At 62.3% G+C, this 57,671-nt stretch carries 56 protein-coding genes (2 of these 56 only partly in view); 29 read left to right on the plus strand and 27 right to left on the minus strand.

Features of this window, described 5'->3' with window-relative positions; translation table 11 throughout:
- Nucleotides 1–851: the 5' portion of a lipase family protein gene (locus QRN54_RS02045; protein ID WP_003945755.1), read on the minus strand. 310 nt of this gene lie to the left of the window's left edge; the window shows 851 of its 1,161 coding nt (coding positions 1–851); its start codon is at nt 849–851; its stop codon lies off the left edge, out of view.
- Between the two features lie 209 nt (nt 852–1,060).
- Here QRN54_RS02045 and QRN54_RS02050 point away from each other — a divergent pair, with 209 nt between their 5' ends.
- Entirely contained in the window at nt 1,061–1,855 is a 795-nt protein-coding gene (locus QRN54_RS02050; RefSeq protein WP_042920512.1) for a putative protein N(5)-glutamine methyltransferase, read from the plus strand.
- Here the strand turns inward: QRN54_RS02050 and QRN54_RS02055 are convergent.
- Genes QRN54_RS02055 through QRN54_RS02065 form a run of 3 tightly spaced genes read right to left on the minus strand, consistent with a single transcriptional unit; the run spans nt 1,846 to nt 4,259 of the window.
- Nucleotides 1,846–2,475: a TetR/AcrR family transcriptional regulator gene (locus tag QRN54_RS02055; protein WP_007734052.1), complete on the minus strand. Its 630-nt coding sequence runs from the start codon at nt 2,473–2,475 to the stop codon at nt 1,846–1,848. The genes QRN54_RS02050 and QRN54_RS02055 overlap by 10 nt on opposite strands.
- 30 nt (nt 2,476–2,505) lie before the next feature.
- Nucleotides 2,506–3,306 (minus strand): ABC transporter permease, encoded by an 801-nt coding sequence (locus QRN54_RS02060; RefSeq protein WP_003945537.1) that lies wholly within the window; start codon nt 3,304–3,306, stop codon nt 2,506–2,508.
- Nucleotides 3,303–4,259: a daunorubicin resistance protein DrrA family ABC transporter ATP-binding protein gene (locus QRN54_RS02065; RefSeq protein ID WP_003945489.1), complete on the minus strand. Its 957-nt coding sequence runs from the start codon at nt 4,257–4,259 to the stop codon at nt 3,303–3,305. The genes QRN54_RS02060 and QRN54_RS02065 overlap by 4 nt, the downstream gene beginning before the upstream one ends.
- A 44-nt stretch (nt 4,260–4,303) precedes the next feature.
- Here QRN54_RS02065 and QRN54_RS02070 point away from each other — a divergent pair, with 44 nt between their 5' ends.
- Nucleotides 4,304–6,262 carry a glycoside hydrolase family 71 protein gene (locus QRN54_RS02070; RefSeq protein WP_285181507.1) on the plus strand — a complete coding sequence of 653 codons (1,959 nt, stop codon included), beginning with the start codon at nt 4,304–4,306 and terminating at the stop codon, nt 6,260–6,262.
- 30 nt (nt 6,263–6,292) lie between these two features.
- Here QRN54_RS02070 and QRN54_RS02075 read toward each other — a convergent pair whose 3' ends face one another.
- The 6 genes from QRN54_RS02075 to QRN54_RS02100 all read right to left on the minus strand — a co-directional run bounded on the left by QRN54_RS02075 (nt 6,293) and on the right by QRN54_RS02100 (nt 12,166).
- A complete protein-coding gene (locus QRN54_RS02075; RefSeq protein ID WP_047269629.1) occupies nt 6,293–7,753 on the minus strand; it encodes an MFS transporter in 1,461 nt (486 codons plus the stop codon).
- On the minus strand, nt 7,750–8,598 hold the full coding sequence (locus tag QRN54_RS02080; RefSeq protein ID WP_003945658.1) for a mycofactocin-coupled SDR family oxidoreductase: 849 nt from the start codon (nt 8,596–8,598) through the stop codon (nt 7,750–7,752). Before QRN54_RS02080 ends, QRN54_RS02075 begins: the two co-directional genes overlap by 4 nt.
- 103 nt (nt 8,599–8,701) lie before the next feature.
- The gene (gene acmB, locus QRN54_RS02085) at nt 8,702–9,895 is read right to left on the minus strand and encodes a methyl acetate hydrolase AcmB (RefSeq protein WP_064688621.1); all 1,194 of its coding nucleotides are present in this window, start codon (nt 9,893–9,895) and stop codon (nt 8,702–8,704) included.
- A 126-nt stretch (nt 9,896–10,021) separates the two neighbouring features.
- Nucleotides 10,022–10,432 (minus strand): VOC family protein, encoded by a 411-nt coding sequence (locus QRN54_RS02090; protein WP_047269632.1) that lies wholly within the window; start codon nt 10,430–10,432, stop codon nt 10,022–10,024.
- 134 nt (nt 10,433–10,566) lie between these two features.
- Entirely contained in the window at nt 10,567–11,568 is a 1,002-nt protein-coding gene (locus QRN54_RS02095) for an AraC family transcriptional regulator (RefSeq protein ID WP_285181508.1), read from the minus strand.
- A gap of 31 nt (nt 11,569–11,599) precedes the next feature.
- Complete coding sequence (locus tag QRN54_RS02100; protein WP_285181509.1) at nt 11,600–12,166, minus strand: GNAT family N-acetyltransferase; 567 nt, start codon at nt 12,164–12,166, stop codon at nt 11,600–11,602.
- A gap of 85 nt (nt 12,167–12,251) precedes the next feature.
- Between QRN54_RS02100 and QRN54_RS02105 the strand changes: the two genes are divergently transcribed.
- Entirely contained in the window at nt 12,252–13,568 is a 1,317-nt protein-coding gene (locus QRN54_RS02105) for an HNH endonuclease signature motif containing protein (protein WP_285181510.1), read from the plus strand.
- Between the two features lie 111 nt (nt 13,569–13,679).
- Here QRN54_RS02105 and QRN54_RS02110 read toward each other — a convergent pair whose 3' ends face one another.
- The 6 genes from QRN54_RS02110 to QRN54_RS02135 all read right to left on the minus strand — a co-directional run bounded on the left by QRN54_RS02110 (nt 13,680) and on the right by QRN54_RS02135 (nt 20,711).
- Nucleotides 13,680–14,849 carry a lipid-transfer protein gene (locus tag QRN54_RS02110; RefSeq protein ID WP_019746856.1) on the minus strand — a complete coding sequence of 390 codons (1,170 nt, stop codon included), beginning with the start codon at nt 14,847–14,849 and terminating at the stop codon, nt 13,680–13,682.
- On the minus strand, nt 14,846–15,286 hold the full coding sequence (locus QRN54_RS02115) for a MaoC family dehydratase (RefSeq protein ID WP_020968404.1): 441 nt from the start codon (nt 15,284–15,286) through the stop codon (nt 14,846–14,848). Before QRN54_RS02115 ends, QRN54_RS02110 begins: the two co-directional genes overlap by 4 nt.
- Nucleotides 15,287–15,288: 2 nt before the next feature.
- Entirely contained in the window at nt 15,289–16,281 is a 993-nt protein-coding gene (locus QRN54_RS02120; RefSeq protein WP_064075134.1) for a bifunctional MaoC family dehydratase N-terminal/OB-fold nucleic acid binding domain-containing protein, read from the minus strand.
- Nucleotides 16,282–16,288: 7 nt separating this feature from the next.
- Nucleotides 16,289–17,440 (minus strand): acyl-CoA dehydrogenase family protein, encoded by a 1,152-nt coding sequence (locus QRN54_RS02125; RefSeq protein ID WP_058227266.1) that lies wholly within the window; start codon nt 17,438–17,440, stop codon nt 16,289–16,291.
- Entirely contained in the window at nt 17,425–18,465 is a 1,041-nt protein-coding gene (locus tag QRN54_RS02130; RefSeq protein ID WP_003945711.1) for an acyl-CoA dehydrogenase family protein, read from the minus strand. Before QRN54_RS02130 ends, QRN54_RS02125 begins: the two co-directional genes overlap by 16 nt.
- Nucleotides 18,466–18,548: 83 nt before the next feature.
- The gene (locus QRN54_RS02135; protein WP_042920534.1) at nt 18,549–20,711 is read right to left on the minus strand and encodes an acyl-CoA dehydrogenase family protein; all 2,163 of its coding nucleotides are present in this window, start codon (nt 20,709–20,711) and stop codon (nt 18,549–18,551) included.
- A 94-nt stretch (nt 20,712–20,805) separates the two neighbouring features.
- Between QRN54_RS02135 and kstR the strand changes: the two genes are divergently transcribed.
- Together kstR and otsB are read left to right on the plus strand one after the other, a co-directional pair.
- On the plus strand, nt 20,806–21,444 hold the full coding sequence (kstR, locus tag QRN54_RS02140; RefSeq protein WP_003945752.1) for a cholesterol catabolism transcriptional regulator KstR: 639 nt from the start codon (nt 20,806–20,808) through the stop codon (nt 21,442–21,444).
- Between the two features lie 87 nt (nt 21,445–21,531).
- Nucleotides 21,532–24,072: a trehalose-phosphatase gene (otsB, locus tag QRN54_RS02145; protein WP_003945932.1), complete on the plus strand. Its 2,541-nt coding sequence runs from the start codon at nt 21,532–21,534 to the stop codon at nt 24,070–24,072.
- Nucleotides 24,073–24,075: 3 nt separating this feature from the next.
- Here the strand turns inward: otsB and QRN54_RS02150 are convergent, their stop codons facing one another.
- Entirely contained in the window at nt 24,076–25,164 is a 1,089-nt protein-coding gene (locus QRN54_RS02150) for a LacI family DNA-binding transcriptional regulator (RefSeq protein ID WP_003945452.1), read from the minus strand.
- Nucleotides 25,165–25,303: 139 nt separating this feature from the next.
- On the opposite strand from QRN54_RS02150, the gene QRN54_RS02155 reads away from it, so the two are divergent.
- The 7 genes from QRN54_RS02155 to QRN54_RS02185 all read left to right on the plus strand — a co-directional run bounded on the left by QRN54_RS02155 (nt 25,304) and on the right by QRN54_RS02185 (nt 31,202).
- Nucleotides 25,304–26,254, plus strand: a complete 951-nt coding sequence (locus tag QRN54_RS02155; RefSeq protein ID WP_047269639.1) for a metal ABC transporter solute-binding protein, Zn/Mn family — start codon at nt 25,304–25,306, stop codon at nt 26,252–26,254.
- A 102-nt stretch (nt 26,255–26,356) separates the two neighbouring features.
- Complete coding sequence (locus QRN54_RS02160; RefSeq protein WP_285181511.1) at nt 26,357–27,217, plus strand: metal ABC transporter ATP-binding protein; 861 nt, start codon at nt 26,357–26,359, stop codon at nt 27,215–27,217.
- Complete coding sequence (locus QRN54_RS02165) at nt 27,214–28,095, plus strand: metal ABC transporter permease (RefSeq protein WP_003945811.1); 882 nt, start codon at nt 27,214–27,216, stop codon at nt 28,093–28,095. Before QRN54_RS02160 ends, QRN54_RS02165 begins: the two co-directional genes overlap by 4 nt.
- A gap of 34 nt (nt 28,096–28,129) precedes the next feature.
- Nucleotides 28,130–28,891, plus strand: a complete 762-nt coding sequence (locus QRN54_RS02170) for a LamB/YcsF family protein (RefSeq protein WP_209911288.1) — start codon at nt 28,130–28,132, stop codon at nt 28,889–28,891.
- Nucleotides 28,888–29,502, plus strand: coding sequence for a 5-oxoprolinase subunit PxpB (gene pxpB, locus QRN54_RS02175; protein ID WP_285181512.1), 615 nt, complete (start codon nt 28,888–28,890; stop codon nt 29,500–29,502). Before QRN54_RS02170 ends, pxpB begins: the two co-directional genes overlap by 4 nt.
- Before the next feature lie 57 nt (nt 29,503–29,559).
- The gene (locus tag QRN54_RS02180; protein ID WP_050657005.1) at nt 29,560–30,432 is read left to right on the plus strand and encodes a 5-oxoprolinase subunit C family protein; all 873 of its coding nucleotides are present in this window, start codon (nt 29,560–29,562) and stop codon (nt 30,430–30,432) included.
- Between the two features lie 77 nt (nt 30,433–30,509).
- Nucleotides 30,510–31,202, plus strand: a complete 693-nt coding sequence (locus QRN54_RS02185) for an LpqN/LpqT family lipoprotein (protein ID WP_058039314.1) — start codon at nt 30,510–30,512, stop codon at nt 31,200–31,202.
- Nucleotides 31,203–31,290: 88 nt separating this feature from the next.
- On the opposite strand, the gene QRN54_RS02190 is transcribed toward QRN54_RS02185, so the two are convergent.
- Nucleotides 31,291–31,932: a hypothetical protein gene (locus QRN54_RS02190; RefSeq protein WP_047269642.1), complete on the minus strand. Its 642-nt coding sequence runs from the start codon at nt 31,930–31,932 to the stop codon at nt 31,291–31,293.
- 365 nt (nt 31,933–32,297) lie between these two features.
- Here QRN54_RS02190 and QRN54_RS02195 point away from each other — a divergent pair, with 365 nt between their 5' ends.
- Together QRN54_RS02195 and QRN54_RS02200 are read left to right on the plus strand one after the other, a co-directional pair.
- Entirely contained in the window at nt 32,298–33,017 is a 720-nt protein-coding gene (locus QRN54_RS02195; RefSeq protein ID WP_003945935.1) for a hypothetical protein, read from the plus strand.
- Between the two features lie 180 nt (nt 33,018–33,197).
- On the plus strand, nt 33,198–33,995 hold the full coding sequence (locus tag QRN54_RS02200; protein WP_285181513.1) for a helix-turn-helix domain-containing protein: 798 nt from the start codon (nt 33,198–33,200) through the stop codon (nt 33,993–33,995).
- Between the two features lie 4 nt (nt 33,996–33,999).
- Here the strand turns inward: QRN54_RS02200 and QRN54_RS02205 are convergent, their stop codons facing one another.
- On the minus strand, nt 34,000–34,989 hold the full coding sequence (locus QRN54_RS02205; protein WP_003945426.1) for an iron-siderophore ABC transporter substrate-binding protein: 990 nt from the start codon (nt 34,987–34,989) through the stop codon (nt 34,000–34,002).
- A gap of 200 nt (nt 34,990–35,189) precedes the next feature.
- Between QRN54_RS02205 and QRN54_RS02210 the strand changes: the two genes are divergently transcribed.
- Both QRN54_RS02210 and QRN54_RS02215 read left to right on the plus strand, forming a co-directional pair.
- Complete coding sequence (locus QRN54_RS02210) at nt 35,190–36,818, plus strand: ABC transporter transmembrane domain-containing protein (RefSeq protein ID WP_003945642.1); 1,629 nt, start codon at nt 35,190–35,192, stop codon at nt 36,816–36,818.
- On the plus strand, nt 36,815–38,596 hold the full coding sequence (locus tag QRN54_RS02215) for an ABC transporter ATP-binding protein (protein ID WP_285181514.1): 1,782 nt from the start codon (nt 36,815–36,817) through the stop codon (nt 38,594–38,596). The genes QRN54_RS02210 and QRN54_RS02215 overlap by 4 nt, the downstream gene beginning before the upstream one ends.
- Nucleotides 38,597–38,630: 34 nt before the next feature.
- Here the strand turns inward: QRN54_RS02215 and rlmB are convergent, their stop codons facing one another.
- From rlmB to carD, 5 genes are read right to left on the minus strand one after another with little or no spacing between them, the layout of a single operon-like run.
- On the minus strand, nt 38,631–39,602 hold the full coding sequence (gene rlmB, locus QRN54_RS02220) for a 23S rRNA (guanosine(2251)-2'-O)-methyltransferase RlmB (protein ID WP_003945749.1): 972 nt from the start codon (nt 39,600–39,602) through the stop codon (nt 38,631–38,633).
- 2 nt (nt 39,603–39,604) lie between these two features.
- Nucleotides 39,605–40,999, minus strand: a complete 1,395-nt coding sequence (cysS, locus tag QRN54_RS02225) for a cysteine--tRNA ligase (protein WP_003945830.1) — start codon at nt 40,997–40,999, stop codon at nt 39,605–39,607.
- An 11-nt stretch (nt 41,000–41,010) separates the two neighbouring features.
- Nucleotides 41,011–41,487 (minus strand): 2-C-methyl-D-erythritol 2,4-cyclodiphosphate synthase, encoded by a 477-nt coding sequence (ispF, locus tag QRN54_RS02230; protein ID WP_003945901.1) that lies wholly within the window; start codon nt 41,485–41,487, stop codon nt 41,011–41,013.
- Nucleotides 41,488–42,186, minus strand: coding sequence for a 2-C-methyl-D-erythritol 4-phosphate cytidylyltransferase (gene ispD, locus QRN54_RS02235; protein WP_039972758.1), 699 nt, complete (start codon nt 42,184–42,186; stop codon nt 41,488–41,490).
- Nucleotides 42,187–42,208: 22 nt separating this feature from the next.
- The gene (carD, locus tag QRN54_RS02240) at nt 42,209–42,697 is read right to left on the minus strand and encodes an RNA polymerase-binding transcription factor CarD (RefSeq protein WP_003945666.1); all 489 of its coding nucleotides are present in this window, start codon (nt 42,695–42,697) and stop codon (nt 42,209–42,211) included.
- 265 nt (nt 42,698–42,962) lie between these two features.
- On the opposite strand from carD, the gene QRN54_RS02245 reads away from it, so the two are divergent.
- On the plus strand, nt 42,963–43,598 hold the full coding sequence (locus tag QRN54_RS02245; RefSeq protein ID WP_007726888.1) for a copper chaperone PCu(A)C domain-containing protein: 636 nt from the start codon (nt 42,963–42,965) through the stop codon (nt 43,596–43,598).
- Nucleotides 43,599–43,696: 98 nt separating this feature from the next.
- On the plus strand, nt 43,697–45,130 hold the full coding sequence (radA, locus tag QRN54_RS02250; RefSeq protein ID WP_003945739.1) for a DNA repair protein RadA: 1,434 nt from the start codon (nt 43,697–43,699) through the stop codon (nt 45,128–45,130).
- A 23-nt stretch (nt 45,131–45,153) separates the two neighbouring features.
- Here radA and QRN54_RS02255 read toward each other — a convergent pair whose 3' ends face one another.
- Nucleotides 45,154–45,714 (minus strand): PaaI family thioesterase, encoded by a 561-nt coding sequence (locus tag QRN54_RS02255; protein WP_003945494.1) that lies wholly within the window; start codon nt 45,712–45,714, stop codon nt 45,154–45,156.
- A 96-nt stretch (nt 45,715–45,810) separates the two neighbouring features.
- Here QRN54_RS02255 and disA point away from each other — a divergent pair, with 96 nt between their 5' ends.
- Complete coding sequence (gene disA, locus QRN54_RS02260) at nt 45,811–46,896, plus strand: DNA integrity scanning diadenylate cyclase DisA (RefSeq protein ID WP_024487741.1); 1,086 nt, start codon at nt 45,811–45,813, stop codon at nt 46,894–46,896.
- A gap of 25 nt (nt 46,897–46,921) precedes the next feature.
- On the opposite strand, the gene QRN54_RS02265 is transcribed toward disA, so the two are convergent.
- Together QRN54_RS02265 and QRN54_RS02270 are read right to left on the minus strand one after the other, a co-directional pair.
- Entirely contained in the window at nt 46,922–47,671 is a 750-nt protein-coding gene (locus QRN54_RS02265) for a DUF4232 domain-containing protein (RefSeq protein WP_285181515.1), read from the minus strand.
- A gap of 97 nt (nt 47,672–47,768) precedes the next feature.
- Entirely contained in the window at nt 47,769–48,407 is a 639-nt protein-coding gene (locus QRN54_RS02270) for a carbonic anhydrase (protein WP_003945421.1), read from the minus strand.
- Between the two features lie 228 nt (nt 48,408–48,635).
- On the opposite strand from QRN54_RS02270, the gene QRN54_RS02275 reads away from it, so the two are divergent.
- The 10 genes from QRN54_RS02275 to QRN54_RS02320 form a co-directional block, all read left to right on the plus strand.
- On the plus strand, nt 48,636–49,490 hold the full coding sequence (locus QRN54_RS02275) for an MlaE family ABC transporter permease (RefSeq protein ID WP_285181516.1): 855 nt from the start codon (nt 48,636–48,638) through the stop codon (nt 49,488–49,490).
- Nucleotides 49,490–50,335 carry an MlaE family ABC transporter permease gene (locus QRN54_RS02280; protein WP_003945610.1) on the plus strand — a complete coding sequence of 282 codons (846 nt, stop codon included), beginning with the start codon at nt 49,490–49,492 and terminating at the stop codon, nt 50,333–50,335. The genes QRN54_RS02275 and QRN54_RS02280 overlap by 1 nt, the downstream gene beginning before the upstream one ends.
- The gene (locus QRN54_RS02285; protein ID WP_285181517.1) at nt 50,296–51,516 is read left to right on the plus strand and encodes an MCE family protein; all 1,221 of its coding nucleotides are present in this window, start codon (nt 50,296–50,298) and stop codon (nt 51,514–51,516) included. The genes QRN54_RS02280 and QRN54_RS02285 overlap by 40 nt, the downstream gene beginning before the upstream one ends.
- Complete coding sequence (locus QRN54_RS02290) at nt 51,513–52,523, plus strand: MCE family protein (RefSeq protein WP_050656749.1); 1,011 nt, start codon at nt 51,513–51,515, stop codon at nt 52,521–52,523. The genes QRN54_RS02285 and QRN54_RS02290 overlap by 4 nt, the downstream gene beginning before the upstream one ends.
- Complete coding sequence (locus tag QRN54_RS02295; protein WP_063892124.1) at nt 52,520–53,512, plus strand: MCE family protein; 993 nt, start codon at nt 52,520–52,522, stop codon at nt 53,510–53,512. Before QRN54_RS02290 ends, QRN54_RS02295 begins: the two co-directional genes overlap by 4 nt.
- Nucleotides 53,509–54,588, plus strand: a complete 1,080-nt coding sequence (locus QRN54_RS02300) for an MCE family protein (RefSeq protein ID WP_037132219.1) — start codon at nt 53,509–53,511, stop codon at nt 54,586–54,588. The genes QRN54_RS02295 and QRN54_RS02300 overlap by 4 nt, the downstream gene beginning before the upstream one ends.
- Complete coding sequence (locus tag QRN54_RS02305) at nt 54,588–55,661, plus strand: MCE family protein (protein ID WP_285181518.1); 1,074 nt, start codon at nt 54,588–54,590, stop codon at nt 55,659–55,661. The genes QRN54_RS02300 and QRN54_RS02305 overlap by 1 nt, the downstream gene beginning before the upstream one ends.
- Nucleotides 55,658–56,896, plus strand: a complete 1,239-nt coding sequence (locus QRN54_RS02310) for an MlaD family protein (RefSeq protein WP_042923604.1) — start codon at nt 55,658–55,660, stop codon at nt 56,894–56,896. Before QRN54_RS02305 ends, QRN54_RS02310 begins: the two co-directional genes overlap by 4 nt.
- The gene (locus QRN54_RS02315) at nt 56,893–57,417 is read left to right on the plus strand and encodes an Rv1363c family protein (protein ID WP_042451875.1); all 525 of its coding nucleotides are present in this window, start codon (nt 56,893–56,895) and stop codon (nt 57,415–57,417) included. Before QRN54_RS02310 ends, QRN54_RS02315 begins: the two co-directional genes overlap by 4 nt.
- A 117-nt stretch (nt 57,418–57,534) precedes the next feature.
- Nucleotides 57,535–57,671, plus strand: the start of a protein-coding gene (locus QRN54_RS02320; protein WP_007726916.1) for an iron-sulfur binding domain-containing protein. 745 nt of this gene lie beyond the right edge of the window; the window shows 137 of its 882 coding nt (coding positions 1–137); it begins with the start codon at nt 57,535–57,537; the stop codon falls past the right edge of the window.

The following is a 57,671-nucleotide window of genomic DNA, read 5'->3' on the forward strand; positions in this document are numbered from 1 at the left end:
GTGACGGTTCCGTACTTCGTGCGCGCCTCGGTGTAGCACATGTTGTTCTCGACGTCGTCGAGGATGGTCTTGCCGAGCGGGGTCAGATACGAGTCGATGTCGATATCCGGCCGCGAAGCACGCAGTCCGTCAAGAACGTTCGCGATGTAGACCGTCGTACCTTTGAGCGGTAGCGCCGGGAAAGCCGGACCACCGAGCGGTAGAAGATTCTCGATGTTCGAGGGGACACCAGTGGCGACAGCGCCGCGGTAGTCCAGCTCCGGCGCGTAATCAGTGGCAAGCGAAGCGGTGAACATAGTCGCCTGCCCACCCTGCGACTGCCCCATCGCAACCCATGCGCTCGACAGGTCGTCGTCGACCGCACGAGCGGCACGCACCATATCCACAACGCTGTGTGCAGCGGAACGCCCGTCGAGATACGGGTGAACACCGGGTGTTCCGAGCCCCACGTAGTCGGTGGTCACGACCGCGTATCCCTGCTCCAGCCAGTGACCCAGATGCGTCGCGGTCCGTTCGAGTGGAACACTGCTGCTCGGCGCACACTGATCCGCGACACCCACCGTCCCGTGCGCGTAGGAGATGACCGGCCAACCACCCTCGGGCGGAGCTCCCTCTGGGCGATACACCACACCGGTACTCGTCATCGGCGCATCCTTCGGGCCCGTCGACCAGTACGTTACCTTCGTTGCGCTCACGGCACCCGGGATCACCCGGTCGGGACCGAGCAACTCCTGACTCACGACAGCACCCGGAGCATCGTTCGGTTCCGCTCCGGCCGGCGCCGCAACTGTCAACGCCACCAACGCACTCGCACTCAGTCCGACGAGCGTCCTACACAGTCGCTTACTCACGTACTTCTCCTACCGATTGCGATGAGGGTGCATATGTGGTGATCGGCCCCACATCAGCTGATCGAGTTCAGACCATAGAACAGCCTTACCATTTGGTCAACCTAAATTTCCGCTCCGCATCGACCGTCGTGACACGCCTGCTCGGGTAGGGTGGCGGTGTTCGATACGTGCAGGTCCCCCGCGAGATCAGGAGGCCGAAAGGCTCTCTCATGTCAGCACCTGATCTCCCGACCTTCCCTGCTTCGCAGCAGAAGTCGGTGGCCGCGATCCTCCGAGCAGCAGGTTGCGTCTTCGCCGAAGACGAGGCTCGCCTACTTCTTCACACCGCACGCTCTCGCGATGAACTCGACGCGATGGTCGACCGACGAGTTGCCGGCGAACCACTCGAGCCCGTCCTCGGATGGGCCGAGTTCTGCGGCTTGCGCATTCACATCGACTCCGGAGTCTTCGTCCCACGCCGGCGCACCGAGTTCCTCGCCTGGCAGGCCTGCTCACTTGTCACCCCAGGAAGCGTCGTCGTCGACATGTGTTGCGGCTCAGGAGCTGTCGGTGCTGTCCTGCAGTCGACGCTCGACGCCGTCGATTTGTACGCGGTAGACGTGGAACCGGCCGCAGTGCGGTGCGCTCGCCGAAACATCACACCGCCCGAGCGTGTACTCGAAGGCGATTTATTCGAACCACTGCCGACGAAATTACTCGGTCGCGTGGATGTCGTCGTCGCCAATGCACCTTACGTCCCCACCGAATCGATCAGGCTGATGCCGCCCGAAGCCCGTCTTCACGAACCGCTGGTCTCGTTGGACGGCGGTACCGACGGACTGGACCTGCAGCGTCGCATCATCGCGGACGCCGCGCCGTGGCTACGACCGGGTGGCTGTCTTCTCGTCGAGACGAGTACGGAGCAGGTCGAAATGACTGTTGAAACATTCACTCGGGGAGGGTTTCTCACTCGGGTGGCAACCTACAGCGAGACCGCGTCGACCGTGGTGATCGGTCAGCGTTGAAGGCGATCGGATCCTGGCGTGGACCACTCCCGAGCGCGGGCGGCAAAGCCGTCGACAAAAAGCCCGAACGCGCGATCGACGCGGGCCCGGTCCCCGGTGGCCAGAAGATCCATCGACAGACCCCGCATTTGCGAGAGCAACAGAGTAGCGACAGAGGCAACATCGTCCTCGGGGCAACCCGCTTGTCGTAGACCGGCTTCCAGTGCCTCGATCCAATCGCCCACAAAACGGTCCAGGAACCGTCCGTAGCGGTCGCGGTCGCCGAGCGCGAGGGCGTAGATCTCGACCATCACCCGGAACCGCGGCAGGACCTCCGGCGTCGTACGTTCGGTCCACCACGCAGTCAGCACTGTCGCCGGATCGACCCCCGGTTTCATCGGCACCGCAATCGGAATGGACTCACCACGCATGTTCTCGATGACCTCGGAGAGCAGATTCTCCTTGCTCTCGAAATGGTTGAGCAACGACGCATGCGACACACCCACGGCCTTGGCGAGCTGCCTCACCGTCAATTCCCCGACACCGTTGTCGATGACGTAGCGGGTCAGCGCGTCGAGCAACTCCTCACGTCGCCCGGCGTATCTCAGGCTGCGTTTGTCGATGCGTTCGGGCTCCGGCACATATCCACCCTACCGGCCGGAATCACCAGGTCAGCGGCTGACTGCCTTCTGATACCGACGAATAGCGAACGGCACGAAGACGATCAGCAAACCGAAAGTCCACAACAACGACGCGATGACCGGATTCTGCAATGGCCACGCATCCGGAACCGTCATCGCAGGATTGGTATTGCCGAACAATTCACGCACCGCCTGGGTAACCGCCGACACCGGATTCCATTCGGCGATCACTTTGAGCGGGCCGGGAAGATTGGTGGTCTCGACAAAAGTGTTCGCGATGAACGACAGCGGAAAGATGACGATGAAGCTCGCGTTGTTGAATACCTCCGGTGTCCGGATCCAAAGCCCGACAACAGCCATGACCCACGACAACGCGTACGCGAAGAACAGAAGCAGCGCATAACCCGCCACCGCTTCGAGGAAACTGGAGTGAATCCGCCACCCGACCAGAAGACCGGTCAACGACATGACCACCAAACTGATGACGTTGATCAACACGTCACTCGATGTTCGGCCTGTCAGCACGGCAGACGGAGCCATGGGCAGCGATCGAAATCTGTCGATGATTCCTTTCTGAATGTCTTCGACCATCCCCAAACCAGTCCAGGTAGCACCGAATATGACCGTCTGCGTGAAGATTCCGGCGATCAGGAATTCTCGATACGACGTGCCCGGGACGGAGATCGCACTGCCGAACACATACGCGAACAAGAGCACGAACATGATCGGCGACAAAGTGGTGAACACCAGCAGATCCGGAACGCGCTTGATCTTGATCAAGTTTCGCCTGGCGATGGTCAAACCGTCTTCGAGCGCCATCTGCACGGTCATTTCTGATCCTCCAGTTCAGCCTGGTGCCCGGTCAGTGTGAGGAAGACATCGTCGAGAGTGGGTCTGCGCAGGCCGACGTCGAATACGCGGATACCTCGTGCCGACAGAAGATTCAGCGCCGCGACCAACGCGTCGGTGCCGTCGTCGACAGGAACGGTGACGCGACGGACATTCTCTTGAACCTGAATGTCCCCCACGGCAAGCGAGCGCAATTCCTCGCGGACGATGTCGAGATGCTCGACCTCGTGCACACTCAGTTCAATGCGCTCACCCCCGACCCGCGCCTTCAACTGGTCTGCAGTACCGCGCGCGATGACCGAGCCGCGGTCGATGACGGCGATCTGGTCGGCCAACCTCTCGGCTTCCTCCATGTATTGCGTCGTGAGCAACAGCGTGGTCCCCTGAGCCACCAACCCTTCGATGACGTCCCAGAGACCGAGTCGCGCCCGAGGATCGAGGCCGGTGGTCGGCTCGTCGAGAAACAACACCTGCGGCCGAGCAACCAATGCGCCGGCGAGATCGAGACGTCGCCGCATTCCGCCGGAATAGCCCTTGACCGGCCGATCTCCAGCCTCGACGAGATCGAACTGCTCGAGCAATTCACGCGCTCGGGCCTTACTGCTTCGGGCGCCGAGGTGATACAGCCTCCCGACCATGTCCAAGTTCTCATAGCCCGTCAGGTACTCGTCGACCGCGGCGTACTGACCCGAAGCACCGATCTTGGACCGCAACGCCCGCGCATCCTCGACCACGTCCAGCCCGGCAACCTTGGCGCGTCCACCGTCCGGAATGAGCAGCGTCGTGAATATCCTTACCGCAGTGGTTTTTCCGGCGCCGTTGGGGCCCAACAGAGCCATCACCGAACCCTCGCGCACTTCCAGGTCGATGCCGTCCAATGCCGTGACGTCGCCGTACTTCTTGACCAGCCCCTCGGCCACAATCGCTTCGGTCATGAGCCCTCCCGCATCGGTAATCCGTCGGTAGTCCGTTCCCCAGTGTGACCCAGGAGGCCGACACATTCCAGGAAATTTCGTCAGTTGCCCGGCTGCAATCACCTCCCTGGTTTCGCCGGTGCCTTTCGGCCACGAGGTACGGAACAGACCACACGTCCCAGTCCTGTCCAATACAGCCGATAAATTTCACCGACCTTTCGACGGATATATACCGGAAAGAAAAACCCGAAATTCTTGAACAAAGACCGCTTTCAGGTATTCATGATGAACGCGGCAGCGTTACACTCGTACAGCAAGTGACACTCGGGCCGGTGACGGTTGACTTATGGTGTCGAATCTCGAATTACAAATCAGACAGAGGCCGAAAAGAATTGAATCACCGATTCAGTGCACGCGGGGAAGACTCACACTTCGGGGGATCGAGAAAGGCTGACTGTGCCATGAGTATCAGAACTCGATACATCCGAACTCCGTGGATCCGAAAAACGGCGAAATATTCCTTCGAGACCATCTGCTTTACCCTGGCCGTGATTGTCGCGGCCGCACTGATCGCCGCGTACAACACACAACCGCGCTCCGCGCCGACGTACACGCCGGCCTCGTTCTCGGCGAATCCTGAATCTGCAGCGCTGCCCTTCGACATTCCACCCAAGTCGGCACTGAACGGAAAGTTGGTTTTCGCTCACTACTTCCCGCCCTATCCGGTTTCGATCGACAATGCGAATCCGTCTGGCGATTACTATGCGACACAATATCTTACGGTCAACGGCGAGAACAACAAACACGTTCGCTACGGAGGATTCCTCCGCGATCGGCCGACACCGCGGCAACCCATCGCCGATACGCAGTGGCGCCAACGCGACCTCGAATACGAAGTTCGTTCGGCAATCGCCGCGGGCATCGACGGATTCTCCGTCGACATCATCGCCAAGGCAACCGACACCAGTTGGTGGGGTTCCACCGTGCCCACAGCCCTGATCAAAGCAGCCGCAGCAGTCGATCCGAATTTCAAGATCATGCTCATGCCTGATATGAACGGCGCGTTCAAAAACATGACCGCAGTTCAAATGGCAGCAGAGATGAAACCGTATTCGACCATGGCATCATCATTCAAATTGAGCGACGGACGACTAGTGATCTCGCCATTTCTTGCCGAAAACAAGACTGCGGGCTGGTGGTCGGAGTTCATCACTATTATGAAAAATTCTTACGGAATAAATGTGGCATTTGTTCCGGTTTTCCTCGACGCAGCAGCTAACCGGAATTCTTTTGCATCGATCAGCTACGGGATGTCGAATTGGGGTAACCGAAATCCGGCAGGAAATCCGCTCTCGGGATCGAACCCGAACTCTCCGATGGGGCTTGCTGCTGCCGCTCACTCCTTGGGAAAGATATGGATGCAGCCAGTCGCCTTCCAAGATGTTCGTCCGAGTCAGTCGATCTACGACGAGGCACAGAATTCACAGAATCTGCAGAACATGTGGCAGATTGCGATTGCGTCCAACAGTGAATGGGTACAGCTCGTCACTTGGAACGACTACAGCGAGGGAACGTCGTTCGCACCCAGCGCCGGTCATGGGCGCGCGTTACTCGACATGAGTTCCTACGGGCTGTACAGCTTCCGCTCCGGCGCCTCACCCGCGATTGTTCGCGACACCGCGTATCTCGTCTATCGCAATCAGTCGGTCTCCGCGGTCCCCGTCAATCGCTCTGCTGCCCCTATGACACTGCGCCAATGGTCATCCCCCGCTCGCGATACCGTCGAGGTTCTCACCTTCTTGACCGCTCCCGCAGTCGTCAAAGTGACGGTGGGAACCACGATTACCACCTGCAATGCCCCGGCCGGGATGAGCAGCTGCATCGCCCCGTTGAAAGTAGGTTCCATCAAGGCCTCTGTCGTTCGCGGCACTACCGAGGTGTCTCGGGTGAGTTCGCACGCGGCGGTGACGGCCACACCGTACAACCAGAATCTCGAGTACCTGGTCGATTCCAGTCGGAGATAACGGTGACGAAGATCGGGTGAGTCCGTCGACTCACCCGATCTTCGTTGCGCCATCGGTTTCGGCTGCAATTGGTAACTCGGGCCGCGATACCGCCCCCGTCCGCTCCACCCTCACTGCCAAGGTCACCGCGGCCGCCAGTGCCGATACGCCCGCTCCGATCCAGTACAAAACCGCGAACGAATGCAGGGTCGGCACAGTGCTCGCACCGATCACCACCGTCGAACCGGCCAATACCGCTGCCGCAACGGCGCTTCCGGTGGAGGTACCGACCGAACGGAGCAGGCTGTTGAATCCGTTGGCCGAGGCGGTCTGATGGATCGGCGCAGATTCGGTGATCAGAGTCGGCATGGCTGCCAGGGAAAATGCCACACCGGCCGATACCACGGCAGCGCCGATCACGATATTGACCAGCGTCGGCGTCAACAGCACACGCAAGACGTATCCGATTGCGATGACGATCGCTCCTGAGGCCAACGTGGCCTTCGCTCCCCATCGCCTCGTCACCTTCGACGACACCGGCGCCAATCCGATCATCAGGACTCCGCCCGGCATCATCGCCAGTCCGGCTTCGGCAGCCGAGAGTCCGAGACCGTCCGCCGACGCCAGGGGCAACTGAAGTTCCTGCGTTGCCGCCAACGCGCTGATGAACATGGCAAAACCGAGTAATACTGCGCAGACGTTCGAAACCAGAATCGGAGCGCGAAGGGAAGTCCGCAGATCGACCAGCGGTGCCGGCGTGTGCAGTTCCCACGGAATCCATCCACAGAGCAAGACCACGCCGGACGCGATCAGAACCAGAACCTCGGGGCTTGCCCAGCCCCATTCTGTTCCTTTCGAAACGGCCAGCAGCAGTGCAGTCATAGCGAGCGTGAGGACTGTGGCTCCCAGAAAGTCGAAGCGTCCGCGACTCTTCACAGCCGATTCCGGCACCACCAGGGGCAAGACGACTATCAGTACGACCCCGAATCCACCGGTGACCCAGAAAAGCGCGGGTAGCCCCCAGTGCGCCGAGATCACCCCCGCCATCGGCATACCGAACATGCCGCCGATCCCCAACGTCGCACTCATGAGAGCTACTGCACCACTGAGCTTTTCCGGAGGAAGGACATCGCGCATGATGCTGATTCCGACGGGCAGAAGTGCCGTCGCGAACCCCTGCAACGAGCGTCCGAGGATCAGTAACCAGAAACTCTGGCTGAGCGCCGCAACCATGCAGCCGACGATCATCACGGCAAGACAGACGAGCATCATCGCGCGCTTTCCGAACATGTCGGCGAGTCTGCCGATGAGAGGGGTCGCGACGGCACCGGTCAGCAACGTCGAGGTCACCAGCCAGGAAGCGGTGGAGGACGATACTCCCGATGCCGTCGCGAACGCAGGCAGGACCGGCACCACCAAGGTCTGTTGCAGCGCGACCACCACACCGCTCAGACTCAGGACGCCGACGACCCACCCGGTCCGCGCTTTCGCGCGAACAGTCTTGTCCGTCAAGCGTTCGAGCGAGCGGCTACTCCGGCGTCGACAGGAACCACGATGCCACTCATGTGGGCACTCGCGTCGGCGGCGAGGAACAGGACTACTCGCGTGATCTCGAAGGGATCCAGCCAACCGACCGGCTGCGCATGCAGAGTCGCGTACACGGGTTCGACGTCGTCTGCCGTCGGCGATTCGAGGTCAGGCCGCATCATCGCGTACATCATGTCGTTGTGAATCATCGGCGTCGAGATGTTCCCCGGTGCAATAGCATTCACGGTCACACCCGAGTTTGCCAGTTCGAGCGACACACTCTTCGTCAAACCGATGACGCCCCACTTGGAGGCGCCGTACGCCGCCATCTGGGTGCCACCGGAGCGACCCATCATCGAGGAAATCGTGATGATGCGACCGTAACCACGTTCCGCCATTCCACCTGACACGGCCGCAACGGTGTTGAACACACCGGTCAGGTTCGACGAGATGACTTCGTTCCACTGCGCCGACGTCATCGACGTGATCGGAGCGGGCACGGACACACCGGCATTCGCGACGGCGATGTCGACACGGCCGAACTCGGCTTCAGCGCGGGCAACGAGCGCGTCCATTGCGTCGCGATCAGCAGTGTCTGCCTTGACGGCAATGCACCGACGACCGGTGGCTTCCACCAAACGAACGGTTTCCTTCAGATCCTCCTCGTTTGCGAGGGGGTAGGCGACGACATCACTGTTCTCGCACCGGTCGCAGATCACGATGTCCGCGCCACGCTCCGCGAATGCGACAGCGTGGGCGCGCCCCTGACCGCGTGCGGCACCGGTGATCAGTGCAACTTTTCCTTCGAAGCTGCCTTCGAGGCTGTTCATGCCGTCTCCTAGTTCGTCGTATGCAAGCGTGCGCTGTACTGCATGCGTACTCCGAACCCGCCCGAAAGAAACAGTCGATCCCGGACAGCGGGAATCCAGCCGGTTACTGGTAAACGGCGGTCTCGAATTCCAGGTATCCGTTGATGGATCCAGGGTCCGCGAACGGCAGAATCTGCGTTGCCCAGAACCCGCCGACGCCGGTCTGCCGGTCGATCCAGTAATAGAGGTTGGCAAGACCCGCCCAAGCCAGCGATCCGGCCGGCCTACCGGTGGGTGCCACCTCTTCATTTGTCATGAAGGAGTATGCCCATCCCTTGGGTACACCGGGGAAGAATTCCGCATCGTTGGACAGCGTCGGGAGAACTCCGGGCAACAACCCCACGTGCTGGCCTTCGAGCCCGTTCTGAACGGCTGCAGCTACCGTCTCCGGCGACAACACGCGACCGGATGTGCCCGCGCCGTCGTTGAGCCACATACGAATGAACTTCATGTAGTCGCCGACAGTGCCGTGCAAACCATGACCACCCATGTGCACCTCGGGTTCGGCCGGAAGCTCGAATCCGATGAGCGGAGTGAGGCTTCCGTCGCTCTCGCGCTGATGGATCGGTGCAAGTCGATCCTTCATCGACGGGCTCATCGTGAATGCCATATCCGTCATCTCGAGAGGTTCGAAGATGCGCTCGCGCATGACATCGCCGAGTCGCTGACCTCGAATCGACTCGACGACCTGTCCGGCCCAGTCGATGTTGGTGCCGTACTCCCACTTCTCACCCGGGTCGAAGAGCAGCGGTGTCGTGAGCGCCGCTTTGCTACACGTGATCACGCTGGGCTGCCCATGTTCCTGCGAGAGCCGGTTGTACGACTCGTTGAAGAAGTCGTAGCCGAACCCTGCAGTGTGAAGGAGCAGCATGCGAGTGGTGATGTCACGCTTGGGTTCCCGAAGAACGGGGTTTCCGCCGGCGTCGAAACCGTCCAGGACCTTCAGCTCACCGATGTCGGGAACATAGGTCGCTGCAGGTGCATCGAGATCGAGCAACCCCTCCTCCACACATTGCAGGACAGCGGTACCGGTAATCGCCTTGGTGGTGGAGAAGAGCGCAAAGGTTGTATCGAGGGTCATTGGAACGCCGGAACCGAGAGTCCGCTCGCCCGCAGCACCCTCGTAGATGTTGCCTTCTCGATCCGTGATCATCGCGACCACACCCGGGACGCGATCAGCCCCCTGAGTTGCTCGCGCCAGCACGTCGTCGAGGCGCTGCTTCGAAAGGGGCTTCCGCGCAATATCTTCGATCGTCACTGCATTTCTCCATCCGACTTGCAACTTGTCTTGTCGAACAGAATGTAACGGCGATCACACACCCGGCTCTGCCTCGAAACGGCAGGAAAACTGTCTCGTTTCGGCAGAACCGGGCAGAGATTGGAGTCAGCTCTGGGGCGCTCCGATATTCACCAGCCAGGAAATGCCGAATTTGTCTGTACAGGCGCCGAATTCGTCGCCCCACATCTGCTTCTCGAGTGGAACGCTCACCGTTCCCGTTCCCGACAACTGCTCCCAGTACCCGCGCAGCACATCGCCGTCGTCGCCGCTGAGGCTGACCGTGATGTTGTCGCCGGGGTTGTACGGCATGCCGGGCGGAGTGTCGGCACCCATCAGGGTGTATCCCTGATCGGTTTCGAGCATTCCGTGCATGATCTTGTCGCCGCCTTCACCGGGATTGCCGAACTCACCGAACGTGCTCAGCGCCAGCGTGCCACCAAAGATTTCTTTGTAGAACTCCAACGCCTCACGGGCATTGCCGTTGAAGCTGATGTACGGATTGAGTCGAGTTGCCATGACGTACTCCTAGCTCGTGGGATTGCTGTCACGTTCGATTTCAATCCTTGCAGAACGCTCCGACACGAAACAACGGATCACGGCAGTTCATCGAGTGCGTAAAACGATCGTCATGACCGTTCAAACAACTGTCCTCAGAGTCGATTCCGGGTCTCGGAAGGCAACTCTCCGAACCGTTTCCGGTAGGCGGCCGCAAACATGCCCAGATTGACGTAGCCCCACACGTTGGCGATTTCGGAGACGGTTCTCCCGTCGGAACGCAACAGTTCGCCGCGTACACCCTCCAACCGACGCGCGCGCAATCGTTGCCCCGGCGTGGTGTCTCGGTACCGTCGAAATCCCGCAGTGAGCGCCCGGACACTGACACCCACCGCAGCCGCGATCTCCGATGCCGTCGGCACCGAGCGAGCAAACGTATCGATGTACTCCTCTGCCGATCGCACGTAGGCAGGTTCGGCGGAGGCGACGTCGACGCCGAGTTGCAGCCCGGCCTGCGTCGCCCACTCGTCGAGAAGCTGAGCCGCGATGAGTTCTTGAACCCTGGCACCCAGCCTTTCGCTCGACATCGCCTCAGGCGACTCTGCAATTGCGCGAACGACGTAGTCCATCAATGCCAGCCAACTCGAGCCCCGCCCGCCAATGGTGCACTTGTGCCGCCACAGACGGTCGTCGGGAACCGACCCGAACCATTGCATGGCGTGATCGGCGACAAGCTGATGCGGCACAGTGAGATTCAGCTGCAGATGATCTTCGTCGAATTCGACGAAGTAGTCGGTCCGGCTACAGTCGGCGACAAAGGTCTCCCCCACGGCAGTATTCACCGCAGTTCCTCCGCCGAGGGCATGTCGACCGTTGCCTCTGATAGTCGTCAGAACCAGAATGTTTCCGGCCTCAGGCGAACATTCACCGACGGAGACCGGAATCCCGTAACAGAATCTGGTGACGTCGATCTTGCCGACTGCCGCGGAGTACATGTCCGAAGCCGGCTTCAACCGACTTCCGATCGGCGTGACCGTATACGGCATGTAGATGTTGTCGGACCACTCCTTGATGCGGTCCCAGTCCCGAGAAAAGGCCTGGTGATGCTGCATAGTGGGCTGGCCGGCCGCGTCGATGAGCAAGGCATCCTCGAACATGGTTCGAGTATCGCACCAGGGCCCGGGAAGGTCACGCGAAGTGAGCTGACGTGATCACTGGCTGTACGGCGGCGGGTCGTGTTGCAGCAAAAAGCAGCGAATCCACCGCGGTCCCCCGGATCACCATGTGTGCCCTCATTCGCCCCTCCTCCTCCATTCCGATTTTGGTGAGCACCGACGCCGACGCCGAATTCTCCGGACGACACGTTGCCTGCACTCGCTGCGCTCCGAAGCGAGCAAAGGCGAATTCCAGAACCGCGCGCGCCGCCTCCGACGCATAGCCTCGCCCTTGGAACTTCGGATTCACGACAAAACCGAGTTCCGCCCGCCGGTGCGCGGCGGATACTTCCCACACAGCTACCGAACCGATGACCGCTCCATCGGCCTTCGACGTGATGGTCAGGGTGAACGTGCGACGTTCGACGAGCGCAGCTTCGAGTGCCGCGTCAGCCAGGAATGCCCTGGTCACCGCGGGGGTGTTCGGCCCCCAATCAACATATCTACAGACGGCAGGGTCGGATGCGTACTGATGGACGGCACCTTCATCCGCGGCAGTGAAATCTCGAAGAACAAGGCGTTCCGTAGTCAACGTGAACATCCAGCGATCCTAGAGCGAGCCCAAAAGCACCTCTTGACTCGAACGTATGTTCGAGTATCCTTTGGGGAGGGGATCGGGGGATTCAATGAGCGTCTCGTTGTCGGATGTGGTGTCTGGTTCTGCGGTGGGGTTACGCGGACGTCTGTGGCGGTTGTCTGCTGCCGAGTTGCGTGCTGCTGCTGTCGAAGCGAGTGCGGAGATTCTGCGCCTCGAAGCCGTTCGAGTGGCGGTGGTGGACGAGTTGTCGTTGCACCCGGATGATCAGGTGATTGCCAGCCGCGGGGTGGGTGCGTGGTTGGCGGCCAACACCATGCTGCAGGTTCGGGACGGGAAGAAGATCGCCGCATTGGGTGCGGCTTTGCGGCCGTTTCCTGCGGTGGCGGCTCGGTTTGATGGCGGGGATTGCTCGTTCGATCATGCCGTGTTGATCGTGGCGTTCTGTGAGTCACCACCGAAGGGCATGCCGGAGGAAGCGCTCCCTCGCTGTATCGATTTGTTGTTGGCTGCCGCGTCCGGAGTGGAAGCGACAACCACGAAAGTGCGGAACGTGATCGCGACGTTAGAGCGCATTTTCGAATCGGATGAGATTCCGCCCGCCGAGGATGTGGATCGGAATGAGTTGCGGATCGCGTCGACGTTGAATGGTCGGGTGGTGGTGCGTGGTGATTTCGATGCCCTCACCGGAGAAATGCTGCTGTCGGCCCTGTCGAATTTGACGATGCCCACCCCGGCACCGGATGGAACCCCGGATTCTCGGTCGGCAGCGAAGCGGACGGCGGACGGGTTCGCCGAACTGATCCGCCGCTATCTCGATTGCGCCAAGACTGGTACCGATGGTGGTCAGCGTCCACACGTGAACGTGCACATCAATGCGCGTGATCTCGCTGAGCATCGGGATTGCGCCGCGTCGCCTTCTGATGTGGACGACGAAGGCTCACCCGATCTGGACTTGTCGGATCTTGATGTCGGCCACATGCCCTGGCTCGGGCCACTCTCGGTGTCGCAGACCCGACTTCTCGGATGCGACTGCTTCCTCTCCACCGTTCTGCTCGACGATCACGGCACGCCCTTGGATGCGCAACCAGGAAAGAGGTTGGTCACCGCCGAACAACGCGTCGCCCTCATCGCCCGAGACAAAGGCTGCGCCTTCCCGGGCTGCACGTGCGTGCCCGCCTGGACGGATGCGCACCATATCCGGCACTGGGCGAACGGTGGCCCGACGGTGATGAACAACCTGGTCCTGCTGTGCCGTTCACACCACCGGTTGATGCACCGGAAATCAGGGTTCGTCGGGAAGTGGGCGATCCGCATCGGCGCCGACAACAAACCGTGGTTCATCCCGCCACCCTCGATCGACCCCGGGCAGCAACCCAGGCCGGCGAACACCACCTTCAAAACCTGAGAGGTCAAACCTCTTTGGCGACAACAGAACACGAACCGAGCACCGCATCGAAGGAGACCTCGATGCGGTGCCAACCGGCCGTGACGCTTGATGAAGCTGTGCCCACGATAATCAGCGAGTCAGCACAAGCCCCGATGTCGGAACGCCCGTTCCCGCAGTCACCAGTACATTCTCGACGGAGTCGACCTGGTTGACCGAAGTACCGCGGATCTGCCGAACACCCTCGGCGATACCGTTCATCCCGTGAATGTATGCCTCGCCGAGCTGTCCACCATGGGTGTTGATCGGAAGCTTGCCGCCGAGTTCGATTGCGCCACCGGCGATGAAGTCCTTTGCCTCTCCCCTGCCACAGAAACCGAGTTCCTCGAGCTGCATCAGAACATAGGGCGTGAAGTGGTCGTAGAAGATCGCCGTCTGCATGTCCGACGGGCGCAGCCCACTTTGTGACCAGAGCTGATCGCCGACAAGGCCCATCTCCGGTAGGCCGGTCAAACCGTCGCGGTAATAGCTGGTCATGATGTATTGATCTGCCCCGCTGCCCTGTGCGGCGGCAGCGATAACGGCGGGGGTGTTCTTCAGATCTTTGGCTCGTTCTGGCGAGGTGACGACGATCGCGATGCCGCCGTCGGATTCCTGGCAGCAATCGAGGAGATGCAAAGGTTCAGCGATGAATCGCGAGTTCTGATGGTCCTCGAGGGTAATCGGTTTTCCGTAGAAGAACGCCTTCGGATTGGTGGCTGCATGCTTACGGTCGGCGACGGCGATTCGACCGAAGTCCTCGCTGGACGCTCCGTATACGTGCATGTATCGCTGCGCGACCATCGCGACAAAGGATGCGGGAGTACCCAATCCGTGAGGATAGGAAAAGGCGTTGTCCGTTCCCGACGAATTGACCTGCGCCACAAGGCCGGAGTTCACCTGCCCGAAACGCGCACCCGATCGCTCGTTGAACGCGCGGTAAGCGACGACGACGTCTGCGACGCCGGTGGCAACAGCCATGGCGGCCTGCTGAATCGTCGCCGCAGCGGCACCGCCTCCGTAGTGAATGCGGCTGAAGAACTTGAGGTTCGGAATCCCCACCGAACGAGCTACTGCCACTTCGGTGTTGGTGTCCATGGTGAACGAGGTAAGACCGTCGACGTCGGCGGGTGTCAGACCGGCGTCGTCCAACGCGGCTTGAACAGCCTCGGCGGCAAGTCGCAGTTCACTGCGACCGGAGTCCTTCGAGAAATCCGTGGCTCCGATTCCGACGATCGCTGCCTTGCCGGACAATGCGCTCATTCAATGTCTCCGTTTTCAATGTCTCCATTCGAGCCCGACGCCGGAAATGCCAGTGTGACCTGTGCGGTGATGTGATCTCCCAGGCTGTTCTTGCCGACCACCGCGAGCGACACGAGATCCTCGTCGTAGGAGGTCACCGTTCCGGAGAGCGTCAAGGTGTCGTAGGCGTACCAGGGGACTCCGAGGCGGAGTTTGATCGACGTGAGTACAGCCCGCGGTCCGGCCCAATCGGTCACGAATCGCTGCACCAAGCCGGTGTCGGTGAGGATGTTGACGAAGATGTCCTTCGAGCCGCGTTTCTGTGCGAGATCGCGGTCGTGGTGAACATCTTGAAAATCGCGGGTAGCGAGCGCCGCCGAGACCACAAACGTCGGGTCGCCGTAAATCGAGAGCTGCGGAAGAACCTCTCCCACAGTGATATCCGTCGTCAAAGTCATCGTCACTCCTTCACCGCAGAAACCGCAGACACAGAAACCGGCTGCCAGGCGTACAGAGTCCAGGGAGTTCCCCCGGTCTCGTCGTCTCCGGGGAAGTCGAGGTAGACCGCCTCCACCTCCATCCCGATCGACACACTCGACGGATCGATACCGCGCAATTCGCCGAGCATCCGCACACCCTCGGGCAGTTCGACCAGGGCCACGACGAACGGCAACGACCGACCAGGAACCTTGGGGGCGTGGTGAACGACAAAGCTGAAGACCGTTCCCCGACCTGACGCGACCACGTAGTCGGTCTGCTCCGACTTGTCTTTCCAGATCGCGGGCACCGGCGGGTGCTGTACCGAACCGTCCGCACGCAGTTGAATACGCAACTCGTGTGCGGCGACACCGTCCCAGAAGAACTGCGTGTCGAGGGATGCTGTCGGACGCAGCATTCGAGATGCGTCCAGGTCCGCAGGCACGTCAGTGGAGGAACTCTCGCTGACTGGCGGCGCGAACTTCAAGATCCGGAACATCATCTCCGAGACCAATTCTTCGCCGACCCGCCAGAAGCTGCGAGTAGTGAAGAACCATCCTTCACCAAGACCTGTTTTCTTGGGTCCCACAACGTCTTCCAACACCGAGGAGATGGTGACTTCTTCACCCGGCTTCAAGTAGCGGTGGTAGATCTGATCGCAGTTGGTCGCGACCACGGACGTGAATCCGGCCTCGTCGAGGATGTCCGTCATCCGGCCCAACGGATCGTCGGCTTCTCGAATTGCCCCCAGACCGCGCATCGTCCATACCTGCGCCATCGCCGGCGGCGCGACTATTCCGTCGTGTCCGGCGGCGCGGGCAGCCGATTCGTCGACGTAGATCGGGTTCTCGTCACCGATCGCCTCGACCCAGTTGCGGATCATCGGCAGGTTCACGGGGTCCCGGCCGGCGCGAGGAGCGCTTGGCCCGTCCTCTCGAACCCGCTCGGCAGCAGTGAGAATGGGATCTGACACGATTTGTTTCCTATCTCGGAACGCGAGGAAGCTTCAGGCCGGCGGTCGCAATCAATTCGCGCATCACCTCGTTGACTCCACCGCCGAAGGTGATCACCAGGTTGCGCTTGATCTGCATGTCCAGCCACTCCATGAGATCAGCAGTTTCGGGATCGATCGGATTTCCGTACCGCCCGACGATCTCTTCCGCCAGTCGACCGACCCGCTGGATACGCTCGGTCGCAAACACTTTGGTTGCCGAAGCGTCGGCGATATCCACCGACTCCGAATCACTCGACGCCACTTGCCAGTTGAGCAGTTCGTTGAGGCGGTACGTCGCATGAATTTCGCCGAGCGCGCGCCGTACGTCAACGTGATCAAGCAGGTTTTCACGCTTGGCCCAATCGAAGACGTGGTCGTAAATCCCTGCGACACGACCTGCCGGACCGAGCATGACGCGTTCGTGGTTGAGCTGCGTCGTGATCAAGCGCCAGCCCTGATTCTCCTCACCCACAAGCATGTTCGCCGGAACGCGAACGTCCTCGTAGTAGGTGGCGTTGACGTGATGCGCACCGTCGCAGGTGATGATCGGGGTCCAGGTGTAGCCGGGATCTTTGGTGTCCATGATCAGGATGGAGATGCCGCGGTGCCTTGAATCGGCAGACCCTGTCCGCACGGCGAGCCACACGTAATCGGCGTCATGCCCGCCGGTGGTGAAAATCTTCTGGCCGTTGACGACGTACTCGTCACCATTTCGTGCCGCCGAAGTGCGCAGTGCTGCAAGGTCGGTGCCGGCTTCCGGTTCGGTGTAGCCGATCGCGAAGTGCACTTCACCGGCGAGGATCGCGGGCAGGAATTTCTGCTTCTGCTCCTCGCTGCCGTACTTCTGCAGGGTCGGACCGACGGTCTGCAACGTCACCGAAGGCAGTGGGACATCCGCCCGCACAGCCTCGTTGACAAAAATCTGCTGCTCGACTTCACCGAACCCACGTCCGCCGAACTCCACCGGCCAGCCGACGCCGAGCCAGCCGTCCTTGCCCATACGACGGATGACCTCGCGATAGGTAGGGCCATGCCGCTCCACGCGCATGATCTTGGCCTCTTCGGGCGAGATCAGCGTCGAGAAGTAGCGTCGAAGTTCAGCTTGCAATGCGCGCTGACTGTCGGTCAGATCGATGAACACCGGGCCCCCACGAGGTCGAGTCGCTGCGAAGCACCGCCGAGCAGGCGTGCCAGGTCTTTTGCAGTCGAGTAGTAACGATGAAGTGGATACGTGACGTCGACGCCCAGACCGCCGTGCAGGTGGTGAAGCACCTGCATCGTGGCAGGCACTTCTTGGGCGATCCAGTACGCCATGACGTCGAGGTCCGACTGGGCGTCCAGGCCCTCCGACACGCGCCAGGACGCCGACAACGCCGCGACATGAAGGGTCCGGGAGGTGACGTACGCGTCGGCTATCTGTTGTGAGACTGCCTGGAACGTGGCGAGCGGCTTACCGAATTGCTCACGCGAGCCGACATGTGCCGCAGTGAGATCGACGGCGCCGGACACCAAACCGTCTGCAACGGCTCCGATGCTTGCCGTGGCGATCCGGTACAGCGTCTGGACGGCTTCCTCGCCGGCACCGAGAAGTTCACCGACTGCCTCGTCCATGGTGACTGCGAACTCCGGACTGCCGGACGCACTGGGAGTCGGCGTCAATGCGACGCCGGCGGCGGTCGGATCGACGAGAACGACTCCGGCGTCGGTGGGCACAAGAATTCTGTGTGCGCTCGCCGCGAAAGGCACGGCAAGCACCGTCCCGCTGACGCGATACCAGTCGCCCGACTGCTGCGCGGTGGTCGACGGCTGCGCCGGGAACTGCTGCCCCGGCTCACCGAGCGCCGCGGTGAACACCCGTCCGGCGCCGACTCCGGTGAGCAATTCGTCCTGTTGAGCGTCGGTCCCCAGAGCGACTATGGGGAGTACACCGAAGCCGAGGGTTGCGAGAGCCGGAATTGGAGCGGCGGCCCGGCCGACCTCGACGAGGAGGGAACCGACGTCGGCGACGGAGAGTCCCTCGCCGCCCAGACGCTCGGGCAGGGCCAACGTGAGCAGGTCGGCATCGGCGAATGCCGCCCAGAGCGCGTCCGGCTCCAGTTCGCGGGCAAGGAGCGCGGTAGCCACCTCGGCTACCGCTTCCTGGGTTTCATCGGGAGTGAAGTCCACGCTGGCAATCCTGTCTCTGATGTAGAACGTGTTCTAGTTGTATCACCAACGTGGACATTTCTAAAGGCCTCTACTCACGCCGTCTAATCACGGGGCAGGCCCAGAATTCTCTCCGCGGCGACGGTCAACAGAATCTGCGTGGTTCCGCCGGCAATCGACAGGCATCGCGTGTTGAGGAACTCACGCGAGAGCGGACCCTCCACCCATCCGGCCGGGCCACCCAATTCCATGGCGAACTCTGCGACATTCTGACGCTGGCGCACGCCCACCAGCTTGCGGACGCTCGACGCCGGACCCGGATCCTGACCGTCCAATTGCCGCAGTGTCGTGCGCAATTCCAGCAGTGAGCCCACCATGGCGGTTCCGATCAGCCCACCGAGCTTGTCTGCCACCACAGGATCGGGGTCGCCGGCCAGCTCGAGCAATTCCTCCATCGCACCGCCGAGCGAAGAGCCACCGCTCATCGCGACTCGCTCGTTGGCGAGGGTCGTTCGGGCCAGTTTCCAGCCTCCACCGAGCTGGCCGACGACGCACTCGTCCGGGACGAAGACGTCGTCGAGGAAGACTTCGTTGAACAGGGCATCTCCGGTGATCTCGCGCAGCGGCGAGATCCGAATCCCGGCCGTCTTCATGTCGAGAAGGAAGTACGTGATGCCCTTGTGCTTGGGAACCTCGCGATCGGTCCTGGCGAGGCAGATGGCCCAGTCAGCTTCACGCGCAAGCGAAGTCCAGACTTTCTGGCCGTTCAGCTTCCAACCGCCGTCGACCTTTTCCGCGGTCGTGCGCAGTGCGGCAAGATCGGAACCTGCGCCGGGTTCGCTGAAGAGCTGGCACCAGGTGATCTCGCCCTTGAGCGTCGGAGTCGCAAATCTTTCGATCTGCTCCGCACTGCCGTGCTCGAGGATGGTCGGCACTGCCCACCAGCCGATCACCAGATCAGGTCGGCCGATACCGACGGCCGCCAACTCTTCTTCGATCAAAATCTGTTGCGCAGCCTTGGCGCCCCGGCCGTACGGCTTGGGCCAGTGCGGTGCAAGGTAGCCCGATTCGGCCAACGCGTTGCGCTGCTCGGATTCGGGCAGCGCCACCAATTGCGCTACCTCTTCGCGAATTTCGGACCGGTCGGATTCGAGCTCGCTCAAGTCGATCTGAAGATGACGCCGTGCGCCGCCGATCGTCAATTCCGCGACGCGTGCGCGCCAATGAGACGATCCGCCCAGAATCTGCCGGAGCGACAGTGCTCGACGAAGGTAGAAGTGCGCCTCGTGCTCCCAGGTGAATCCGATGCCGCCGAGCACTTGAATGCAGTCCTTTGCCGTGTCGACAGCGGCATCCAGCGACACCGCGGCGGCCACTGCTGCGGCGATCGGAAGTTCGTCGCCCGACTCGGCAGCGACCGCACCATCCCAGGCGACGGCTCCGGCATTCTCTACGCGACACAGCATTTCGGCGCAGATGTGTTTGATCGCCTGGAACGAGCCGATGGGCTTTCCGAATTGTTCGCGAATCTTCGCGTACTCCACCGCAGTACGCAGGCTCCACGCCGCAATTCCGGCAGCTTCGGCAGCCCCAAGTACCGCCGCTAGGTCGGAAACCGATCCTGGCGCAATGTCATCGAGGATTCGGTCGGCATCGACCGTCACTCGATCGAAGGAGACTCGCGCCAGTGGTCGCGACTTGTCGATCGTGTCGACCGCTTCGTAGGTCACGCCTTCGCTGTCTCCGTCGACGAGAGCCCAGACGACACGCGAGCCTTCGTCTTCGGACACGACGCCCGCCGACACGAGTACCGATACGCCTGAATCGCCGCCCCAGGCGTAACCTCCTTCGCCATGAAGCTCGATGCCGCCGGACGCATTCGCCGTTGCCGCAACTGGACTTTCGTCCAATACGACGGCACACGGCAGCGCACCGTCGGCGAGCGTTTCGGACCATCGCTTGGCAGCGGGCGACGAACTACGCCCCACCACCAGAGCTGCGAGTGCAGTCGTGAGAACAGGACCCGGCACGAGTTCGATTGCCGCCTGCTCGAGCATTGCTGCGAGATCGACGATTTCGGCCCCGGCTCCGCCTACCGCTTCGGGAACGGCGACCGAAAATATCCCGAGAGACGCGAACTCGGACCATTTCTCCCGCCACGAAACTGCTGGTCCACGGCGTACCATGTCCATCGGCGTGGCCGAGCGAGCCCAGGCCTCTATCGATTCCTGGACCGCCCGCTGTTCATCGGTCGTGGCGATTGTCACAACTGGTTCCCGCCTCTCGATAAGTGACACAATTGTTTAGAACGTGTTCTAATATGACACCTGGCCAAGAGTCAAGGCGCGAAGGAATTTGTCGATGACCACAACATCCCGATCCCGCTCCAACGCGGTTGCTTCTGCAACGCTCGGGGACGACGATCTCAGCTCCAACGCGCAACGTGAACGCCGCAAGCGGATTCTCGACGCAACACTCGCCTTGGCGTCCAAGGGGGGCTACGAGGCTGTTCAGATGCGCGCCGTGGCCGAGCGTGCCGACGTCGCAGTCGGAACGCTCTATCGCTACTTCCCGTCCAAGGTTCACCTACTGGTGTCCGCCCTGGCACGCGAATTCGAGAAGATCGATTCCAAGGGCAAGATCCCGCCTGGAACCAGTCCGCTCGAGCGGATGCAGCTGATCCTCAGCCTCATCACCCGCGCGATGCAGCGCGATCCGCTCCTCACCGAAGCGATGACTCGCGCGTTCATGTTCGCCGACGCCTCCGCAGCGGCCGAGGTCGATCAGGTGGGCCAGTTGATGGACCGCCTCTTCGCACGAGCGATGACCGAAGAGGAGCCAACCGAAGAGCAGTTGGCGATCGCGCGCGTGATTTCCGATGTGTGGCTGTCCAATTTGGTGGCATGGCTCACGCGACGCTCTTCGGCTACCGATGTCGCCAATCGACTGGAATTGACGGTTGAACTGCTGCTCGGTGACGGAACTCGGAAACCCGAATAGACATCCTTTGTCGCATCTGTCATTTTTGCACTGATCGGCCGGAAACGTATCGAGCCAGGAGTCGCTGCATCACCTAGATTTGAAGAGGTGAGCGCACAAGATCTGTCCATCGAACTCCGCCGAGCGCTGTCAGGCGTGGCACGCACGCCGCGTCTGCTCGTAGCCTCCGACTACGACGGGACGATGGCACCCATCGTCGCCAACCCGGACAAGGCGTATCCCCGGGCGGAAACGGTGCGTGCGCTTCGCTCTCTCGCCAGCCTCGCGTCGACGACGGCTGCCGTGATCTCGGGCCGCGCCCTCAAGGATCTGGCTGCGCTGTCCCGACTTCCCGCCGAAGTGCAATTGGTCGGCAGCCACGGCTCCGAGTTCGACATCGGATTCGTTCACGCGATCGACGCCGACGCCAGGAAACTGCTCGACGAGATCGTCACCGAGTTGGGCCGAATCGCCGCCGACACCCCTGGGGCAACGGTGGAGAAGAAGCCCGCCAGCGTTGCACTGCACGTACGCAACACCAGTGCCGACGACGCCGAGAAGGCGCTCATCGCCGTCCGCACCGAATCGGCACTCTGGCCAGGCGTTCAGGTCACCGAGGGCAAATCGGTGGTCGAGTTGGCTGTCATCGCCACCGACAAGGGGCACGCACTCGACTTGATTCGCCATCAGGACGGCGCAACCGCTGCCGTCTTCATCGGCGACGACGTGACCGACGAAAAGGCGTTCAGCAGGCTTCAGGGGCCGGACATCGGAATCAAGGTCGGCAGCGGGGACACCGTCGCCGACTATCGCGTCGACAGCACCGAGGACGTCGCTGCCGCTCTGGCATTCCTGCTCGACGAGCGTCGTACGTGGCTTTCCGGCGCCGACGCTCCGCCCATCGAGCGACTCTCGATGCTCGCCAGTCCGCGCACCGTCGCTTTGGTGACCCCGGATGCGACGCTGACCTGGTTGTGTCACCCGGAACCGGATTCAGCGGCCGTCTTCGCACACCTTCTCGGCGGAACCGGGGCCGGCCACTTCTCGGTCGGGCCTCGACGCACAGCCTTGCCGCTGAGCCAGAAGTACATCGACAGCACGATGACAGTTCAGACCCGCTGGGCGAGCCTGTCCGTCACCGACTACCTCCCCCACGACGTCCCACAGGGACGAACCGACCTGACCCGCATCATTTCAGGTCAGGCCGACGCGATCGTCTCGTTTGCACCCCGTCCCGAGTTCGGCCAGGGTCAGGTCACGCTCGAGGTCGTCGACGAGGGCATTCGGGTCCTCGGCACCAACGAGCCGTACGTACTCCGCTCCCCCGGTGTGCTGTGGAACATCGCCACCGACGGAAACCAGCAGACCGCCCACGCCATCGTCGAGCCGTCCAAGGGTGACGTCGTCCTCGAATTGCGCTGCGGAACAGAAGAAATCGGCCCTTCCGACGTTCCGGAGCTCGAGCGTCGAGCGACCTCGGAGGCCTACTGGTCCGATTGGGCCAAGACGCTCGAACTCCCGAAGCTGAAGCCGGACTTGATGAAACGCTCTGCACTGACCTTGCGCGGGCTGGTCCACGCCGATTCCGGTTCCATCATGGCTGCCGCGACGACGTCCCTGCCGGAAGAGATCGGCGGAGTCCGCAACTGGGACTACCGCTATTGCTGGTTGCGCGACGCCGCCCTCACCGCAACAGCTCTCGTGAGCGTCGGATCCACCGACGAGGCCGAGAACTACCTGGACTGGGTCCACCGCGTGCTCGAAACACTGCCGGGACCCGAGCGCCTGCACCCCCTCTACACGCTCTACGGGACTTCGCTACCGCCAGAGGCCGTCATCGATTCACTCCCCGGATACGCCGGCTCCCGGCCGGTCCGCGTCGGAAACGCCGCGAATCAGCAGGTTCAACTGGACGTGTTCGGCCCGATCGTCGAGCTCATCGTCGAACTGGCGAATGCACGCGAAAAGGCCGGTGATCCCGATCCTTTGAGCGACCGCGACTGGGAACTGGTGTGCGCCATGGTCGAAGCAGTGCAGCGGCGCTGGTTCGAACCCGATCACGGCATCTGGGAAATTCGCGACAACCCGCGCCACCACGTCTATTCCAAGGTTATGGGCTGGGTCACCGTCGACCGCGCCGTCGATCTTGCGACCCGCTTTTCTCGCGAGGCTCTGCCGGAATGGGCGGAACTGCGTGACCAGATCGCCGACGAAGTACGACACAAAGGCTGGAAGGACGACGTCCAGTCGTACACCGCAGCCTACGACGGTACCGATCTCGACGCGGCGACTCTGCACATCGGACTGTCGGGGCTGATCGATCCGACGGATCCGCGCTTTGCTGCAACCGTCGTAGCCACCGAGGCCGAACTACGCAGCGGCTCAACGGTATACCGCTACCATCACGACGACGGCCTGCCCGGCATAGAAGGTGGATTCCATCTCTGTGCCGCCTGGCTCGTCGAGGCATACCTACTGATCGGGCAACGCCTGCAAGCAGAGGCGCTGTTCGACCAGTTGGTCGCGGCAGCGGGTCCCACCGGACTGCTCGCGGAGGAGTACGACCCCATCGCGGAACGCTCACTGGGCAACCACCCCCAGGCGTACAGCCATCTGGGATTGCTGCGCTGCGCCCAACTCCTGGCGTGAGCGCTACCCCTTGATCCGGCCTGAAGTTCGCCCGGCCAGTAGTTCGGTGTCGAGCATCTCGACTATCGGAACGCCGGATCCGGACGGCGACATCAGGAGCGCACCGGCACGCCGGCCCTTCTCTTCCTGGGGCTGGCGCACCGTTGTCAGTGATTCACGCAGCGCCTCGTCGACGCCATCGAATCCGGTGATCGACAGTTGGCCAGGTACATCTATGCCCTGCCAGCGCGCCCAGTCCAAGGCGCCGAGAGCCAGCACGTCGGTGGTGCAGACCAGTGCGGTGATCTCGGGGTTGGTCGCGAGAGCTTCCGCCGCCGCCGAGTGCCCGGACTGCGATGTGTGGACGTACCGCTCGATCACGGTGAGTGAGAGTGGGTCCATGTCGGCCGCCACCATCGCGTCGCGCACTCCTTCGATCCGCTCACGCTGGACGTGGAAGTGTGGGGACTTGAGTCGTTCCTGGCTGACGACGCCGTCCATCCGGTCGCGCCCCAGCCTCATGCAGAGCACGCCGATGTCACGGTGTCCGAGACCGATGAGGTAGTCGGCGACCTTGCGCATGGCAGCGCGGTCGTCGATGCCCACGAGGGATGCACCGGGAATCTCGCGGGGCTGGTCGCAGACGACGATCGGAATGTGACGCTCGAGCACGGCGGCAAGATACGGGTCGTCGTCGGCCACGGAGTAGACGACAAAGCCGTCGACGCCCGCCTGCTGGACCACGGCCGCAGCATCCACCTCGTCGCGCCCGGGCCCGGCCGGAATGAGCAGCAAGCCCTGGCCGGCGTCCTCACATGATTCCGAGAGACCGGCCAGGAAGCTCATGGCAGCCGGGTCACGGAACGAATAACTGAGTGCTTCGGTGAGCAGGAGACCGACGGCGCCGGCTTTGCGAGTTCGCAAGGAGCGGGCGACCGGATCAGGTCCGGGGTATCCGCGTCGCTTGGCCGCTTGGAGCACTCGATCCCGCAGCTCGACGGAGAGCTGATCGGGTCGGTTGTACGCGTTCGAGACTGTAGTTCTCGACACATTGAGCTCGGCGGCAAGCGACGCCAAAGTGGCTTGACGGCGTGGCTGACGGGACCGGGGCATAAACGGACGTTAGCCGTAGTGCCCGCAGACGGCGCGTTGGGGCTGAACCGAAGGTGAACTACCAGCGACTATGCGCTAATGTGTAACGGTAACGGTTTCCAATAGCATTTAGCCCAGCCTTTGTTCAGGAGAAAAGCACGTGCGTTCGTCGTCGAAATTCCGCACCGCCACCGCCCTCGCGGCCGTCTCGGTCGCCGCAGCATTCGCGCTCACCGCGTGCAGCTCAACCTCCTCGAAGGACGACGGCATCACCGTCGTCGCATCGACGAACGTGTGGGGCAACGTCGCGCAGGCCGTCGCCGGCGACAAGCTGACCGTGACGTCGATCATCAACGAGCCGTCCGCGGACCCGCACTCGTTCGAGGCGACTCCCGCCGATGCCGCCAAGATCACCGACGCATCGCTCGTCGTCTACAACGGTGGCGGCTACGACCAGTTCATCACCGACGTCCTCGACGCAGGCAAGGGCGAGCAGAAGACGGTCAACGCCTACAACCTGCTCGACGGCGGCATCCACGCCGGCGAAACCGCGGGCGAATCGCATGACGGTCACACCCACGGCGCAGTCAACGAACACGTCTGGTTCGACATCCCGACCGTCGACGCCGTCGCACATTCGGTGGCCGATCAGCTGAGCGCTCTCGATCCGGACAACGCGGCGACCTACGAGGACAACGCGAAGGCATACAGCCAGAAGCTCGCCGGCGTCACAGCGATCACCGATTCCATCGCCGCTGCCCACGCAGGCGCACCGGTGGCGCAGACCGAGCCGATCGCGCACTACCTCCTGGTCGCAGCTGAACTGAAGGACGCAACTCCCGAAGAGTTCACCAGTGCCATCGAAGACGGCAACGATCCTTCACCGGCCGCAATCGCCGCAACGCGCCAGCTCCTCTCGGAGAAGCAGGCCCGCGCACTGGTCTACAACATCCAGACGCAGGACAAAGTGACCCAGGACATGCGCACCACAGCCGAAACCGCCGGAGTGCCCGTCGTCGAGGTTACGGAGACTCTCCCCGAGGGCCTGGACTACATTCAGTGGCAGACGCAGACCGCGGAGTCGCTCGCAAACGCCCTCTCTGCCCAGTAATTATTTGCCCCACCATTTCCGAGAAGAACCGATCGGCTTGTGACAGAAACTTCCGCGAATACTCCTGTGCCCCCTGGTAACACCGTGCCTTCTGGTAACACCGTGCCTTCAGAGGCCTCCGTGCCCGCTGTGACGCTGAAGGACGCTCGATTGTCCTTCGGTGCACGCACATTGTGGGACGGGCTCGATCTCGAGGTACAGCCAGGTGAGTTCATCGCCGTACTCGGGCCGAACGGGTCGGGCAAGACCTCGCTCCTGAAGATTCTGCTGGGCCAACTACAACTCAGCGGCGGTAGTGCACAGATCGTCGGCACGCCGGCACGGGCCGGGAACTCACACGTCGGGTACATCCCGCAGCAGAAATCGATCGACGACGGCCTCCCGCTCCGCGGCCGCGACCTGGTCGGCCTCGGCGTCGACGGTCACCAATGGGGTACGGGCCTACTGCGTCGGGGTCGTCGCCGCAAGATCGTCGACGACGCCATCGCACAGGTCAGCGCCCAGTCGTTCGCCGACGCTCCCATCGGTTCCATGTCCGGCGGTGAGCAGCAGCGACTGCGGATCGCACAGGCTTTGGTCGGCGACCCGCGGATCCTGTTGTGCGACGAGCCGCTGCTCAGCCTCGACCTCGCCAACCAGCACCTGGTCTCGACGCTGATCGACAAGCGTCGGCGCAGCCATGACACCGCGGTGCTGTTCGTGACGCACGAGATCAATCCGATCCTGCCGTTGGTGGATCGAGTGCTCTATCTGGTGGACGGTAAATTCCGGATCGGGACGCCGGCCGAAGTGATGACGTCCGAGGTTCTCTCGGATCTGTACAACACCGACGTCGAAGTGTTGCAGGTTCGTGGCCGCCTCGTCGTGATCGGCACCGGAGACGCCATCGACGCGCTCGGCAGCGCAGGCGGACTACGCCCGGGAGAAGGCGTTCACCATTCTGATGAGGATCACCACCAATGAGTAACAAGTTCACCGACGCGATGTCGCGGATGTTCGACGTGTCCGCCACCGTCGACCTACTGCAGTACGACTTCGTCCAACAGGCGTTGATTGCCGGTGCCATCCTCGGATTGTTGGCCGGCATCATCGGGCCGCTGATCGTGAGCCGTCAGATGTCGTTCTCGGTGCACGGAACGAGTGAGCTGTCACTGACGGGCGCATCCGCCGCACTTCTCGTCGGTGTGGGCGTCGGCTTCGGTGCCATCGTCGGATCCGTGGTCGCGGCAGTGCTGTTCGGACTGCTCGGAGCCAAAGCGCGCGACCGAGATTCGGTGATCGGCGTGATCATGGCTTTCGGCCTCGGCCTGTCGGTGTTGTTCCTCTGGGCGTACGACGGTCGCACGGGAACCAGCTTCTCGTTGTTGGTCGGACAGATCGTGGCGCCGGGAAACAGTGGTCTCGAACTTCTGCTGCTGTGCGCGGTCATCGTGATCGGCACACTCGGATTCATCTACCGCCCTTTGCTGTTCGCAAGCACCGACCCCGAAGTTGCTGCAGCTCGCGGTGTTCCGGTCCGGGCACTGTCGATCGTGTTCGCAGTGTTGGTCGGCATCACCGCAGCACTCGGCGTACAGATCGTCGGTGCTCTGCTGGTGATGTCGCTGCTGATCACCCCCGCAGCGGCCGCCGCGTACGTCACGGCAAGCCCACTCAAGGCCACGATCCTCTCCGTCGTGTTCGCCGAACTGGCAGCCGTCGGCGGCATCCTTCTCTCGCTGGCCCCCGGCGTTCCCGTCTCGAGTTTCGTCACCTCGGTCTCGTTCGTGATCTACCTGATATGCCGACTCTTCGGATCCGCACGTCGCAAGAATGCCGGACGGATTCCGGCGCACGCCTGAACACCGAGAGCCCATACCTACCTAGAATCGAGGTATGGGCTACAGCGTTGATCTGAACAGCGACCTCGGCGAGGGCTTCGGAGCCTGGACCCTGGGCGACGACGACGCCATGCTCGAACTTGTCACCAGCGCGAACATCGCCTGCGGATTCCATGCCGGCGACCCGACAACGCTGTTGGCGACTTGCGAATCCGCCGCCGCCCGCGGCGTCCGGATCGGCGCGCAGGTGGGGTACCGAGACCTCGCCGGTTTCGGCAGACGCTTCATCGACGTGTCCCCGAAGGACCTCACCGCCGACGTCATTTATCAAATAGGGGCACTCGACGGTTTGGCTCGTGTCGCCGGATCGCGGGTCACGTACGTCAAACCCCACGGCGCGCTCTACAACGCAATAGTCCATCACCGACGGCAGGCGCGGGCCGTGGTCGCCGCCGTCGTTGCCTATGACAGTTCGCTACCTGTTCTCGGACTACCTGGTTCGGTGTTTCTGGAAGAGGCGCGCGAGGCCGGTCTCGACGCGGTCGCCGAGGCTTTTGCCGATCGTGCGTACACGGCGGAAGGCACCCTGGTCCCCCGCACCGAGTCGGGCGCCGTTCTGCACGACCCGACGCTTGTTGCAGAACGGGTTCGGCGAATGGTCGTCGACGGCGAGTTGGACGCAGTCGACGGGAGCACGTTGAAAGTCGCTGCCGCATCGGTGTGCGTGCACGGTGACAGTCCGGCAGCCGTCGACATGGCCGTGGCAATCCGTGCTCTCCTCGAATCTTCCGACGTCGAGATCACGCCGTTCACATGATCACGATCCTGCCCGCCGGTGAATCCGCAGTCCTCGTCGAGTACGACGAACTGCCGAGCGTGCTGGGCAACTTCAGGGCTCTCGACGCCAGTCGGATCCCCGGCGTGATCGACCTGATTCCCGCGGCGCGAACCATCTTGATCGAGTACGACAACACGATCACCGCGCACCAACTGGTGGAGAAATGGGTACGTGGGGCCGTACCGATCGAACTCACAGCAGACGAGAGCGGGTCTGCTGTCGAGATTCCGGTCCGCTACGACGGCCCCGATCTCGTAGAGGTGGGCAAGCTGACCGGCCTCGGGGTCGACGGTGTGATCGATGCTCACACGTCTGCGTCGTGGACCGTCGCGTTCATCGGTTTCGCCCCCGGCTTCGCGTATCTGACCAGCAACGAGAGAAAGCTCGAAGTTCCACGTCGATCGGACCCGCGCAGGCAGGTCCCGGCCGGTGCAGTCGGGTTGGCCGGACCGTTCTCGGGCGTCTACCCGCGTAGCTCCCCGGGCGGCTGGCAGTTGATCGGAACGACGGAACTGTCGATGTGGGATGCCGAGCGCCGCCCGCCGGCGCTGCTTCTACCCGGCACCACAGTCACCTTTGTCCGTGCATGATTTTGGTGCAAGCATGATTTTGGTGTCTTCACCGCGCTGTTGCGGGACAATGGATTCATGGCCTGGCTCGAGGTTGCGCGTACCGGCCCGCTCGCCACAGTTCAGGACCGCGGGCGGAGAGGCTACGGCGCCCTCGGGGTCGGAAGATCCGGCGCCGTCGACATGATCTCGCACGACAGCGCCAACAGACTCGTAGGCAACACTTTTCGAGCAGCAACCATCGAAGTCACCGCTGGGGGTTTCGCTATGCGGGCCGTCGGTTCGATGACGGTGGCAGCGACAGGCGCGCGGGTGCCGCTGGCCGTCGACGGACGGCCGGCACCTGACTACGCGAGCATCCATCTGGGTAGTGGCAGCATTCTCGAATTGGGTTACAGCACAACCGGGTTGAGAACGTATATCTCTGCACGCGGTGGCGTCGACGTCCCGCAGGTACTCGGAAGCAGATCCACCGACACGCTCTCCGGACTCGGGCCGCCGCCGCTCGCCGCCGGCGATCTAGTCCTCCTCGGGGCCGAGGAAGGGACGTGGCCCACCGAAGAGTTGATTCCACCGCCCGCACCTGCACTCGGCGCGGTTCCGATCGAGATCACGCTCGGCCCCCGAAATTCCTGGTTCACCGCCGCATCCGTTCACGCGCTCCTTCACACCACGTGGAAAGTCACCGAACACACCAACCGAGTCGGGGTCCGGCTACAGGGCCAAGGGCCTTTGCATCGCTCACGCACCGGGGAATTGCCGAGCGAAGGCGTCGTGACGGGATCCATCCAGGTGCCGCCAGGCGGCCAGCCCGTCGTGTTCCTCGCCGACCATCCCGTGACCGGCGGATACCCGGTCATCGCCGTCGTTTCCGACGCCGGGATTGCGTCGCTGGCACAGCTGCGGCCCGGCAGCACCATTACCTTCAAGGCCACTACTCGGCCGTCGTAGCGCTGATAGTCTCAGCCGCGCCAGCAATGCTGCCGGCGGCGCTCGGCCGTCGCCAAAACCTGAAGGACTGTCACACTATGAGCCCTAAGAGCAGCACACTTGCTCTCGGAATAGCGTCACTGATCACTGCTGCACTCGTCTTGTCCGGATGCAGCAGTTCGGAAAGCGGCGACGCCGTCTCCAGTGATACCAACACCAGTGAGACCACTGCTTCCGAAAGTTCTGCATCCTCGTCGTCTGCCGCTGCCGCGACGCCGACATTACGGGACGGAACACCGTTCATCGGTGAGCGGACGACGATCGAAACCGGCGACGACCCCGAAGCGCCGAGCATCAGCGTCAGCCTCCCGCCGAGCTGGACTCACGGCGAGAACATCCCTGCCGGCGTTACGGACGCATTGTCCAGCAACAGCCAGGAACCCAGCGGTTTCATGCCGAACACCACGGTGACGGTCGAAAATCAAGGCACCGCAACAAAAGACGAGGTTCTTGCCGCTGCGCGTGAAACGATCGCCACTCTCGACGGGTGGACCGAGGTGAAGTACACCGAGATCGACGTCGACGGACAGCAGGGTTTCCGCCTCTCCGGAACCTGGACCGCCCCAAACCTGGACGTTCCGCTCTACGCCGTCATGACGGTCGTCGCTTACCAAGCCGACGACAACTCGCCGGTCTACCTGGTCAGCTTTGCAAACCAGTTCACCGACACGACGAACATGCAGACCTCCAACCAGGTGGAAGAAATCAACACCTCGATCGAATTCGGCTGAGCACCTGATGGTTTGAATACCCGATCACCGAACAACCGCGGCGGGCCGAGACCACGACAGTCTCGGCCCGCCGTTTCACAACTCTCGCCTAGCTCGAACCGAACAGGCCGCTGAGGGAACCGAGGCCACCACTCAACGAGCCGAGCGATCCGATTCCGCCACCGGTTCCGGGGCCAGTGGGATCAACCGGATCAACCGGATCAACCGGGTCAACCGGATCGACCACATCCGCGGCGCGGACAGTGATGGACGGGCCCAAGTTGGCGAAATTCGCACTCGACTGGAATCCGTTGCCCATCACCGTGGCACCTACCGCCAATCCACTTCCGTACACGGTTCCCGGCGCACACGAAGCAGTAACCGTGTAGCTGGTCTTCATGGTCACCGGTTTGCTGCCGTTGTTGATCCAGCCGGCACTGGTCACCTCGAGCGTCGTGGCTGTCAGTTCCGGCGTTTCAGTGGTTTCGGTCATCGTCCCGCCAACGTGAAACTTCGTGACCTTCGCCGAGCCCGGGACAAAGGTCAAGCATGCGGCATGCGTCTCGGTGAACCTGCTGATATACCCGTCGATTCCGCTCTTCTTCGACACTGTCGTGTAGGTGATCGTGTCACCGATCTTCGGCGACGCATTGTCCACGGTGCGAGTAAATGTGTAGGCACCGGAAGTTGCTGTCTCGGCAGTCGCGACTCCCGCACCCAGCGCGCTTGCGCCCACAGCAAGAGCGATCACCCCCAAACCAGCTCCAACGGTGGACAGACTACGATTCCTGGATCCAAACTTTGCCACGAACAATCTCCACTCTGTGTGGTTCCAGGACAACCGAATTCATTGATTACTGGAACTTGTTGCAACCCGACTCTCGAAGTACGATACAGTCGACCTGGACATTCGCCCAACTTTTCGTCGAAATAGTCGACAATCAGTTAACGGCAGGCAATCGACACCGAAAAAGTCCTCTCAATTCGGACTTTTCCGTAAATTCTGCCGAACTGATACATAGGCAAGCGTCCGATAGGTTTCAATGGTTACCGCGGCGCAACCTTTGAAGAGTCATCCCATCGCCGTCAGCGTGAACCCCTCGAACGGAGAATTTCATGTCACGTTTTTCAATGCGCAAAACACTCACCGGAATCGCAATCGCTGCACTTGCCACCAGCGGACTCGTGATGACCGCAGGCACCGCGAGCGCCGATGCCACCCACCCGTCCGCGGCAACGGTCAACTCCTCCAACGTCCGGATCACCAAGAGCATCGTGGGCGACGGCGAAGTTGCACCCGGCGGCAAAGTCACCGTGCGCACGGTCATTTCCACAACAGGCCACCCCGAGCGTTACGTCGACCAGTTCGTCGACCGCTACCCCGCCACGTTCAAGTACATCCAGGGCACGGCGACGGTCAACGCGTGGCACTTGATCGGCGGTCAGAAGACCGAATCCGTCACGCCTTCGGTTGACACCGCCGCCCGAACCGTGAATGTACCCAGCACCGGCTGGCTGATCTCACCCACCGGAAGCAAGACCGTGACGATCGAGGCGCAGTACCTCGTCGCCGACGATGCACCGATCGGTTCGTACCAGGAAATGTCGAGCTCGATCGGTATCTCGACGTTCAATACCGAGCAGAACATCAGCGGCGTCTACGCCAAGATCCGCGCCAAGAACCCCGGTGAGGCTGCCGCATCAGGCTCTGCGGATCTGGGCTTCGGCTCTTCTGACGGCGAGGGCGGAACCGGTTCGGCCGGCTCCTCCATCCTGGACAACCCGGCCGGCTTCATCTCCGACATCATCAGCGGTGTCCTGGCCAACGGCAGCTGATTCACCCGCACCGCCTGCTCCACCTGTAAACACTCCGTCGGGGAATGTGTTCGAGGGTGGCATCGAGTCTTCGGACTCGGTGCCACCCTCGATCTTTTGTGGCGATCACACTTCCGTCGCGCCTGCATCAAGAATCAAATAGGAAAGCATTACCTAAGTCATTCGCGGTATGATCCACCGATGAGTTCCACAGGATTTCCGTACTGGGCTGTGCCGGCAGGCCGGTACGTTCCGCTCCCCTTCTCGATGACGACGTCCACCATCGGGCGTGATCAGAAGCGCTCGTGGCGTGAGATCCGCCATCCCGAACACGAACTCCTCTGGGGCGCTTCCGGCGAGATGAACGCGTACATCGACGACGTTCGTTGGCAGATACCACCGACGGTCGGCATGTGGATTCCGGCTGGAACTCCACGGCGCATCACGCTCGGCGCATCCACCGAGGCTCGCTTCACCTATTTCCGGCCCGAGTCGTTCCCCCACCCGTGGACAAAACCCGCGATCATCGGCATCGACGACGTCGTCAAGACGATGCTCATCCATCTGCACCAGCGAAACATGCCTACCGAGGCTCGCTTGCGGGCGGAATCCGTAGTCTTCGACACGCTCGCGCCCATCGAGGCGGCTGATGTCGCAGTACCGATGCCCGCCGATCCCCGGGCCCTCGCCGTTGCACGCCGCTTGATCGCCGACCCCGCCGATCAACGCGGGCTTGCCGATTGGGCCTATGTGGTAGGCGGAAGCCCCCGTACCCTGAGCCGTGTGTTCTCTCAAGGCACGGGGATGTCCTTCACCGAGTGGCGAATTCAAGTTCGCGTCCGCGCTGCGATGTCCTATCTCGCTGCGGGCGTTCCTGTTTCGACGGTAAGCCGTCGCGTCGGATACGAAACCCCCAGCGCCTTCACCAGCGTGTTCCGCAAGGTCACCGGACGCACACCGAAGAACTACTACTCGGACGCGTGCGAGTTGTCAGCCTAACTGGTCAGAACCCGTTCATCTTCGAGACCAGTTCCGCGAAAGCATATTTGACGCTCAGCGACGTGGGTGAAGCCAAGGCCATGACTCGTGCCAGACCGAGCTGCTGAATCAGCCTGCCGTCCTTGACTGCCGGCAGGTCGGCAAACAACTTGTCCCCCATCAATCCGGGGAGCCCCTGCCCACTCGCGTCGTTGAGCACGATCACGTCCGCGTCCAGTTCGTTGTACTGTTCGCGCGATGCAGTCACCGACCCCTGGGTGTCGCCGCACAGCTCTGCGCTTCCGGCCGACTGCTTCAGTCCGAGCTGGGACATCAGGATGACTCGGCCGTCGTCAGCGCAGTAATTGGTGAGGCCGTCGATGTTTCCCGAGAGGAAGGTCAAGGTTTTCCCGTTCAGATTCGGGGATCCGGCAGCCAGGTCGGCTATGGAATCGTCAGTTTCCTCGATCAGCTCGGCAGCCCGCTTCGGTTGGCCGAGTACTGATCCGATGGTCGACAACTGTTCCTGCCACGTGGTCGCCCATGCGGTCTCCTTGAACGGAATGGTGGGTGCGATCTGGGAAAGACGTGCGTAGTCGTCTTCGGTGATTCCCGAGACCACTGCGATGATCACGTCCGGCTCCAACGCCAGGATCTGCTCGAACGGCACACCGGACGTGCTGTCGAGCAACGTGGGTTCGACATCGCCCAACAATTCTTCGTCCCACGGCAGGATGCCGTTCTCCAAGCCTGCCCCACTGAACGACTCCATGGCGACGGGTGTCTTGCCCAGTGCGAGGACCGAATCCTGGCTGTTCCAGCCGATCGTCACGATCCGCTGAGGTTCGGTCTCGATGGTGGTCGACCCGTACGCGTGATCAACGGTGACCGGCAGCGCGCCGGCCTCGGCCAACTGCGTCGTGCCCTCCGACGCTGTTGACTCGGTGCTGCTCTGGCAGCCTGCGAGCAGGGCAATCGCGGCCAACGCAGCCACTATTCGGGTAGTGCTCTTCATCTTCTGTCAGCTCTCTTCGCAAACGTACTTTGTTTCGACCAGCCAGGTATATCGAGACCCGATCCCGGTAATGGGGTGTCGATACTCCATCTGTCCGCTGCCGCGTAGCCCTTGGCATCTGCGAGCACTTTCCGCACTCGCACCGGCTCTACCGTAGAACTGCACAACGAGTGTTCAGATCTGGGCGAGGAGTTTCACGAGTGTCAGCGCTGCCCGAAACTCGTTCCGGTCCGATGGAGATGATCCGAGTCGGATCATTCTCCTCCGGACGCGGCCCGCGACTGGTTGCAGCCGTCACCGGGCAGGCGTCGTATCAGGTAGCTCAAGCCCTCATCCCGGTGCTGATCGGCACCGTCGTCGACCGGGCAATCGGAAAGTCCGACAGCACAGCACTTCTCGTGTGGCTTGCGGTGCTGTGTGCTCTGTTCGTGGGACTCGCTCTGTCGTGGCGCATCGCAGTTCGCCTGAACACGCAGGTCTTCGTCTACGGCGAACACGACCTACGACTGAATGCTGCCAGACGAATACTCGATGCCAGGGGGATGAAAGCTCAGCGTTCGACGGGTGAAGTTCTCACCATCTCTACCTCGGATGCCTCACACGTCTCGGGCTTCTCCTGGGTTGTCGCCGAACAGGGCTCGGCATTTGCGGGGCTCGCCGCGGCAGTGATTTCGCTTGCCTTCGTCTCGTGGCCGCTCGCACTGATCGTCGTACTCATCACCGCTGCGCAGCTCATATTCATCCACAAGATCAGCGGTCCGTTGGACGAGCGCGTGTATGCAGAGCAGAAGAAGGCAGCCGAGGCGGGCATGCTTGCAACGGATTTCACGCTGGGCCTGCGGGTACTGAAGGGTTTCGGGGCTGAACCCACCGCCCTGTCGCGATACGTCAACGCGAGCCGGGAGTCGATGAAGGCAGCGATCCGGACGGTCAGAGCAATGTCCAGCCTGACCGCGCTCAATTCCGGGGTCTCCGCGTTGGTGCTGGCTTCGGTTGCGCTTGGAGCCGCGTGGATGGCGCATCAAGGCACGATCACCGTGGGCAACTTCGTCACCGTTGTCGGCTTGAGCAGAGTGATTGCCGGTCCGATGGAAACGCTGGGGTTCTTCGGTGCCGAACTCGCTGCCAAGCGAGGTTCCGCGCGCAGACTGTCCGAACTGTTGGCCGAGCCACACCTGATCGAATCGCTGGCCCCCACGGCCGCGACCGAACCTGCCAGAACTGAAGACGCCCTATTGATTTCGGCGGACAGCGGAACCGTCGTCTCAGCTCGCCGCGGAGAAGTGGTGGGCGTGCGCGCTGACGATTCCGCCGACCGACTGGCACGACAACTCGCCTATCAGACCCCGCTCGCCCCCGACTCTTACTTCGTATTCGGCACCGATGCAACCGACCTCGGCCCGGACGGAGTTCGTGATCAGGTGTTCGTCTCCGCTCATGAAGGAACCGTGTTCACCGGCACCGTCTTCGACAATCTGGCTGCACCGAACGTCGACTCGTCGGCAATGACGTCATCTGCGCTCGACGACGTGTTGACGCATCTGCCCGACGGCCACCTCTCCGAGGTAGGCGAGCAAGGAAAGAAACTCTCCGGAGGTCAGCGACAACGCCTTCTCCTCGCCCGCGCTCTCCATCAACCCCAGCCGATCCTGGTCCTCCACGAACCCACCACTTCCGTGGACTCTGTCACCGAGCATCGAATTGCACACTCCCTGAGAAACTTTCCCGACAAGGCCATTCTGGTGATCACCTCGAGCCCGACCCTGCTCCATTCGTGTGACCGTGTCGTCACGATCGACCACGGCGTTCGGGAGGGAGAGTCGCTGTGACCGATATCCTTCCGGATGCATCTGCTGTTCCGGTTGTATCTGCCCTGCCGATCGCGTCGACCAAACAGACCGTCCGCGCATTGATCGCACTGCTTCGGCCACGCAAGCGAGCGCTCGCACTCACGACCGTCGTGCTTCTCTCTGCTACGGCCTGCGGCCTGTCCACCCCGGCACTGCTCGGACTGATGGTCGATGCGGTCACGGAGGGCAAACCGTTTGCCTCACTCCTGCGTATCACCGCGTTCATGCTCGGCGCAGCGGCAGCAGGGGTTGCGCTGACCTGGTGGAGCACACAGCTTCTGGCGAATGTCGCGCAGAACGTGCTGGCCGATCTTCGTGAGGACGTGTTCGCCGCCACCCTCGCGCAGCCGTCGTCACTGGTCGAGGATGCCGGAACCGGTGATCTGATTTCCCGGGTCTCGGGCGACGTCGAAGCGGTAAACACCGTCATCGCGCGAGTACTACCCGCCACCGTGTCTGCCCTGTTCATGATTTCACTGACGCTTGTCGGTGTGGGAGTGATCGATTGGCGCTTCACCGTGGCAATCGTTGCCGTTGCGCCGATTCACTATTTCGCTCTTCGTCATTTCCTCCGACGCTCCGGACCCGTCTACCGACGCTCTCGCGCTGCGCAGGCCAGGCGGGGACAACAGCTCATCGAAACTCTCGGAGGCGCAGGCACTGTCACTGCCCTGCGGCGAACAGACGAGCACATCGGCCGAATCGCCGAGACCTCCGAGCACGCCATCAGCTTCGACATGCAGGCAGTTCGCCTGCGCACCAACTTCTTCGCCCAACTCAACGGCGCCGAACTGCTCGGACTGGCCGCCGTCCTGAGCGTCGGCTACTGGCTCGTGACCACAGGCTCGGTGTCCATCGGGGCCGCTACCGCCGCCGCCCTCTACTTCCACAGTCTGTTCAGCCCCATCGCGGTATTTCTCTCGAACATCGACGAATTGCAGGATGCGGGTGCCAGCCTGGCTCGCCTGATCGGAGTCACCGCGATGCCCGGGCGGCCCACGAGCATTCCTGCCTCGGCTCGGTCCGAACCCATCGGCGTCGAGGTGGACCGGGTTTCCTACTCGTACGACAACTCCACCCCGGTGATCGATTCGATCTCGATCTCGATCGCACCGGGAGAACGAATCGCCGTCGTCGGAAGCAGCGGCGCCGGAAAGACCACGCTCGCCAAACTGATTGCCGGCATCATTCCCGTCGGGGACGGGCGAATCACCGTCGACGGCACACTGATTGACGACCTGAGTGATGCCGAACTTCGGCACGAAGTCGTCCTCGTCAGCCAGGAAGTTCACGTGTTCGTCGGGACGATCGCCGACGATCTCCGGTTGTGTGCACCAGATTCGGACGATGCGAAGATCGCCGAAGCCGTCGACACGATGAAAGCTCAATGGATTCATGAGCTTCCGGACGGACTCGAGACCAGGGTCGGGGCCGGTGGGTACCAGTTGACGGCGGCGCAGGCACAGCACATAGCCCTCGTCCGACTGGCTCTGCTCGATCCTCCCGTCGTCATCCTCGACGAGGCGACTGCCGAAGCCGGAACCACCGCAGCCGGTCTACTCGATCAGGCAGCCGAGCTAGCAGTCACCGGCCGGACCGCCGTGGTGATCGCACACCGGCTGAGCCAAGCAGTCCGCGCCGATCGCATACTCGTCATGAGCGGTGGCCGCGTAGTCGAGAGCGGAACACATGACGAACTGATCGGCGCGGACGGTTCCTACGCTGCACTGTGGGAAGCCTGGTCGGTACGGAGCTAGAACCCCGCCAGACTCACCCGAAAGCCGTTACAACTCAGCTGCTACGACGCCTGCGGGCGATGTCCGCCAGGACGACTCCGGCGGCAACCGAGGCGTTGAGCGACTCGACCGGACCGGCCATCGGAATCGACAGGATCGCGTCGCAGTTCTCGCGGACGAGGCGCGAAAGACCCTTGCCCTCGGAACCGACCACGATCACAACGGGACCGCTGCCGTCGAAATCGTCGAGAGTGGTGTCGCCCTCGGCGTCGAGACCGACGACCTGAACACCCTTCGATGCCCAGTCCTTGAGCGTGCGGGTGAGGTTGGTTGCCCGAGCAATCGGCAAACGAGCGGCAGCGCCGGCGCTGGTACGCCAAGCGACAGCACTCACGCTCGCGCTACGACGCTCCGGAATCACGACGCCGTGTCCACCGAAAGCTGCGACCGAGCGCACGACGGCACCCAGGTTGCGGGGATCGGTGATGTTGTCCAGCGCGACGAGCAGCGGCGGCTCGGCATGCTTGCGTGCCTCCGAGAGAAGATCGTCCGGGTGCGCGTAGCGGTACGGCGGAACCTGCAGGGCGATGCCCTGGTGAAGACCGTTGGCGCTGAGGCGATCCAGATCGGTGCGGGGGACCTCGAGGATCGAGATGCCGGCATCCGCAGCGAGCTGAACGGATTCCTTCAGTCGATCGTCGCTCTCGGTGCCGACGGCGACCCACAGTGCAGTCGCCGGAACGCCGGCGCGTAGGCACTCGACCACCGGGTTGCGTCCGAGCACTGTCTCGGGACCGTCGAGAACCTTGCGGCCCGGACCCGGACGGCCACCGCGGCCCTGCTTCTCGTCGGCACGTGCGGCGCGCGCTGCACGCTTTGCCGCGGGATGCTTGGTGCGTGCCTCGGCGGGCGGCGTAGCGCCACGCCCTTCGAGACCGCGACGGTGCTTACCGCCGGAACCGGCAACCTGGCCCTTCTTGGTGCCGCCCTTACGGACTGCGCCGCGCCTGCTCGAGTTTCCAGCCATTGTTACTGCCCTGCCTTAAGGGACCATTCGGGTCCGTCGGGAGTATCGGTTACTTCGATACCCGCCTTGATGAGGCGATCGCGAACCTCGTCCGCCACCGCCCAGTTCTTTTCCGTACGTGCCTGCTGCCGACGATCGAGATCGGCCCGCACCAACACGTCCAAAGCTTCCATTGCCGTCTCGGTGTCGCCACCGGACTGCGTCCAATGCTCGTCGAGTGGGTCGACGCCCAGGATCGCGAGCATGGCCCGCACCTGGCCGGCAGCCACCCGAGCCGCGTCGAGATCACCGGCAGCGAGCGCGGAATTACCCTCGCTCGCCTTGCCGTGAATCTCGGCCAACGCGATCGGCACCGACAAGTCGTTGTCGAGAGCCGCCGCGAAACCTTCGGTCCACGTACCGAGTTCGACGCCGCCCGCACGCTTGTGTGTGCGCAGGACGAACGACTCGAGCCCCTGGTAGGACTTCGCACTTTCGTCCAACGCCTCGTCCGAGTACTCGAGATTGGAACGGTAGTGCGCACTACCGAGGTAGTACCGAAGTTCTTGCGGACGAACCTTCTTGAGCACGTTCGGCACCGAGAGAACGTTGCCCAACGACTTGGACATCTTCTCGCCACTCATCGTGACCCAGCCGTTGTGCAACCAGTACTGAGCGAAATCGTCGCCGGCGCACTTGGCCTGCGCAATTTCGTTCTCGTGGTGCGGAAAGACGAGATCGCGTCCACCACAATGGATGTCGAATGCCGCCCCGAGATAGAACTCCGCCATGGCCGAGCACTCGAGGTGCCAGCCCGGACGGCCGGGTCCCCACGGTGTCGGCCACGAGGGCTCACCGGGCTTGACGGCCTTCCAGAGGGTGAAGTCGCGAGGATCGCGCTTGCCCTCGGCCGCACTCTCGCCCTGATGAACGTCGTCGAGTTTGTGGCCGGACAGTGCGCCGTACTCGGGGTAGCTCTGCACGTCGAAGTAGACGTCGCCGCCCGCCGCGTACGCGTGGCCGTTCTCGATCAGGCGTTCCATCATCTCGACCATCTGCGTCACGTGACCGGTGGCCCGCGGCTCGATGGACGGCGGCAGCACACCCAGTTGGTCGTAGGCCCACGTGAACGACCGCTCGAACGTCGCCGCCCACTCCCACCAAGGTCGACCGGCGCCGGCGGCCTTGTTGAGAATCTTGTCGTCGATGTCCGTCACGTTGCGCACGAAGGCAACGTCGTTGCCGTGCGCCAACAGCCAGCGACGCAGCACGTCGAAAGCGACGCCGCTACGAACGTGTCCGATGTGAGGATCACCCTGAACTGTCGCCCCACACAGGTACACCGATGCATGTCCGGGGGCCAACGGAACAAAATCCCGAAGGGCCCGCGTACCGGTGTCGTATAGGCGCAGGGTCACGACCAGCGATCTTACCTGTCGTGTTCGGTTGTCATGACCAACGCGGTGGCCATGGCGGCGATCCCCTCGCCTCGACCGGTCAAGCCGAGGCCGTCCGTGGTGGTCGCGGACACAGAAACAGGCGCGCCCAGTATCTCGGAAAGCACCTTCTGCGCCTCGTCGCGACGCGGCCCGATCTTCGGACGGTTGCCGATGACCTGCACCGCGGCGTTGCCGACGGCGAACTGGTTCTCTTCGAGCAGTCGGCGAACCTCGGCAAGCATTCGAGCGCCGCTCACGCCGTCCCATTCGGGCCTGCCGGTGCCGAAAACCGAACCGAGGTCACCGAGGCCCGCCGCAGAGAGCAACGCGTCACACAGCGCGTGGACGGCGACGTCGCCGTCCGAATGGCCCGAGCACCCGTCTGCTTCCTCGAACAGCAACCCGGCCATCCAGCAAGGACGACCGACCTCGATGGGATGAACATCCGTGCCGAGACCGACGCGCATCTAATTTCCGTCCTGTGAATCCGCACTCAACGCTGTCTCCGAGCTCAGGAGCGCCCGTGCAAGGACCAGGTCGAGCGGAGTGGTGATCTTGAAGGCGAGAGCGTCGCCGGGAATCGTCTGCACCGAAACACCGAGACGCTCGACCAGAGCGGCGTCGTCGGTCGCGGCGACGTCACCGGCGTCGTACGCACTGCGCAGGACGTCGGTGGAGAATCCTTGGGGAGTTTGAACCGCACGCAACTCCGAACGCAGAGGCGTACCGGTGACTGCGCCGAGTACGTCGACCGACTTGATCGTGTCGGTAACCGGAAGTACCGGGATGACAGCGGAGCTGCCGGCTCGGAGAGTTCCGACGACGCGCGCGATCAACGCCGGCGGTGTCAATGCCCGTGCGGCATCGTGCACGAGTACAAAATCTGCGTCGCCGGCAGCGCTGAGGCCGGCTCGAACCGAATCGGTTCTTTCGGCACCACCGCCGACGACGTCGACGTCCGCTGCACGACCGAGGTCGGCTACGACGGATTCGACCAGTTCAGGCGGCACAATGACAACAACGCGGTCGATCGCTCCGGATTTCCGGAGTCCATCGACCGCGCGTGCAAGCATGGTGCACCCACCGAGTTCGACAAATGCCTTGGGCAATTTCTCGCCCAATCGCACTCCCCGACCTGCGGCAGGTACCAGGGCTACTACTGCCACTGTCAGCTTTGTTGTGTTGCAGTCAGGACGCGGCCGCGAGGACCTCGTCGAGAATGGTCTCTGCCTTCTCGGTGTCAGTGCCCTCGGCGAGCGCGAGCTCTCCGACGAGAATCTGACGAGCCTTGGCGAGCATGCGCTTCTCACCAGCGGAAAGTCCGCGGTCCTGCTCACGACGCCACAGGTCACGAACAACTTCTGCAACCTTGTTCACGTCACCTGAGGCAAGCTTCTCGAGATTTGCCTTGTATCGACGAGACCAGTTGGTGGGCTCTTCGGTGTGCGGTGCTCGCAGAACCTGGAAAACCTTGTCGAGGCCTTCTTGGCCGACCACGTCACGAACTCCGACGTACTCTGCGTTGTCTGCAGGAACCCGTACTGTGAGATCGCCTTGAGCGACCTTCAGAACCAGGTACTCCTTCTGCTCACCCTTGATGGTGCGGGTTTCGATAGCTTCGATCAGCGCCGCACCGTGATGGGGGTATACGACGGTGTCTCCGACCTTGAAAATCATGTGTCCCGTGCCCCTTTCGATTCCACTAGTTTAACACGTGAAAGAACCGACCACTCATCAACTGTGCAGGTCAGGGGCATCCTTGCTCGAGCGTAGGGGTTGACAGGGCTTGTTGTACGTGCATTCAACTGGTCTGGAGCACCCCTGCGTAACGGACTGAAAGCCCACGCAGACAACCGTTGTGGCGACCCGACGGCCAGCCCGCGGGACCTTATCTACTACTCTGCCTAGTGGAGTGCGAACCTGACGCCGTGGAGGACAAATCGTGACTGCTATCCGTAAGCCGACTCGTCGAGTCGCTACCGCCATTGCACTGGCTGCAGGCGCAGCCATCGCGCTGTCCGCTTGCGGTTCCGGACAGGTGAGCCAGACCGCCGTCCAGCAGGCCGCCGTGAACGGCAACAGCGCCGACCTCGGTGAGATCGCACTGCGCAACGTGCACATCGCTTACCCCTCGTCCGAGGAGTACAGCATCGAGCCGGGCGGCAACGCCGTGCTCGCGTTCACCGTCGTGAACGACAGCGCCGAGACCACGGACAAGCTCGTCAGCATCACCACCGATTACGCAGCACGCGTCATCGCAGGTGAAGAGGTAGGTGGCTTGACGATCAAGCCGCAGACGTCGCTGCAGGCCGGTCAGTTGCCCGCAGGCGAAGGCGCCGCGACCGAGGCCGAGACCCAGATCAAGAACAACGAAGAGAACGACGACGCACCCGCTGCGCTCTCTCTCGTCGTTCTGCAGGACATCAAGGCAGGCGTTCGCCCCGGCTTGACCGTCCCGATCACCTTCAAGTTCGAGAAGGCCGGATCGGTCACCGTCGACGTGCCTGTCGACGCGGGCCCGCAGCTCGAGCGCAACGAGTCGGACAAGTCACCCGACGTTGCAGAAGCTGGGCACTGAGCCTCGAATCACCAAGGCGCACAATGCGCCTCGCAGAACAACTTCAGAATCACACTAGAGGCGGGGTCCATGTCGGACCCCGCCTCTAGTCTGTCCCGGTGGCCAAAGTGAAATCGAACTACCGCTGCTCCGAATGCCAGTCGGTAGTGCCCAAGTGGGTCGGTAGATGTCCGGACTGCGATTCGTGGGGCTCGATGACCGAGGTCGCCGTAGTGGCACCCGTCGCCAGTCGCGCCGGCGCCTCACTCGCCAAAGCAGGATCAAGCGCCGTGCTGCCTACGACGCCGGCCACGCCGCTGACACAGATCGACAGCACCTCGACGCAGGCCAAACCCACGGGGATCGGCGAGTTGGACCGCGTCCTCGGCGGTGGCGTCGTACCGGGTTCGGTGGTGCTGCTCGCGGGCGAGCCCGGCGTCGGAAAATCGACGCTACTTCTCGAGGTCGTCTACCGCTGGGCGATGCGCAGCGCGGATGATCGAGCGTTGTACGTCACGGGCGAGGAGTCCGCCGGTCAGGTTCGGCTTCGGGCAGATCGCACCAACTCTGTCCACGAACGGATGTATCTGGCGGCCGAATCCGATCTCGCGACCATCCTCGGCCACATCGAGCAGGTCAAACCGACACTGGTCATCGTCGACTCGGTGCAGACCATGCTTGCTGCCGACGTCGACGGGGTCGTCGGCGGCGTGACTCAGGTCAAGGCCGTCACCAGCGCCCTGACCTCCCTGGCCAAGGCCAGTGGAATCCCGGTGCTTCTGATCGGCCACGTCACCAAGGACGGCGCCGTCGCCGGTCCGCGCTCGCTCGAGCATCTCGTGGACGTGGTTCTGCACTTCGAAGGTGACAAGCACTCCACCCTGCGCATGGTCCGCGGCGTGAAGAACAGATTCGGTGCGGCCGACGAGGTCGGATGCTTCGAGCTGAGCGAGCAGGGCATCAACGAGATCAGCGATCCGTCCGGCCTGTTCCTGCATCACCGTGAAGAAGCTGTGGAAGGCACTGCCGTCACCGTGATGATGGACGGTAAGCGACCTCTACTCGGTGAAGTTCAGGCGCTCGTCGCCGCCACGCCGCTACCGACACCTCGCCGAGCCGTCAGCGGGCTCGACACCGCCCGTGTGGCCATGGTTCTCGCCGTGTTGGAACGCCGCGTCGGAGTGTCGATCTCGAAGGCCGACGTCTACGCCGCGACCGTCGGCGGTATGCGGATGACCGAGCCGGGTGCCGATCTGGCTCTCGCCATTGCGGTCGCTTCCGCCGTGAAAGCCAAACCCGTCCCCAAGGGGCTCGTCATCCTCGGCGAGGTCGGACTCGCTGGGGAGGTTCGACGGGTTGCCGGGGTGAACCGACGGCTGATCGAAGCTGCCCGACTGGGATTCACCAGCGCCATCGTGCCGGTCGATTCCGGCCCGAACATTCCCGGCATGCGCGTCAACGAAGTAGCGAATCTGGCCGAGGCACTGGCCTACGCCGGATTGATGGGCGGCAAACAAGCCCCGTCTCGCCCCAAGCTCACGCCGGTGAAGTGATTGTCGTTCGGCCGACTACCTCGTCAGACCGACGAGGTGCCGAACGGGGACGTCGGTTCGCCGTCCACGAACTCCTTGGTCTTGGCGAAGTGTTCCGAGGTGATGGTCAGGAACAGTCCCCGGGAGGTTCCCACCACCGTGTCCGGATCCGCTGTCGGACCTTCGACGATCACCGCTTCTGCACTGGTGTAGACCTTGCGGCGTACAACGCCGTCGATGCGAGCCCGGAATTCGAGCACCGATCCCAACGGGATCGGCCGGGCGAAGTCGATCTCGAGGTGCCCGGTCACCACCGGCGAGCCGAGAGCCATACATGCCATACCTTGAGCCTCGTCGAATGCCGTCGACAGAATGCCGCCGTGAATGACACCTGGACCGCCCTGATACTTCTTGGCGACCTCCAGACGACCGGTCACTTCCAGTCCGTTACCAGCCCTGAAACTCATCGCCATTCCCGCAGGCTGGTCGTCGCCGCAGCCGAAGCATTTCGACCAGTGCTGAGGCAGCTTCTCGCCGGCGGCCGGAAAGAATTCGACCGGCTCCGGGACAGTCAGGTCATCAGGCAGGGTCCAGGTACTACTCATGGATAGGTAATCTAAACGGGGATCCGTCCGGCGCAGGCATCGGACCCGACCGAAGTGACATCGACCTCAGCAGGGAGTTTCTCAATGATCAGTGCGATGGCGGACACACAGTCGTCGTCGGCATTGCGAGAGACCATCGCCAGGTTGGCGCCGGGTACCGCTTTGCGAGACGGGCTCGAACGAATTCTGCGCGGCCGTACCGGCGCGCTGATCGTCCTCGGATACGACGAGGAAATGGAAGCGCTGTGTGACGGCGGATTCAACCTCGACGTGGAGTTCGCACCGACCCGATTGCGCGAGCTGTCGAAGATGGACGGCGCGGTTGTCCTCTCGACGGACGGCACACGCATCGTGCGTGCCAACGTCCAGCTGGTTCCCGATCACAAGATTCCCACCGTCGAATCCGGCACGAGGCACCGCGCTGCCGAGCGCACGGCAATTCAGACCGGCTATCCCGTGGTCTCGGTCAGTCAGTCGATGTCGATCGTCAGTGTGTACGTCGGCGGCATTCGGCACGTCATCGACGGCTCGGCCACCATACTTTCGCGCGCCAACCAGGCCGTCGCGACGCTCGAACGATACAAAGCGCGACTCGACGAAGTGACACGGCAACTGTCGGTCGTCGAGATCGAGGATTTCGTGACTCTGCGCGACGCGTTGACCGTCGTACAGCGCCTCGAAATGGTTCGCCGCGTGTCGATCGAAATCGAACAGGATGTCCTCGAACTCGGCACCGACGGTCGCCAGTTGGCACTGCAGCTCGAAGAACTGGTCGGCGACAACGACATTGCACGTCAACTCATCGTTCGGGACTATCTTGCCGGTCCCGAACCCATCGGCACCGCGGCGATGGACAACGTCCTCGTCGCACTCGATCGCGTCACCGACGCCGATCTACTCGATCTCACGACTCTTGCGCGTGTTCTCGGTTATCCGGGCACGATCGAAGCCCTCGACACTCCGATGACTCCTCGCGGATATCGCGTGCTGATGCGTGTACCTCGATTGCAGTTCCATCAGATCCACCGGTTGGTCGGATCCTTCGGCACTCTCCAGTCGCTGCTGGCCGCTACGGCTGCCGATCTGCAGTCGGTCGAGGGCATCGGCGGGCTGTGGGCCCGTCACATCCGTGAGGGACTTTCCCGGCTCGCGGAAACGTCGATCACCGGATCCTTCAACTAGCGGGCCTGTTCAGGCTCGCCCGCGCTCATGCGATGTTGAACGGCTCCGGGGAGCTTCGCAGTGCACCGAGCTGCCCGACAACCGTGTAAGCGCCTGCGCCCACCGGATTGCGCTCGGGGTTCTGCGCGGTCGCGCACTCGGGGGTCGACGTCGTGGCCGACCAGGCGACCTTGAACGCAGCTTGCTCGCCGGGCGCGAGATTGCGTACGTCGGCTGCGGGCTGCGGGTAGCAGTCGACGTTGGACCACAACCGGGTCTTGCCGTCGATGCTGTAGACGAGCACCTGCTGAAGGCCGCCGGCCAGATCTCGATCACAGGGTGCCGAACCGATGTTGGTGATGACGATCGTGAACGACGGCTCTTCGCCGGGAGCGAAGGTCGCCTTGTCTGCGGTGGCCTTGACTGCCAGCGACGAGTCGGCGCACTGACCGGCCGGGACCGGAGCCCCGGTGGTCGACGAAGAGGAAGAAGACGAAGACGAAGACGATCCCGAAGCCTGCGTGCCCGAGCCACCTGATCCACCGGCAGCGCCGCCACCCGAGCCACCGCCACCCTCCGGCGCGGTGGAGCCGGAAGGGTTGGGGGTGAAGGAGACGTCCGTCGTCAGCGAGGAACTCGCAGCGGCCGAATCGGCCTCCGGGGTATCACTTCCACCGCCGAAGAGGGCGGACGCCGCCCAGATGATCAACGCCAGTGCAATGACGGCGGCACCAATGGCCAGCGCCCGGCGACGCCAGTAGATCTCGGGGGGCAGTGGTCCATTAGGTTCCAACACGGACTCAACGGTAGTTGGCGCAGGGTCCACTAACCGTCAGCTGAGGCGGCGTGTCGGTACCCATTGTCTGCTGCCAGGTACCACTGCCCCGGAAGATCTAACCCTCGACGGTCTCGACGCTCTCGCCGATGTCGCCGACCGCGCCCTGAACTCGCATGTGACCGTCGGACAACGTGTACGTGACGCCGACGATCGCGCACGCACCCTTGTCCACCTTGTCGGCGATGATCCGCGACCTCTGCATGATCAGCGAGCCGGTCTCCACGACGTGACGGCCTTCGAGTTCGTCCACGGTGGACAAGCCCTCGTTGCGGCCCATCAGGATGGACGGAGCAACACGCTCGACCACACTGCGGATGAATCCGTCGGGAACTGCGCCCTCGTCCAGGGCGTCGAGCGTTGCCTTCACGGCACCGCAACCGTCGTGCCCGAGGACGACGATGAGCGGCACGTTGAGCACGTGAACCGCGTACTCGATGGAACCGAGCACCGAATCGTCGAGCACGTGACCTGCAGTGCGCACGACGAACATGTCGCCGAGACCCTGGTCGAAGATGATCTCGGCGGCTACGCGCGAATCACCGCAACCGAACAGCACCGCTGTGGGGTGCTGCCCATCGACGAGTTTCGCGCGGTCCGCGATTCCCTGGCTGGGGTGAATGGACGCGTCGTTGACAAATCGCTCGTTGCCTTCGCGAAGGGACTTCCAAGCGGAAATGGGGCTTGATCGTGGCATTCACTCATTGTGCACCCGCCGCATTTCGGGCTCTCGCCGGGAAGGTTGCGTGGACGCAAACGAAAGTTCCGCGTCGACATTCGCGCCCGGTGATGAAGTGGCCGAAATGGAACTTACTTCAGAGTCAGTTTCCTGATACCGTCTCCGAACGTGACCTGGAGCACTTCGAGCTCCCGAGTGTGATCGAAGAAACCCGACCAGAACGATTCGGCCGGAGAGGGGGATGGCGTGAGCACCGAAGCTACGACGACCGGGAATGGAACAACCGGGGAAACAACTGCTGTCTCCCCCGCCAAGACGAACATGTTCTCGAACTTGCTCTCCGAGATCGGACTGCTCTTCACCTTCACCGTTCGCGTGTGCGTTGCGGCGTTCACATCTCTTCGACACAAGCGCCTCGCCTGGCGTGAGGCGCTCGACCAGATGTGGTTTCTCGCCCACGTCACCTCGGTCGCGTCCGCTCTGGTGATGATTCCCCTCGGTGTCGGGGTAGCACTGCAGATCGGTGCGCTCGCAGATCAAATCGGCGCGGGTGCGTACAGCGGTGCCGTCGTCGCGTTCCTCATCATCGGACAGGCCGGCCCCCTGGTGTGCGCCCTGATCATCGCCGGTGTCGGCGGTTCCGCAATCTGCGCAGATTTGGGAGCGCGAACGATACGCGAGGAAATCGATGCACTCGAAGTGCTCGGTCTACCCGTGCTCGAACGCCTGGTCGTACCCCGGATGATCGCCATTGCCGTCGTCTGCCTCCTACTGAACTCGATAGTTCTCGTAATCGGTTTGGGCGCAAGCCTCTTCGTTCACGTCCTGATACTCGACGGCAGCGCACAGAGTTTCCTGCGCAATCTCGTTCAATTCAGTCAACCCAGCGACTTCGTCGTCTCCGGCATCAAAGCCGTTGCCTTTGCTCTCATCTCGGGAATCGTGGCCTGCTACAAGGGCCTGACCGTCAAGCGCGGAGCTCAAGGCGTCGGCGACGCAGTCAACGAGACCGTCGTGCTCTCGTTTGTCCTCGTGTTTGTCGCCAACCTCGCAATTACTCAGTTCTACCCACTGTTCGTCACGGTGAAAGGTGCCTATTGATGCACCTGCCCATCGCAATTCGTGCCAAGCGGGTCAGTTCGCGGACCGTCGACGGCCTGAGTCGACTCGGCGATCAGTTCACGTTCCACGCGCGTGTCATCACCTCGATTCCCGCAACCCTCAAGCGCTATTGGCGTGAAGTCGCCCGTCTCGTCGCCCAGGTGGCATTCGGTTCGGGCACCCTGCTCGCCGGAGGCGGCAGCGTCGTCGTGATCTTCGCGATCTCGTTCTTCGCCGGTTCCCAGATCGGACTCGAGGGCTACCGCGGACTCAACCTCGTCGGCCTCGCACCGCTGTCCGGCGTGATGTCCGCCATCGCGAATACTCGCGAGGTGGCACCACTCGTTGCCGCAATCACCCTGGCAGCCAAGGTCGGAACCGGATTCACCGCGCAGCTCGGAGCGATGCGGATCTCCGAGGAAATCGACGCGCTCGAAGTCATGGCGATTCCCTCGCTGCGGTACCTGGTCACCACCCGAATGATCGCGGCGCTCATCGCGGTGGTCCCGCTGTACCTGGTCGGCCTGTTTGCTTCGTACATGGCAACGGCGCTTGCGGTGATCCGGGTCAAAGGCCAGTCGGAGGGAACGTACGGCTACTACTTCAGTCTTTTCCTCTCTCCCAACGACATCTGGTTGTCCTTGATAAAAGTCATGGTGTTCGCGGTCGTCGTGACCCTCGTGCACTGCTACTACGGTTACACCGCGACGGGTGGACCCGAAGGCGTCGGACGAGCCGCCGGACGAGCGTTGCGCACCAGCATCGTCTTCCTTGCATTCACCGACGTCGCGATGACCATTGCGCTGTGGGGACTCAAACCTCACGTACCCGGGCTGACCGGATGATCGTCACGAATTCCAGCCGAATCACCCTGGCACTGCGGGGTTTACTCGCCGTGGTCATCCTGATCCTCGCCTACGTCTTCTTGTTCAGCAGAGGTACGGACTCCACCGGTTCCACACCGCAGGTCAGTGCTGTCGTCCCCGCCAGTGCCGGTGCGCTGCGAGTCGGATCGTCGGTTCAGTACCGCGGCGTCGTCGTCGGCGCGGTGGCCGAGATCGAGCTGGGCACCACCGCTTCGACCGTCTCACTCGCGATCGACGAGGGAGCGTTCGAGGACATACCGTCGACAAGTCAGGTGCGACTGATGCCCCGCAACATCTTCGGCGACTTCTTCGTAGACCTGATTCAACCTGACGGACTCTCGCGTGGTCCTGCTCTCGTGCCGGGTACCGAATTGGTATCCGATCAGTCCGAAGTCGCGGTCCAGCTCTACCAATCGATCTCACGGATCTACTCGCTCGTTTCTTCCCTCGACCCCGCCGACATCAACGTCGCACTCACGGCAGTCTCGGACGCGTTGAGCGGCAAGGGAAACCAGATCGGCGAATCGCTCGATTCAGTCCACCAAGCGTTGGTCGGTGCGCAGCCCGTCATCGACGGACTCGGTGACGACCTCGACGACATAGCCACCCTCGCCGACAGTCTCTCGACGAGTGCGCCGGACATGCTCGCCGCATTCGAGAACTCCATCACCACATCCAAGACCGTCGTCGAGAAATCCGACGGGTTGGCGGGGCTTCTGCGTGCCGGCACCAGCACGGGAGCTGCCGCCACGAGTCTGATCGGTGACAATCGCGACCGCATGATCACCTTGGTCGACGACGCCGATTCCCTCACCAGCGCAATCACTTCGCGGCCGGACCACATCACCACCTTCTACAACGGCCTGCGCAATCTCACGATCAAGCTCCCGCCCGCGTTGGCGCATGGTCCGTGGCTCAGCACCGATCTACGGCTGTCCGTCACAGATCTGTATCCGTACGGAAAGACCGACTGCCCACAGTACGACGGAACCCGCGGACCCAACTGTCCTGCCGCCGCGACCGCGTTCGGCGGAACCGTCGGCCCGGTCGGCAGCCCTGCCGAACAGTCCCTGATCTCGGCTCTCACCCAGGGCGGTACAGCTTTGGACACTCTCGTGGCGGGGCCGGTATTTCGCGGCACGACGGTGGTGGGCGGATGAGCGTGAAGAAATCTCTGATCAGGTTCGGACTGTTTGCTGCACTGTCGATTCTCGCCACCGTGGTTGTGGTGAGCACCCTGATCAACCCAGTCTCCGGGTCGAGTTCGCAGTACCGGGCCGTCTTCGTCAATGCCTCCGGCCTGGTCACCGGCAGCGATGTTCAGATCGCCGGGGTGCGAGTAGGGCGCGTCGACAGCGTCGAGCTGGTGAACAACCAAGCCGTCGTCGGCTTCGAACTCGAATCTGCACAACGTATTCCGTCCGACGGTCGCGCTGTGGTGAGGTACGCAGACCTGTTGGGAGCGCGAACAATTTCGATCGAACCCGGACAGGCCGAACGCGCAACAGGCAACTACCTCTCCCCCGGGGCCACAATTCCCGTGGAACAGACTCAGCCGGCGATCGACCTCACCGACATCCTCGGCGGATTCCGTCCCCTGTTCGACGCACTTGACCCCGCAGAAGTCAACGAGCTTGCCGCACAGGTCGTCCAGGTATTCCAAGGACAAGGTTCCACCATCGAAAGCCTGCTGGAGCGCACTGTTGCCGTCACCGAGAACTTGACGTCCCGGGACGCGATCTTGGACCAACTACTGAACAACCTCGACCGGGTCCTTACCGTGACCACGACGAATCGACCCAACTTCGTCGAGATGATCAACACGCTCGACACACTGGTCGGCGGTTTGGCACAGGACCGCCAACAGATCTCGGCCGCAGTGGATTCCGCAGGCGCACTGACTTCTTCACTTCAGGACTTGGTGACGGGCGTGGAACCGGACTTGGCTGGCGCGCTGACTTCGATCGATCAGTCGGCTCGCGTCGTCGTCGACAATCGTGAGTCGCTGGCGACCGGTATCACCGCTTTCGATCAACTGTTCACCCAGTTGGGGATCGCGATGAGCTACGGAAGCTGGGCGAACATCTACATCTGCAACTTCCGGCTCAGCGCGCTGGACCAATCGGTGACCCTCGGCGGCCCCGAGCGTTCGGCGGTGTGCCGATGAACTGGCTCACCGTCAAGAACCCGGTCCGCAACGGAATCATCTGCATCCTCGTCGGAGTCGGTGTGGTTCTGGCTGCACTCGTTGTCCCTCAACTGATCTTGAAGGTCAAGACCAACGAGTACCACGCCGTCTTTGCCAACGCCACCGGGTTGACGCAGGACGATCCGGTCAACGTCGCGGGAGTCCCGAGCGGGGTGGTCACCTCGTTGGCGGTCAGCGGCAACTCGGTTGAAGTCACCTTCCGACTCGACGACGGCGTCACTCTCGGCGAAGACTCCCGTGCGGACATCAAGATCTCGACTCTGCTCGGCCGACGCTCGCTCGACGTCACTCCGAACGGATCGCGCTCGTTACCCGCAGGTTCGACCATCCCCATCGAGAACACGAGCGTTCCGTTCACTCTCGACGATCTCGGTCGAGGAGCACAATCCACGTCGGAAAACCTTGATCTGCAACAACTGCGAAACATGCTGACCGTGGTGTCCGACAACTCACCGGACGATCCCGAACTCATTCGCCGCTCACTCGAGGGAATCGACGCACTCTCCGGAGTAGTCAACGACAACGACGTTGCGCTCCGTTCCCTTCTCACCGGAGCGCAGCAGACGACCGCAACACTGATCGAGCAGAAGGACACTCTGGAAACCCTTCTGGGGAATGCGGATCTGGTGATGTCCACGATCGCCGACCGGCGAGATGTGCTGAATGCGCTTGTACAAGACCTGAATCAGTTGAGCACCACACTTGCCCAGTTCCTGGGCGACAACCAGGCTTTGATCGACTCGGTCATGGGAGACATCCACGTGGTGACGGGAGTTCTGTCCGAGAACGAACAATCACTGACCACACTGCTCGACAACTTCGCCCCCAGCGTCCGCTACGTCACCAACGCGACCGGTAACGGCAACTGGCTCGACCTCAACTCGCCCTCCACCCTCATCCCGGACAACTGGTTGTGCGTCGTCGGGCTCGTTCAGGGGTGTCGATGACCACGACCGTCAAGAAACTCGCCGTGCTGGCAGCGATTGTGATCTGCGCGATCGGTGCCGTCCTGTTCGTCACGCGTGACGAACACAGACTCACTCTCACCGCCGAATTCACCTCGACCGACGCTATCTTCACCGGGAACACAGTGACGATTCTGGGAGTTCCCAGCGGGAGGGTCGAGAGCGTCACGCCGGAAGGGTCCCGGGTACGAGTGGCGCTGAGCCTGCCATCCGGAACACGTATACCCGCCGACGCGCAGGCCTGGGTCCTGTCTCCCTCGGTCATCAGTGACCGCACGATCGAACTCGGGCCCGGCTACGAGGACGGTGAGTTCCTCACCGACGGCGCGGTGATCCCTCTCGAACGCACTCACTCCCCGCTGACGTGGGACCAACTCACCGCATCGGTGAACGAATTGACGGTGGCGCTCGGCCCTGGCGCCGACGGCGGCGGGATCGGTGACCTCATCGGAGAAGGCGCCCACGCGTTGGACGGCAACGGGCAAGCATTCAACGATGCCGTTCGGTCCATCTCACAGGCCAGTTCGGTACTGGCGGGTGCAAGTCCCGACATCTCCGAACTGGTGAAGAACCTGAACACCCTCGTGCAGTTGATCGCGGACAACCAGACCAAGGTCGACTCCCTGTCGAACTCGGTGACAGTCACCGCCCGCACGTTCAGCGCCCAGCGAGAAGACATCAGCGGGGCGCTCGATTCCCTGACCACGTTGCTCGGACAGGTCTCAGCGCTACTCGCCGAACACGGCGAGGCGGTCACCGCCGATCTGGGTACGCTCGCACAGTTGGCCGGTGCAGTCGCGACCAAACAGGATCAACTGCGCGAGATCATCGAAACGGCACCAACGGGATTCGAGAACGTCGCCAACCTCGTCACCGAAGAAGGCCGAGCCAGAGCACGATTGAACGTCGCCACCGATCTCTCACAGTTCGACACGACGCGAGAACTGTGCGAGAAGATGCCGATACCGCTGTGCACAGGGCCGGGAATCGTCAATCCCATCGAATTTCCTTCGGCAGGCAGCTCCGACCTGGCACGCATCCTCGGTGGGGGCAACTGATGGCGTCGAACAAGTCCGTAGTGAGCGTTGTCGTGGCACTTGTCATCGCGGCGCCATTGACCGGCTGCAGTCTCAACTTCCAGCACCTCCCCCTCGGACGCGGTCTGCCAGGAGAGTCGTACCCGCTGAACATGGAATTCGTCGACGCGTCGTTACTTCCCGTCGGCGGTGAGGTGCGGATCGGCCAGGCAGTGGTCGGCAGAGTCATGTCGATGAGCGCGCAAACCTTTGCAGCCGTGGTACATACCGAAATCGCGTCGGACATCGAACTACCTGTCGGCACCCGCGCTCGGATCGAACTGTCGACCCCGATCGGCGATGCGTTCGTCAACCTCGAAGTTCCGGTCGATCCAGCGGGCCCCATTCTCGAACCAGGTTCCACCATCGAGCGATCGGAGACCGTGCGCGGACCCGATGTCGCACAACTGCTCGGCGCCGTCGGAACTCTGTTGAACGGCAGTGGGTTGGCGCAGGTCAAGAACATCGTCAGTGAGGCTGATCAGATTCTCGACGGCAGGGAGGAGACGATCCGCGATCTGCTTGCACGCCTTGACACTTTTCTCGGAACACTTGACGACCGAAAGGAATCGATCAATTCGGCACTGGATTCACTGAACCGGCTCAGCGCTCTGATCGGAGACGAGAGCGCCACCATCGACAAAGGCTTGCGCACACTCACACCCGCATTGGGCGTGATCGCCGACCAACGACAACCGCTCCTCGATCTACTCGACGAAACCGATCGGCTCAGTACCGCAACCAATTCCGTACTCGACCAGTCGGCCGACCAGATTTCCGAGATCACCGGACGACTGTCACCCATCCTCGACCAGTTCTCGGCAATGGGGCCGACACTGGGTGAGACGATGGCCAACCTGGACAACGCAAGAGTGCTCCTCGAGCGTGCCAGCCCAGGCGATTACGTGAACATCGACCTCGACGTCGATGTCGAGGGCACCGTGACCGGAGTGCTCAACGAGATAATCCCGGGCGCCGCACCGCCACTGCCACCTCTGCCCGCCTCCGATCGGGAACTGCCGATCACGACACCCCTGCAAGGAGGAACGCGATGAAGAACCGAACCGTCTATTTCGAGATCGCCGCCTTTCTCCTCATCGCGGTGGTCAGCACGACGTACGTACTCCGGCAAGTCGGTGCCGGAGATCCGTTCACCGGAACCTTCTCGGTCATCGTCGAATTGGAGAACGCGGCCGGAATCGCTCCCGGTTCGGAAGTGGCCTATCGCGGAGTCACCGTCGGCGACGTCGAGTCGGTGGAGGTGGACTCTGCCCAGGACCTCGTCGTGATGACGTTGAGCATCGCCGCCGACAAACAGATCCCCAACGATTCGCATGTGGCCATCAGCCAGGACACCGCCGTTCCGGTATTGAAAGTTCAGTTGTCCTCGCAGACCGACGGCGGCCCGTATCTGGTTGAAGGTTCCGTCGTTCCGACTGAGCGCACTTCGATCCCGGTCGCGTTGGGAACCGTGATTGCGAATTTCAACGCTGCTGCCGACACCGTCGATCCGGCAGACCTGCGAACCCTCTCGCACGAACTCGGCGAGGGATTGAACGGATTGGGTCCGGATCTGCAGGCGCTCGTCGACAACTTCGACGTGCTCGCGCGCACTGTCCAATCCGATCAACCGCGTGTCAACACACTCGTCGAGAACTCGCGCTCACTGTTCACTGCGAACGAGGAAAATGTTGACGCTCTTCCCGAAGTTGCACTCACACTTCGCCAATTGACAGATCAGGTACGAAACTCCGATCCGCAACTGCGCACACTCCTCGATCGAAGCCCGAGTGTTCTCGACAATCAGATACTGCCTCTCATCGAACAGAGTCGTGAGCCGTTCAGTCTGCTGTTGGCCAATTCTCTCGTCTCCACTCAGATCGTCACTGCACGGATGCCCGCCGTCGATGCCTTGTTGGTGGTGGTGCCCAAAGGATTCGAGAAGTTCGGAAGTATCGTCAAAGACGGACGGGCACAGCTTGATCTGATCACAGCACTCGGACCGGTCTGTATCTACGACACGCCCCGGCGATCGGTACAGGACACCTCACCGACCACGCTCGACAAGAACCAACACTGCGCGGACCAGTCGGGCCGGATTCAGAATCGCGGATCGCAGAACGTCCCCACCGGAACTGGAACGATCGACGGGGTTGCTGAATACGATCCTGCCCTCGGAACGGTCGCAGCCGGTGACGGAACGTCGATTCGTCTGGGCCTCAACGGTGGTCAGAACACCGTTCTCGGTGACAACTCGTTTGCCGCACTACTAGTACAAGGAACGCAATGACCGAGACAACCGAACCCCAGACGCCCACAATCGTCGACAAGCCCAAGCGGCTTCGCAAGCAGACCGTAGCGATCGTTGCCGGCGCCCTGGTCGTGGTCGCGGCGCTCGGATGGGGCGCATTCGCGACCTGGCAGAAATCGGTCGACGAAAACGCGCGTATCAGCGCCCTGGACAGCGGACGGCAATTCGCCACTGATCTTGCGACGTACAACTTCCAGAACCTCGATCAGAATCTCTCCGTGGTCCGTGACAATTCTGTCGGCGAATTCGCCGGTCAGTACGCCCAGGTGGCAGCCAACCTTCAGAATATGATCGTGCAGTATCAGGCGACCTCGTCCGCTCAGATCATTTCAGCCGGGCTGGCGAGCAGTGATCGCGACAACGCCGAGGTTCTCGTGTTCCTCGATCAGACGATCACGAACACCAACTCCCCCGATCCGAGAATCGACCGCAACCGGATGCAACTTTCGCTGGTCCGCGAGGACGGCGAGTGGAAACTGAGTAACGTGCAGTTGTTGTGACCCGGCGGTCGGGCGTCAAAGACAGCCGTGTCGGCGACTGCCGATAAAGTGGCCCCCACAAGTCGACGTCTCCTTCGTCGACCGGGAGCGCAAGGTTCGAGGAGTGTGTCGGTAGCAGTGGCAGTGGAATCTTCGGTGCTGCTGAAGTGGTACTCCGAGACGGCTCGCGACCTGCCGTGGCGACGCGAGGGCGTCAGTGCCTGGCAGATCCTGATGAGCGAGATCATGCTCCAGCAGACGCCGGTGGTGCGCGT

This window comes from Rhodococcus sp. MEB032 (assembly GCF_030208925.1).
In the GTDB taxonomy this organism is placed as follows: domain Bacteria; phylum Actinomycetota; class Actinomycetes; order Mycobacteriales; family Mycobacteriaceae; genus Rhodococcus_F; species Rhodococcus_F qingshengii.

What these genes read in the sequence shown, in the direction of transcription:
- QRN54_RS02315 (WP_042451875.1), top strand. Translation starts at nt 56,893, where the DNA reads ATGACCGAGACAACCGAACCCCAGACGCCCACAATCGTCGACAAGCCC.
- QRN54_RS02065 (WP_003945489.1), bottom strand. Translation starts at nt 4,259, where the DNA reads ATGACCGAAGCGATTGTGGCCGAGGGGCTGGTCAAGAAGTACGGCGAC.
- QRN54_RS02095 (WP_285181508.1), bottom strand. Translation starts at nt 11,568, where the DNA reads ATGTTCGAGGATGCCTTGCTCATCGACGCGGCCGGCCAGCCCACTATG.
- carD (WP_003945666.1), bottom strand. Translation starts at nt 42,697, where the DNA reads ATGATTTTCAAGGTCGGAGACACCGTCGTATACCCCCATCACGGTGCG.
- QRN54_RS02270 (WP_003945421.1), bottom strand. Translation starts at nt 48,407, where the DNA reads ATGCCACGATCAAGCCCCATTTCCGCTTGGAAGTCCCTTCGCGAAGGC.
- QRN54_RS02090 (WP_047269632.1), bottom strand. Translation starts at nt 10,432, where the DNA reads ATGGCAACTCGACTCAATCCGTACATCAGCTTCAACGGCAATGCCCGT.
- QRN54_RS02290 (WP_050656749.1), top strand. Translation starts at nt 51,513, where the DNA reads ATGAGCGTGAAGAAATCTCTGATCAGGTTCGGACTGTTTGCTGCACTG.
- QRN54_RS02300 (WP_037132219.1), top strand. Translation starts at nt 53,509, where the DNA reads ATGACCACGACCGTCAAGAAACTCGCCGTGCTGGCAGCGATTGTGATC.
- QRN54_RS02305 (WP_285181518.1), top strand. Translation starts at nt 54,588, where the DNA reads ATGGCGTCGAACAAGTCCGTAGTGAGCGTTGTCGTGGCACTTGTCATC.
- ispF (WP_003945901.1), bottom strand. Translation starts at nt 41,487, where the DNA reads ATGCGCGTCGGTCTCGGCACGGATGTTCATCCCATCGAGGTCGGTCGT.
- QRN54_RS02150 (WP_003945452.1), bottom strand. Translation starts at nt 25,164, where the DNA reads ATGCCCCGGTCCCGTCAGCCACGCCGTCAAGCCACTTTGGCGTCGCTT.
- QRN54_RS02165 (WP_003945811.1), top strand. Translation starts at nt 27,214, where the DNA reads ATGAGTAACAAGTTCACCGACGCGATGTCGCGGATGTTCGACGTGTCC.
- QRN54_RS02105 (WP_285181510.1), top strand. Translation starts at nt 12,252, where the DNA reads ATGAGCGTCTCGTTGTCGGATGTGGTGTCTGGTTCTGCGGTGGGGTTA.
- QRN54_RS02115 (WP_020968404.1), bottom strand. Translation starts at nt 15,286, where the DNA reads ATGACTTTGACGACGGATATCACTGTGGGAGAGGTTCTTCCGCAGCTC.
- pxpB (WP_285181512.1), top strand. Translation starts at nt 28,888, where the DNA reads ATGATCACGATCCTGCCCGCCGGTGAATCCGCAGTCCTCGTCGAGTAC.
- QRN54_RS02050 (WP_042920512.1), top strand. Translation starts at nt 1,061, where the DNA reads ATGTCAGCACCTGATCTCCCGACCTTCCCTGCTTCGCAGCAGAAGTCG.
- QRN54_RS02080 (WP_003945658.1), bottom strand. Translation starts at nt 8,598, where the DNA reads ATGAACAGCCTCGAAGGCAGCTTCGAAGGAAAAGTTGCACTGATCACC.
- disA (WP_024487741.1), top strand. Translation starts at nt 45,811, where the DNA reads ATGGCGGACACACAGTCGTCGTCGGCATTGCGAGAGACCATCGCCAGG.
- QRN54_RS02170 (WP_209911288.1), top strand. Translation starts at nt 28,130, where the DNA reads ATGGGCTACAGCGTTGATCTGAACAGCGACCTCGGCGAGGGCTTCGGA.
- QRN54_RS02200 (WP_285181513.1), top strand. Translation starts at nt 33,198, where the DNA reads ATGAGTTCCACAGGATTTCCGTACTGGGCTGTGCCGGCAGGCCGGTAC.
- QRN54_RS02110 (WP_019746856.1), bottom strand. Translation starts at nt 14,849, where the DNA reads ATGAGCGCATTGTCCGGCAAGGCAGCGATCGTCGGAATCGGAGCCACG.
- QRN54_RS02255 (WP_003945494.1), bottom strand. Translation starts at nt 45,714, where the DNA reads ATGAGTAGTACCTGGACCCTGCCTGATGACCTGACTGTCCCGGAGCCG.
- QRN54_RS02180 (WP_050657005.1), top strand. Translation starts at nt 29,560, where the DNA reads ATGGCCTGGCTCGAGGTTGCGCGTACCGGCCCGCTCGCCACAGTTCAG.
- QRN54_RS02205 (WP_003945426.1), bottom strand. Translation starts at nt 34,989, where the DNA reads ATGAAGAGCACTACCCGAATAGTGGCTGCGTTGGCCGCGATTGCCCTG.
- QRN54_RS02295 (WP_063892124.1), top strand. Translation starts at nt 52,520, where the DNA reads ATGAACTGGCTCACCGTCAAGAACCCGGTCCGCAACGGAATCATCTGC.
- rlmB (WP_003945749.1), bottom strand. Translation starts at nt 39,602, where the DNA reads ATGGCTGGAAACTCGAGCAGGCGCGGCGCAGTCCGTAAGGGCGGCACC.
- QRN54_RS02195 (WP_003945935.1), top strand. Translation starts at nt 32,298, where the DNA reads ATGTCACGTTTTTCAATGCGCAAAACACTCACCGGAATCGCAATCGCT.
- QRN54_RS02280 (WP_003945610.1), top strand. Translation starts at nt 49,490, where the DNA reads ATGCACCTGCCCATCGCAATTCGTGCCAAGCGGGTCAGTTCGCGGACC.
- QRN54_RS02060 (WP_003945537.1), bottom strand. Translation starts at nt 3,306, where the DNA reads ATGACCGTGCAGATGGCGCTCGAAGACGGTTTGACCATCGCCAGGCGA.
- kstR (WP_003945752.1), top strand. Translation starts at nt 20,806, where the DNA reads ATGACCACAACATCCCGATCCCGCTCCAACGCGGTTGCTTCTGCAACG.
- QRN54_RS02100 (WP_285181509.1), bottom strand. Translation starts at nt 12,166, where the DNA reads ATGTTCACGTTGACTACGGAACGCCTTGTTCTTCGAGATTTCACTGCC.
- QRN54_RS02310 (WP_042923604.1), top strand. Translation starts at nt 55,658, where the DNA reads ATGAAGAACCGAACCGTCTATTTCGAGATCGCCGCCTTTCTCCTCATC.
- QRN54_RS02185 (WP_058039314.1), top strand. Translation starts at nt 30,510, where the DNA reads ATGAGCCCTAAGAGCAGCACACTTGCTCTCGGAATAGCGTCACTGATC.